The following is a 57,671-nucleotide window of genomic DNA, read 5'->3' as shown; positions in this document are numbered from 1 at the left end:
ATTAAGCAGTAAAGTACTGATTGTTGAAGATATGCGTGGTGAACGTCTTGAAATTGGTCTAAACCGCGTGCTTGATTTTTGGTATCCCAATAACATGTCTTTTTCTGACAAACTGGCGCACTGGAGCGGGCAAATTTGGAAGTTCCTCTCTGAGGATCCTCGAGAGTCAAACTCTGAGGGCGGTGTGTTCCCGGCCATATTCGGTACGGTGCTATTAGTTATTATTATGTCAATAATGGTAATGCCTCTAGGAGTGCTGGTGGCGGTGTACCTGCATGAGTATGCGGAGAATAATACGCTCACACGAATGATTCGAGTTGGTGTGATTAACCTAGCGGGTGTGCCGTCTATTGTATATGGTGTATTTGGGTTAGGCTTTTTCGTATACACCATTGGTGGTTCTATTGATTCGCTGTTCTACGCAGAGAGGTTACCTGCACCAACGTTTGGTACGCCGGGTTTATTGTGGTCTGCGCTAACATTAGCGATTCTCACCTTGCCGGTGGTGATTGTCGCAACGGAAGAAGGGCTAAATCGAATTCCGGTGTCCGCAAGACATGGTTCCTTAGCCTTAGGCGCTACACAATCTGAAACGCTGTGGCGCATCGTATTGCCTATGGCAAGCCCTGCTATCATTACGGGACTGATCTTGGCGGTAGCGAGAGCTGCGGGGGAGGTAGCGCCTTTAATGTTAGTTGGTGTGGTGAAATTGGCATCAAGCCTGCCCATCGATTCGCAGTTTCCATTTTTGCATCTAGAGCGTAAATTTATGCACCTAGGCTTTCATATCTATGATGTGGGCTTTCAGACCTCGAACATTGAAGCGGCAAGACCTTTAGTCTATGCCACCTCGTTCCTGTTGGTGACGGTTGTTGTTGGGCTAAACTTAACAGCAATCGCCATTCGAAATAACCTGCGCGAAAAATATCGAACATTAGGACAAGATTAATCATGTTTTCTATCAATCAGACTTTGGGTTACCCCACGCCTTTAGATGTAAATAATCTAAGCGATGAACAGACCGCTATTGCGATAGAAAACTTGAATCTGTTTTATCGCGATAAACAAGCACTTTATGACGTATCTATGCGGATTCCCAAAGGGCAGGTGACCGCATTTATCGGGCCATCAGGTTGTGGTAAATCCACACTGCTTCGTTGTATCAACCGAATGAATGATTTGATTGAAGGCTGTACGGTAACAGGGCAAGTGAAATTGCATGGTGGCAATGTTTATCACCCGGATGTGGATGTGGCAACGTTACGAAGACGAGTTGGGATGGTGTTTCAGCGTCCGAATCCATTTCCAAAGTCTATCTACGAGAATGTAGTTTATGGATTGCGACTTCAAGGAATTAAAAACAGCCGAAATCTCGATGATGCAGTAGAGCGAGCGTTACGCTCAGCAGCGCTTTGGGATGAGGTCAAAGATAGATTACACGAGAATGCGTTTGGGCTCTCTGGCGGGCAACAACAACGTTTAGTGATTGCTCGCGCTATTGCTATGGAACCTGAGGTCTTGTTGCTCGATGAGCCGACCTCGGCGTTGGATCCTATCTCAACCTTAACTATTGAAGAGCTCATCAACGATCTGAAAAACAAGTATACCGTAGTCATTGTGACGCATAACATGCAGCAAGCCGCGCGAGTTAGTGATCATACTGCCTTTATTCACTTAGGAAAATTGGTAGAGTATGCGGATACTGATACTATATTTACCTCACCGATTGAAAAACAAACCGAAGACTATATTACAGGTCGTTACGGTTAATTAAGGAAGTTGTTGGACATGCATTTTGGTCGTCATATCTCTGGTCAATTTAATGCCGAATTAGAATCGATACGTACTCACGTTTTAACGATGGGAGGACTGGTCGAGCAGCAGTTATCCTTTGCGATGCAGGCACTACACAAAGACGATATTGAACTAGCAAAAAAAGTGGTTAGGGATGATCACAAAGTCAATGCGATGGAAGTGTCTATAGATGAAGCCTGTACACGCATCATTGCTAAGCGCCAACCAACAGCCAAAGATCTTCGTTTAGTAATGGCGATCATTAAAACGATCACCGATCTTGAACGTATTGGTGATGTGGCAACTCGAATTGCACGTGTTGCCATAGAGCAGCCATCAACCAAGCAGCAAAAATTTCATGTCTCTTTAGAGCCATTATGCCGACAAGCTATCACCATGTTACATCAAGTGCTCGATGCCTTTGCTCGAATGGATGTCGATGCTGTTGCTGAAGTCTATAAATTAGATGATAAGTTGGATGCTGAATATGAGGCGGTGGTGCGTCAGTTAATGACGTATATGATGGAAGACCCGAAGAACATTCCGAACATTCTTCAGGTCATGTGGTCAGCTCGAGCGATTGAACGTGTCGGTGACCGTTGCCAGAATATTTGTGAATACATTATTTACTTCGTAAAGGGCAAGGATATCCGCCACCTAGATGAACAAGCTATTAATGATATTCTCTGACTATCAGGCTTAGAAACGGCCAATGATACCGAAGTTTAACGTCACATTCGAACCTATAGGAATATAGGTATCTTGAGAGTTAAACACGTCATAATCGAAGCCACTTTTTAGTCCGAAACTAGAGTTGAGCATATATACGTAGCTAGCGCCAATGCTTAAACCTATGGCATTGCGGCTATTAATTTCATTGTTTCGACTCTGCTCCCCACGATAGTCTGCAATACCAAACTCGGCTTGCAGACCATGATCTTGACGATGACCAAACATATGTTGCAAGCCGAGACGATAAGAGTCGATACGTTCATCGTACCTGTCCGTTTGGTAGGTTTTGCGAGCAAAATTGAAATAAACAGCATCCATGCCAATAGTGTCAGTGATACCTAACTGAATCCCAGCACCGTTATACAGTCCGATTTTTACGTCAGGTGAAACGTGAAATGTTGCAGCGGAAAGATTAAATGACAGGATAGAAGCCAGTGGTAATAAGAGCCTTTTCATCAATGCACCTTTTTGGGGATCGAACAGTAAAAGAGCGTTAATGTTAGCCGTGACCTAGATTCACGGCTAAAAAGTGTTACTTATAGCTGAGATTAGTTCTGATTATTGATGTGCTGTAAAAGCTTGTTTCGTAAAATCCCTTCCAACCATTTTGCTTTTGGAGAGTGGCGATTCTTGTTATGAATATAAGCAAAAAGGCCTTTCGTATAGATTTGCCCATTGAGTTCTACTTTTAATGAGCGGAGTTGCTGACTGTGGTGGCGCGGTAACAGGTTTGAGTGGGGCAGAAGCATATCTGTTGCGGCGACGACATCAATGATAGCCAGCACGACTTCAGAGCGAAAGCCGACTTTTGCTTCGTAGCCGTGTTGCTCTAGGATTTGTGCCGCAAAACTAAAATGGTCATTCCACCCGGGCGAAATCAGAGAAGCGATTTCATATTGGGCAGCATCGTGAGGGGTAATAATTTGGTTCTTTAGCGGATGACCTTGACGTACGTAAACACGAGCCTCCATATCGGCCAGCTTATCTCTGGCAATTTCCTTAGAGATGCTATCTAAATCATAATGTATCCCTATAAAGACATCACCACTTCGAAGTTGCTCTGGAGTTTGTTGAGTCCAACTGGTCAGTTCTAAGTTAAGGCTAGGTGCTTGCTTGCGAAGTTCTGAGAACAGCGAGCCAGCTAAGCAGGAGAGTACAATCGGAGCCAAGGCGATTTTGATGGTGCCTTCTAGCTCACTCGGGGTGAAGTCAGAAAGCTGTTCTAGTGAGGTCTCAAGTCCATCAAAATACGACCCAATCTTCTCCTCAATCTGGAGAGCAAATGGCGTGGGTTCTAACCCTCCTTGCACTTTGACAAAAAGCTCGTCTTCAAAATGAAAACGCAGCTTTTGCAGAGCTTGGCTAATCGCTGGCTGCGTGACAAACAAGCGTTCTGCCGTCTTACGGGCATTACGCTCTTGCAGCAGAACTCGGAAGGTTCTGAGTAAATTCAGATCAAGCTTCTGAAAAAGAGTAGCTGACGTTTTCATACATCCCTAAAACAAAATAGTAATGAGTGGTAAGTCGTTCAGTATACAAGGCTAGCCACTTACAGCGTGACTCATCGAGGTTACAGTGAGTTTAGTACCTTAGCGACCGCTCGAATTTTGTCACTACTTGTCACCGGAATGGCAAAATCATCAACGTCATTACTCCCCATTTTGGCGGTATCAGCAACAAAATGCATTTTGCTTTTTCTTGTCGACTTACCAGACAAGTGAACTTCTTTTATATGACTATGGGAAACAATCGCAGCGACATTCTCTGCATTTACACCGGCACCAGCCATAAGCTCTATTCGTCCATTTGCGAGAGTATAAAGCTTAGCAAGCATCGCTTTGCCATCTAATGCAGTGGCGCAAAGACCTGATGTTAGTATGCGCTCACACCCTAGTGCAATCACATCCTCTAAGGCCTGTTCAGGATGTCTACATTGGTCAAATGCTCGGTGAAAGGTCACGCCAAGTTTTAGCTCGTGGGCGAGTTTTGACAAGCGAATAGAGCGAGGCATATCCACATTACCATCTTTATCAAGTAGTCCTAAAACCACACCTTGAGCACCATATTTAGCTGCCGTACGTATGTCTTCAGCCATGATTTCGACATCATCACAATCATAGAGAAAGTCACCTTGTCTTGGGCGAATCATGACATAAACAGGAACGGACGCTGATTGAACCGCCTGCTTGATTAAGCCTGCATTAGGAGTCAGTCCTCCCAATGCTAGAGAGGAACATAATTCAATCCGGGTAGCGCCACCTGCAATGGCGAGTGAGAGGGACTCGATGTTGTCGATACAGACTTCAAGTTGGTAATTCATATTGCTTCTCAGTAACTATACTGGTTATCAATATATCTTTGCTTACGACATCTGAAAATAGAAAAAGCCCGAGTCGTGACTCGGGCTTTAATTTTTTGGCTAACTCGTTTCTTCTTCAATGATTGGCTGCGTTTTTCGCTTTATATTTATCCAACCATCAACCCTGATTGAGCGCAGGGTGAAGGCATCGAATTATTTAGACAGGTCGTCTGCGTGCTCAGATAGGAACGCTGCAACACCTTTTGGAGATGCGTCCATACCTGCTTTACCTTCTTCCCATTGCGCAGGACATACTTCGCCGTGCTTCTGGTGGAAGTTTAGAGCGTCAACCATACGTAGCATCTCGTCGATGTTACGGCCTAGAGGTAGGTCGTTAACTACTTGGTGACGTACAAGACCGTCTTCGTCGATTAGGAAAGAACCACGGAAAGCAACGCCTGCTTCTGGGTGCTCTACATCATACGCTTGGCAGATTTCGTGTTTAACGTCTGCAACTAGAGGGTACTTAACTTGACCAATACCGCCATCTTCGATAGCAGTGTTGCGCCATGCGTTGTGAGAGAACTGAGAATCGATAGAAACACCGATAACTTCACAACCTTTAGCTTGGAAATCAGCAAGACGGTTGTCGAATGCGATCAGTTCAGATGGGCAAACGAAAGTGAAGTCTAGTGGGTAGAAGAATACAACTGCTTTTTTACCTTTAGTGAACTCAGCAAAGTTAAAGTTCTCAACGATATCACCGTTACCTAGAACAGCTGCTGCAGTAAAGTCTGGGGCTTGACGACCAACTAGTACCATTTTTTTGCTCCTAAATAGAGTTTAATTCAAACCATTTTTGGTTTGGTCCGTATTTGTGCGAGACAAACTATAGTACACATTGTAGTATTGAAAAAAGCGAAATTAATAGATTAATTCCATCGAAAAAAGCGATGAAGCAGTTATGTCGATTCCTTTTTTTATATTGGTCCAAAAACAGGCAGTTATCATGAATAAATGGCCCAGTTTAAAGCAGCTTCATTACTTGGTTACTCTGCACGAAACACGACATTTTAGTGAAGCGGCAGAGCGTTGTTTCGTCAGTCAGTCTACGTTAAGCAAAGGAATTCAAAATCTAGAAGAGCTGATAGGCTGTCCTTTGTATGAGAAGAAGGACAAGAAGAGTCCGCTGGTGTTTACTCAAGCAGGCGAAATGGTGGTTTCACAAGGACGAGAGCTTTTAGCTAAGGGGCAAGATCTCATCGAGCTGGGTAATTTGTGTCAAGGCGACGCCATGCAGGGACAATTAAAGCTCGGCTGTATTCCTACTATAGCGCCGTTTCTACTGTGTGACTTAGTACAAGAAGTGAATGCTCGTTACCCACAGTTAAATCTATTGCTTAGGGAAGACACGACGGCAAACCTACTGGCGGCATTGAGACACGGTGAACTGGATGTGCTTATTCTGGCGCTGCCAATGGACATTGGTAATATGGACAGCTGCATTGTCGGTCATGACCCGTTTAAAATGGTGATCAGTCGTAATCAAGCTGACCGAATTCGAGTTCCGATTAAGTACGATGATCTTCCGGATGAGTCCGTTTTTCTGTTAGAAAATGAACACTGTTTAACAGAACATGCTGTGTCCGCCTGCAAACTCACCGAAAAAGAGAAAATCAACCCTTTCAGTGCCACGAGTTTGCATACGTTGGTACAAATGGTCGCTAATGGTTTAGGCACGACCTTTATCCCACAGATGGCCATTGAACATGGTTTATTAGAGAACCAAAATCTTATTGTGGTCGAACCGCCGGGACAGCAAGCCCATCGTGATATTGGTTTAGTCTGGCGACCAAGTTCCTCGCGGCGCGATTCATTTTTGCAACTGGCGGATGTGGTCTCTGAACTACTTTAGTTTGTGTTCTGTTCTAGTAAAAAACCGTTTTATAGAGAAAGGCACCGTTATGGGTGTCTTTTTTAATGAATTAATCTAAAAACCTAAATACGTAAACCAATGCCGCTGATGTGTGATTATTGAAAAATATTTCAATCAAACTTTGCTATTCACACTGTCAATTTTACATTGTCACATTTTAATCTTCACTAGATTGATGGTCTAAACAAGGCCGTTTAAATATGTTGCCTCCAGTATTTGATGATTTCATTATTAACTGATTGATTCATTTGTTATTTAAGTTGTGTAATTTAATTACGTAATTGGCGACATTTTTCTTATTCTTCTCTGATTTTTTGTCGAAGAATAAAGTATCGAATTGTCCATTTTTTGCTTTGTAGAGTTGATACTCTAACTGGGGTTGGGTATCGTAACCATAAGGCTTGCTAATTAATTTAATCTTAATGAATAATTAATAGGTTTGAATAGGGGACGCTCGAGTCAGTAAATGAGTGAGTAACGTGTTCTGTAATTGGTTTCGTTCTAAATTTACACGGTCGATTGAACGTGTTGAAGTGATGTCGCACGATTCCACGCCAATGTTAATTTGCACATCAAAGTGTCCCTAGCGCGACTGAAAAGATGGTCACTTGGCAAGAGATCGTAAAAATTAAAACGCAAAGAGAATGCGAGAGTTGTTTTTGAGCACTGCCTCAGTAGGTCTGTAATGTCTACTGAATGTCGGTAAGTTTGAGCGGCGTCAGCCGCTCTTTTTTTTAATTACGCGTTCAGTAACTCTGAGTCACTCTCCGTTTCTATTTCATCAGGCTCGACTTCTTCTTGAAGCTCTAGCAAATTAATGGCGATTGCGACGAAATCACTGTCAGTAATAATGCCGACTAATCGCTTGTTTTTTACCACGGGCAAGCATCCGACCTTATGCTTTTGCATATAGATTGCACTTTCTTTCAATCCAGCTCTTGGCTCAACGGTCATAATATTGCAATGCATGAGTTCACTGAGTGGAGTCGATAATGTGTAAGATTGGTCACTTGGGATCTTTTGTAGGATGGATTCTTGAGCCGCTAAAACATCGCGTTGAGAGACAATGCCAAGCAAATGACGCTCTGCATCGACAATAGGTATATGCCTGATATCGAGCGCTTCCATAGTATGTTTAGCATCGGCTAATGAGTGAGACCGCAATAGGGTGTGAGGGTTGCGAGTCATCATATCTTCGACCTTAATCATAGGGCCTCCAACTCGTTCTGATTGTGTACTTTAACTATAGAATTTTTCACTGATTAAGTCTGAGACAATCGTCGTTTTTTGTCGCTCCAGTCACAAAATAAGCTTACTAATATTAAGGTCAAAAATGGCACATAAAAAACACCGAATAACGATGGGGAGGTGACGGTTCAGCTTGCTATTCCAACGGGTCACTTTATACTATGCGGCTGCGAATTTTTTCGCCGTTTTTGTCGCTTAATATAGAAGATTGGTGTTATGCAAGTTTCAGATTTTCATTTTGATTTACCAGATGAGCTTATCGCGCGCTACCCTAAAGCCGAACGAAGCTCAAGCCGACTGCTTCAGCTAACCGGGAATACTGGTGAAGTCGTGGATGGAAACTTCACTGATATCGTTAATCAAGTCCAGCCGGGCGATTTGCTCGTGTTCAATAATACTCGCGTGATTCCAGCACGAATGTTTGGACGTAAAGCATCTGGCGGTAAAATTGAAGTACTTGTTGAACGTATGCTTGATGATAAGCGTGTGTTAGCACATGTCCGCTCTTCTAAGGCACCGAAACCAGGCACAGAGTTGTTCCTTGGTGAAAATGATGAGTTCCAAGCATTGATGGTCGCTCGCCACGATGCTCTTTTTGAGATTGAAATGCAGTCTGATAAGACGGTTCTTGATATTCTTAACGATATTGGTCACATGCCACTTCCTCCTTACATTGACCGTCCAGATGAGGATGCCGATAAAGAGCGTTACCAAACCGTTTATAACGAGAAGCCAGGCGCGGTTGCCGCTCCTACTGCTGGTCTGCACTTTGATGCTGCTGTGCTTGAGAAAATCAAAGCCAAGGGCGTGAATTTTGCCTACGTAACTTTGCATGTTGGTGCGGGTACTTTCCAACCTGTGCGAGTAGAAAATATCAACGATCATCATATGCATGCGGAATACGTTGAAGTACCGCAAGATGTGGTAGACGCGATCAATGAAACCAAGGCTAACGGTGGTCGAATTATTGCGGTTGGCACCACATCTGTACGTTCTTTGGAAAGTGCGGCGCAAGATGCTCTGAAAAATGGGACAGAGTTAGTTCCGTTTTTTGGTGACACGGAAATCTTTATCTTCCCGGGATACGAGTATCAGCTAGTAGATTGCTTAGTGACCAACTTCCATCTGCCTGAATCGACACTCATCATGCTCGTTAGCGCGTTTGCAGGCTACGACAATGTAATGAGTGCATACCAACATGCTGTAGAGCAGAAATATCGTTTCTTTAGCTATGGTGATGCGATGTTCATCACTAAAAAGACCGCTTAAGCTTTTTATTTCACTCAAGGAGCCAGTGAAATACGGTAAGGATTACCAACCTCACTAGCTAGATGGCTAGTGCATTCAAGTGCGACAAGCTACGCTTGTTAGTGCGTTTTAAGATTGAGTCAGATTGTGTCTCTGGCAATGTGGAGGCTTCGTGAAATTACAATACGAACTAAAAAAGAAAAATGGTCACGCTCGTCGTGGTCAATTGACGTTTGAACGTGGAACGGTACAAACACCTGCGTTTATGCCTGTTGGTACATACGGTACTGTGAAAGGTATGACACCAGAAGAAGTTAAAGGCACTGGCGCTGAAATTCTTCTAGGTAACACGTTCCACCTATGGTTGCGCCCAGGCCAAGAAGTCATGAAGATGCACGGCGATTTGCATGACTTCATGAACTGGCAAGGTCCAATTCTTACCGATTCAGGCGGCTTTCAAGTATTCAGTCTTGGGGACATTCGCAAAATCACTGAAGAGGGTGTGCATTTCCGTAACCCAGTAAACGGTGACAAGATTTTCATGGATGCTGAAAAATCGATGGAAATTCAGAAAGATCTTGGCTCTGATATCGTGATGATTTTTGACGAATGTACGCCATACCCAGCAACACATGCGGAAGCGAAAAAGTCGATGGAAATGTCATTGCGTTGGGCACAGCGTTCACGCGACCATTTCGACCAGCTAGAGAACCCTAACTCGCTGTTTGGTATCGTTCAAGGTAGCGTGTACGAAGATCTGCGTGATGTGTCAGTGGAAGGTCTAACGAACATTGGCTTCGACGGTTATGCGGTTGGTGGTCTTGCTGTTGGTGAGCCAAAAGAAGACATGCACCGAGTACTAGAGCATACAACACCTAAACTTCCTGAAGATAAGCCTCGTTACTTAATGGGTGTGGGTAAGCCTGAAGACTTAGTTGAAGGTGTTCGTCGTGGTATCGATATGTTTGACTGCGTAATGCCGACACGAAACGCACGTAATGGACACCTATTTGTGACCGGTGGCATTGTTAAGATCCGTAATGCAACGAACAAAACAGATACAGGTCCATTGGATGAACATTGTGATTGTTACACCTGTAAGAATTACTCTAAAGCGTATTTGCACCACTTAGATCGCTGTAATGAAATCTTGGGTGCCCGCTTAAACACGATTCACAACTTACGCTACTACCAACGTCTAATGGAAAGCATCCGCACAGCAATTGATGAAGACCGTTTTGATGCGTTTGTAGAAGAGTTTTACGCACGACGCAATCGCGAAGTGCCGCCGCTAGATATGAAATAGTTGGCTAAATAAACGGCTATCCCTGCAATTGGTAACAAATCCTAGCTATCGGTCACATTTTTTGTGTGTTTAAGTCGCTAAGAAACATTGAGTTACCTTTTGCTTCTTGAAAAGATAGGGGGATAGCCCAATTTTGGATATGTATTTACATTAAAGAGGATGTTTTCCGATGAGTTTGATTTCTGCAGCTCACGCAGCTGAAGCGGCACCACAAGGTGGCGGTTTTGAAATGCTAATTATGCTTGGCATGTTTGCGGTAATTTTCTACTTCATGATTTACCGCCCACAAGCGAAGCGTGCTAAAGAGCATAAAAACCTAATGGCTTCTATGGGTAAGGGTGATGAAGTCCTAACTAATGGCGGTTTGATTGGTAAGATCACTAAAATCGCTGAAGACAACGACTACATTGCAATCGCACTAAACGACAACAATGAAGTAGTTATCAAGAAAGACTTCGTTACTGCAGTGCTACCAAAAGGTACGCTGAAGTCTCTATAAAAACAGCTAAAGGATCCTCGCTGTGCTAAACCGTTATCCTTTGTGGAAGTATCTTATGGTGTTGTTTGCCATTGGCATTGCAGCTTTGTATGCACTTCCCAATCTATACGGTGAAGATCCGGCTATTCAAATTACAGGGGCGCGTGGCGCCTCTGTTGATATGTCGACGCTGGATACTGTCACCAAAGCTCTTGATAAAGAGCAACTTTCTCTTAAGTCCATTGCTTTAGAAAATGGCTCCATTCTTGTTCGTTTTAATGATACTGACACTCAAATCAGTGCGCGCGATGTTATCAGTCAAGCTCTAGGCGAAAATTCTATTGTTGCGTTGAACCTCGCACCAGCGACACCAAACTGGTTAGAGTCTATTGGTGCAAACCCAATGAAACTGGGCTTAGATCTGCGTGGCGGTGTTCACTTCTTAATGGAAGTGGATATGGACGCTGCAATGGAAAAGCTGGTGGGTCAACAAGAAGAAGCGTTCCGCAGTGAACTTCGTGAAGATCGTATTCGTTACCGCTCTATTCGCCCATCGGGCAAAGATGGCGTAGAAGTATTGCTACGTGATGCTGAACAGCTTGCCGAAGCGAAAGCAGTACTGACAACGAAACACCCAGACATGGATTTCTTTGATTCTGACTCTAATGGTCGATTTGCACTTGTGGCTCGTTTTAAAGAAACTCGTCTGCAAGAGATTCGTAATTACGCTGTTGAGCAGAATATCACCATTTTACGTAACCGTGTAAATGAACTGGGTGTTGCTGAACCTTTGGTTCAACGTCAGGGCGCTAGCCGTATCGTTGTAGAACTTCCTGGTGTACAAGACACCGCTCGAGCAAAAGAGATTCTTGGTGCAACTGCGACGCTAGAGTTCCGTGAAGTTGACAGCTCTGCTGATCTGGCTGCTGCTGCAAATGGCCGCGCACCAGCGGGCAGTGAAATCAAGGAAGACCGAGATGGTCGCCCTGTTGTGCTTAAGAAACGCGTTATTTTAGGTGGTGCGAGCATTACCGATGCAAGCTCAAGTGCCGATGAGTACGGTCGTCCACAGGTTAACATCTCGCTAGACAGCGAAGGTGGTAACAAAATGGCAGCGTTCTCTCGTCAAAACATTGGTAAGCTGATGGCGACGGTTTTCGCTGAGTATAAAGACAGTGGTAAACGTACTCCAGAAGGCAAAATCATCCTTGATAAATATGAAGAAGTTATTAACCAAGCCACTATTCAATCGGCGCTTGGTCGCAACTTCCGAATTACAGGTATCGACTCTGCTGCTGAAGCACACAACTTAGCACTGTTACTGCGTGCTGGTGCACTGATCGCTCCAATCTCTATTGTTGAAGAGCGAACGATCGGTCCATCAATGGGTCAGCAAAATATCGACATGGGTATCAAGGCATGTATCACTGGTATGATCGCCGTTATGATCTTTACACTGGTTTACTATCGCCGATTTGGTCTGTTCGCCAATATGGCATTGATGGCTAACATTGTGCTGATTGTCGGTATTATGTCTATGATTCCAGGTGCCACGATGACCCTACCGGGCATTGCTGGTATTGTATTGACAGTCGGTATGGCAGTTGATGCTAACGTACTGATATTCGAGCGTATACGTGAAGAGCTTCAAGAGGGGCGCAACCCTCAACAAGCGATTCACCAAGGGTATGCGAACGCATTTAGTACCATCGCTGATGCAAACATTACGACGTTAATTACCGCTATCATTCTATTCGCAGTAGGTACAGGGGCTATCAAAGGCTTCGCAGTTACACTGTCGATAGGCATTATCACTTCTATGTTTACCGCCATCATTGGTACACGATGCCTCGTGAACCTAGTTTACGGTGGTAAGCGTATCAACAAGTTGTCGATCTAAGGGTTAGTTATGTTTCAAATATTGAAAGCAGACAAAACGATCGACTTTATGCGTTGGTCTAAAGCGGCATTTGCCTTGTCGCTCGTTATGATAGGTGCTGCCATTTTTACTCTATCAACCAAATGGTTGAACTGGGGCTTAGACTTTACTGGCGGTACGTTGATTGAAGTTGGCTTCGAGCAGCCAGCCAACCTTGAACAAGTTCGTTCAGCTTTAGATGCGAAAGGCTTTGGTGATGCGACAGTACAGAATTTCGGTTCCTCTCGTGATGTTATGGTACGTCTTCGTCCTCGTGATGATGTACAAGCAGAAGCATTGGGTAACCAAATTTTGGAGGCGATTAAGCAAGGTACTGGTGAAAGCGTTGAAATGCGCCGAATCGAGTTTGTGGGCCCCAATGTTGGCGATGAACTAACCGAGGCGGGCGGCCTAGCTATTCTTGTTTCGTTGATCTGTATCCTGATCTACGTATCGGTGCGGTTTGAATGGCGTCTTGCTGCTGGTGCGGTATTGGCGTTGGCACATGATATCATCATCACCCTTGGTATTTTCTCTTTGATGCAAATTGAAGTGGACTTGACCATTGTAGCTGCATTACTTACTGTTGTTGGTTATTCACTCAATGATACCATTGTAGTATTTGACCGAATTCGAGAGAACTTCCGGAAGATGCGGAATGTCGATGCTGCTGACGTTATGAATAGCTCTATTACACAAACATTAAGTCGTACATTGATTACTTCTGGCACGACATTGTTTGTAGTTATTGCGCTGTTCACCCAAGGTGGTGCGATGATTCACGGATTTGCCACTGCTTTGCTGTTAGGTATTACGGTTGGTACGTATTCATCAATCTATGTTGCGTCAGCCCTTGCCCTGAAACTGGGTATCAAGAAAGAGCACTTAATGCCCCCAGAGGTTGAGAAAGAGGGTGCTGAGTTTGATGAAATGCCTTAAGTTATTTGATTAGGATTTTATATCTTCATCCCTGCCTATACCAAGCAATAAAAGCTACTCCAAGGAGTAGCTTTTATTTTGCTGGCAATCCAACGATTTGCTGGTCAAATAGCCTTAGTTCCAAATAAAAAAATCCCGACCAATGGTCGAGATTTAAAATTCAGCTGTGACGGACTGCGATGATTAGGCTAATTATTTGAGGATTGCTTCGTTACCATTCTCACGAATGATCTTAAGCATGTTTTTAGCGCCGCGTGCACTTGCCGCAACCACATTACCAGACTTCATATACTCAGTACCACCTGCGAAGTCAGTAACGATTGCACCAGCTTCACGAGCGATAAGCTCACCGGCAGCCATGTCCCATGGTTTTAGACCTAACTCGAAGTAACCGTCTAAACGGCCAGCCGCTACGTAGCAAAGATCAAGAGCAGCAGAGCCTGCACGACGGAAGTCTGCACAATCGACGAACAAAGCAGACATTATCTTTAAGTAGCTTTCAGAGTGTTGTTTTTGTCTCGAAGGGAAACCTGTACCGATAACAGTACCTTTTAGGTCTTTCAGCGCTTTTACACGTATTCGAGCGTTGTTTAGCTGAGCACCTGCACCACGTTGAGCGGTGAATAGCTCGTTGAGCATTGGATCGTATACACACGCAACTTCAGTTTTGCCTTTAATGCGAACAGCAATAGACACTGAGAAATGTGGAATACCTTTTACGAAGTTTTGAGTGCCATCCAGTGGGTCGATGATCCATTGTACGTCGCTATCTTTACCTTCAATCAAGCCACCTTCTTCAGCGATAATGCTGTGGTCAGGGTACGATGTTTGAATAGTATGGATAATGAGTGCTTCAGCTTCTTTGTCTACGTTAGTAACAAAGTCATTAGTGCCTTTCTGTACTGACTCGATCTTGTCAGTGTTTTCTAGTGATTTAGCAATATGGTTGCCCGCTTTACGCGCAGCGCGTATAGCGATATTTAGCATTGGATGCATACGAATTTTCCCAACGGATGTTAAAGAACAAAAAGCGGCGGCGAGTATACCAAAGTTTTGGCAAAAGGGAAGTGGTTATTTTTTGCGCTGTCATTGGCGAGAGTAAAAAGACCCTGACTATTTTAGTCGGGTTTATGTTATTATTCGTCGGTTTTGTAATCTCGGTGCTATTTGACCATGCTAGACAACGTTAAAATCGTCCTCGTCGGAACTTCTCATTCAGGCAATATTGGCTCAGCCGCAAGAGCGATGAAAGTAATGGGATTGAGTCAAATGGTACTCGTTGATCCGCAATGTGAAGTCGATGCTCAAGCCATTGCACTCGCCGCAGGTGCAAGTGACATAGCGCTTGGCGCTACCATTGTTGGTACGCTGCAAGAAGCGATTGAGGATTGTGGATTAGTCGTGGGCTCGAGCGCACGTTCGCGTACGCTAGATTGGCCGATGATCGAACCGAGAGAATGCGGGGAAAAGTTTGCTATCGAAGGTGAACAACATCCTGTTGCTTTGGTATTCGGGCGTGAGCGCACTGGTTTAACCAACGAAGAGTTGCAGCTTTGTCACTTCCATACTTGCATTCCAGCAAATCCGGAATACAGTTCTCTTAACTTAGCGATGGCGGTTCAAACCTTAAGTTATGAAGTTCGTGTTGCATACTTAGAGCGTGTGGTTAACCAGTTTCCTGAACAAGAGGAAGCCGACTATCCACGTCACAAAGAGCTAGAATTATTCTACCAACACCTTGAAAAAGTGATCATCGATACCCAGTTTATTTCTAAAGATAAGCCGGGTTTGGTCATGAACAAATTACGCAGAATGTTCAGCAGAGCTCGCCCTGAGTCACAGGAAATCAACACGTTGCGTGGTATTTTAACCTCAATAGAGAAAGGGCTAGGGGTGAAAAAATAACCGCTTTTTCTGTTGGGTTAAATACCTGACTATTTTAGTCAAATAAATACTTGATTAAAATAGTCAGGTATGGAAAAATCCTAACCACATAATCAATGTGGAAACGTGTGATATGAGACTAACATCAAAAGGAAGATATGCAGTAACAGCGATGCTAGATGTCGCACTGCACTCACAGCAAAGCCCAGTACCCCTAGCAGATATTTCTGAACGTCAAGGGATTTCACTGTCTTATTTAGAGCAACTGTTCTCTAAATTGCGCAAAGCTGGTTTAGTTGCCAGTGTTCGCGGGCCAGGTGGTGGTTATCGATTAGGTTCAGAAGCATCTGATATTGCTATTGGTACAGTTATCGCTGCTGTTGATGAGTCTGTTGATGCAACCAAATGTGCTGGTAAAGGCGATTGCCAGGGTGGTACACGTTGTCTCACTCATACGCTTTGGAGAGATTTAAGCTCTCGGATTAGTGACTTCTTAAATAACATCACTCTTGGTGAGTTGATGGTAGATAACGAAGTATTAGAAATTTCAGACCGACAAGACGTAGATCTTGCGGTAAATCATGGGTTCTCAAGAAAAAGTACAAGCACCGCACCCATCGGAATCAATGTTCGCTCGTAAGTAGTGTTGCTTATACATTGGAGTAAAGAATGAAACTGCCTATATATCTAGACTACTCTGCCACATGTCCTGTAGACCCTAGGGTTGCAGAAAAGATGGTTCAATTTATGACAATGGACGGTACCTTCGGTAACCCAGCGTCACGATCGCATCGTTTTGGTTGGCAAGCAGAAGAAGCAGTAGACAACGCGCGTGAGCAAATTGCCGATCTGTTGAATGCGGATCCTCGCGAAATTATTTTCACTTCGGGCGCGACTGAATCTGACAACCTTGCGATTAAAGGTGCTGCTCACTTTTACGCGAAGAAAGGTAAGCATATCATTACCTGTAAGACAGAGCACAAAGCGGTCTTAGACCCATGCCGTCAGCTAGAGCGTGAAGGTTTCGAAGTTACTTATCTTGAGCCAGAAGCTAATGGCTTGATCGACTTAGCTAAGTTGGAAGCCGCTATGCGCGATGACACTGTGCTTGTCTCTATCATGCACGTGAATAACGAAATTGGTGTCGTTCAAGATATTACGGCTATCGGTGAATTATGCCGTAGCAAAAAAATTGTTTTCCACGTTGATGCTGCGCAATCGGCAGGCAAATTGCCTATTGATGTTCAAGAAATGAAAGTTGACTTGATCTCTATGTCAGCGCACAAAGCCTACGGTCCTAAAGGGATTGGAGCGCTTTACGTACGTCGTAAACCACGTATTCGTCTAGAAGCGCAAATGCACGGTGGTGGTCATGAGCGTGGTTTCCGTTCTGGTACGCTGCCAACACACCAAATTGTTGGTATGGGTGAAGCATTTGCTATCGCTAAGCAAGATATGCAGAAAGATTATGACCATGCGAAAGCGCTTCGTGATCGCCTACTCAATGGTGTGAAAGATCTTGAAGCGGTAACGGTTAACGGTGATCTAGAGCAACGAGTGCCACACAACTTGAATGTGAGTTTTGCATTTGTTGAAGGCGAGTCATTATTGATGTCTCTTAAAGATCTTGCTGTTTCATCGGGTTCGGCTTGTACATCTGCGAGCTTAGAGCCGTCTTATGTACTTCGTGCATTAGGACTGAACGATGAATTAGCTCATAGTTCTGTACGTTTTTCATTTGGTCGCTTTACGACTGAAGAAGACATTGATTACGCAATTGAGCAAATCACCACGGCAGTAAACAAATTACGTGACATGTCTCCTCTATGGGATATGTATAAAGAAGGGATTGACCTAGATACGGTTGAGTGGGCTCACCACTAATCTCACGGTAGTAGAGGATTCGAGGAATTTATTATGGCATATAGTGAAAAGGTTATTGACCACTATGAAAACCCACGTAATGTAGGGTCGTTCGACAAAAATGATCCAGCTGTGGGAAGTGGTATGGTAGGCGCACCAGCGTGCGGCGACGTTATGAAACTTCAAATCAAGGTAACGCCAGAAGGTATTATCGAAGATGCGAAATTTAAAACTTATGGTTGCGGCTCTGCTATCGCTTCAAGTTCGCTGGTTACCGAATGGGTAAAAGGTAAATCAATTGAAGAAGCAGCAGCGATTAAAAATGCTGAAATTGCTGAAGAACTTGAGTTGCCACCAGTGAAAGTTCACTGTTCAATTCTTGCAGAAGACGCGATCAAAGCAGCCGTAGCAGATTATAAGAAAAAGCACGACTAAATCGCTTGGATAACCAAGCCTTAATATATCATCAAGAGAAGCAAACAAAGGTTGTAGTATGGCCATCTCAATGACAGAAGCAGCAGCAAGCCGAGTAAGAGCGTTTTTAGAAAACCGCGGTAAAGGTATAGGGTTACGCTTAGGTGTAAAGACTACCGGTTGTTCTGGTATGGCCTATGTTCTTGAGTTTGTTGACGAACTTGATGATGGTGATGAAGTGTTTGAACACTCTGGTGTAAAAGTCATTATCGATGCAAAAAGCTTGGTTTATCTTGATGGAACAGAGCTTGACTACGTAAAAGAAGGCTTGAACGAAGGGTTCGAATTCAACAACCCAAACGCGAAAGGCGAATGCGGTTGTGGCGAAAGCTTTAATGTCTAACCTTTAATCATCGTGGTGCAATTGGCTTAACCAGTTGCTCCACGATTCTTGTTTGTGAGTCAATGTTATGAACCATTTCGAATTATTTGGGCTACCTATTCAGTTTGAACTGGACGGTAGCCTTCTTTCTTCTCAATTCAGAGAATTACAGCGACGCTTTCACCCTGATAATTTCGCCACTGCTTCTGAACGTGACCGTATGCTTGCGGTGCAGAAGGCGGCGCAAATTAATGACGCATACCAAGTCCTTCGTAAACCTATTTCTAGAGCGGAATATCTGTTAGCTGAAAACGGTGTAGACATTCGAGCAGAACAGCAAACTCTGCAAGATCCCATGTTCTTAATGGAACAAATGGAGCTGCGCGAAACTCTAGAAGAAATCGAATCCTCAGAGGACGTTGAATCAGAACTTTTTGACTTTGAAGCCAAGGTCAGCAAAATGTTTAAATCTCAACTTCTAGAGCTACAACAGCGACTCGAACAGCAACAGTGGCTTGAAGCCGCTGATAGCGTCAGAAAACTAAAATTTATCGCCAAGCTACAAAGTGAAATAGAACAGCTAGAAGATAAGCTGCTTGGCTAATGGAAGCTTCCAAGGATATTGAATGGCATTACTTCAAATCGCAGAACCCGGTCAAAGCTCAGCGCCCCATGAACATAAGTTGGCGGCGGGGATTGATTTAGGGACAACAAACTCTTTAGTTGCAACGGTAAGAAGTGGAGAAGCAGCAACGCTGCCAGATTCTGAAGGTAGAAAGATCCTACCATCAGTCGTGCACTATACAGAAGAGACGACCACTGTTGGCATCGATGCGCGTGATAACGCAGCCGCTGATCCGGTCAACACGATTATCTCAGTGAAACGACTGCTAGGTCGTTCACTCGCAGATGTTCAAAGCCGTTATCCATCCATGCTTTATTCATTGACCGAAAGTGACAATGGTCTACCGGTATTACAAACTCGCGGTGGGGCGAAGAATCCTATTCAAGTGTCTTCCGATATTTTAAAAGCGCTGGCTCAACGTGCAGAAGAATCATTAGGTGGTGAGCTAGCGGGTGTTGTTATTACCGTACCAGCGTATTTTGATGATGCTCAGCGCCAAGGCACAAAAGATGCGGCGAGCTTAGCAGGCTTGCACGTTTTACGTCTCCTCAACGAGCCTACCGCCGCTGCGATTGCTTATGGTTTGGATAGCGGTCAAGAAGGCGTGATTGCGGTTTATGACCTTGGTGGCGGCACCTTTGATATTTCCATTCTTCGATTATCTCGCGGTGTGTTTGAAGTGCTGGCGACAGGTGGTGATTCAGCACTAGGTGGCGATGATTTTGACCATTTGGTTGCTGAGCATTTGCAACAGCAAATTGGTAAATCTGAATTGACGTTGCAAGAGCAACGTCAATTACTAGATGCAGCAACACAAGCTAAGATTGATTTGAGTTCTTCTGATGTCGCAGATGTCGATGTGTTAGGCTGGCAAGGGACGCTGTCGAAAGCTCAATTTGAAGATCTCATTCGTGCCCTAGTCAAGAAAACACTCCTTTCCTGTCGTCGTGCCCTAAAGGATGCTGAAGTCGAGACTGAAGATGTCCTTGAGGTCGTGATGGTGGGTGGCTCTACTCGCACCCCGCTAGTTCGCGATATGGTTGGAGAGTTCTTTGGAAAAACACCACTGACTAGTATTAATCCTGATGAAGTTGTGGCCATTGGTGCGGCGATTCAAGCCGACATTCTCGCTGGCAACAAACCTGATTCAGAAATGTTGCTACTCGATGTGCTGCCTTTATCGCTTGGTATCGAAACCATGGGAGGGCTTGTTGAGAAAATCGTCCCACGAAATACCACGATTCCTGTTGCCCGTGCTCAAGAGTTTACTACTTTTAAAGACGGTCAAACGGCGATGTCGGTTCATATCGTTCAAGGTGAACGAGAAATGGTGGAAGACTGCCGCTCTCTAGCTCGATTTTCACTAAAGGGCATCCCACCAATGGCAGCGGGTGCTGCGCATATCCGTGTCACTTATCAAGTTGATGCAGATGGTTTATTGTCGGTTACTGCGATGGAGAAGAGCACTGGGATTCAATCGGATATCCAAGTAAAACCTTCTTATGGCCTAAGCGATGATGAAGTGACTAATATGCTCAAGGATTCGATGACTTACGCTAAAGATGACATGTTAGCTCGTGCATTAGCCGAACAACGTGTCGAAGCGGATCGAGTAATAGAAGGCCTAATCGCTGCGATGCAAGCAGATGGCGACGCTTTACTTAATGAGCAAGAGAAACAGGTTTTAGTTGAGGCGATTGAAGCACTGATTAAATTGCGCAATGGTGACGATGCCGATGCCATTGAACAAGGTATAAAAGATACTGACAAAGCGAGCCAGGAGTTCGCTTCTCGTCGAATGGATAAGTCCATTCGTGAGGCTCTTGCTGGTCAATCAGTAGATAACATTTAAATTCGAGGACTAAGTAGTCATGCCAAAAATAGTTGTTCTGCCCCATGAAGATCTGTGCCCAGAAGGCGCAGTGTTAGAGGCTAACGAAGGCGAAACCGTATTAGATGTGGCACTAAAGAACGGTATTGGGATTGAACATGCATGTGAAAAGTCGTGCGCTTGCACCACATGTCACGTGATTATTCGTGAAGGCTTTGATTCACTAGAAGAGAGTGAAGAGCTTGAAGACGACATGCTTGATAAAGCATGGGGTTTGGAGCCAGAATCACGTTTGGGATGCCAAGCGGTTGTTGCTGACGAAGACTTAGTAATAGAAATTCCAAAGTATACTTTAAACCACGCATCTGAAGATCACTAAAAAGTGGAGGATACATGAGCTTAACATGGACTGATTCTCGTGATATCGCTATAGAACTGTGCGATCAATTCCCAGACACGGATCCTAAAACGGTTCGTTTTACTGACTTGCATAAATGGATAACGGAACTGGAAGATTTTGATGACGATCCAAATCGTTCCAATGAGAAAATTCTCGAAGCAGTCATCTTGTGCTGGATGGACGAGTACGATTGATCAATCTCTCTAACTTTAATTCTAAAAACGGACCTTTGGTCCGTTTTTTTGTCGCTGCATGTTACATTGTTATTAATTCCTCTGGGCGGGTCATTGGTATTGTCTCTACATAGTGATAACATCATTTGAATCATAAGAGGCGACAACACAAACAGAATTAAGACAAGGAGAGACCATGTCTAACACAATGTCGGTATTTCTTAGCCAAGAAGCGGCTGCTCCTCAATGGGGCGAAAAAGCGATTATCTCTTTCACTGATACTGGCGCGACCGTACATTTAGGCGAAGGCCACGATTTAGGTGCTATTCAGCGCGCGGCTCGTAAACTAGATGCACAAGGTATTAGTCATGCAACGTTAGCTGGTGAAGGTTGGGATTTAGAGTCCACTTGGGCGTTTTATCAAGGTTATCGCAACTCAAGAAAAACGACACAAGTGACGCTCCCATCTCTTAGCGAGCAAGATGACCAAGAGTTGAACGCTCGTATCAAAGCGTCTGATTGGACCCGTGACATCATCAATAAAAGTGCAGAAGAAGTCGCCCCTCGTCAACTGGCGACAGTGGCGGCAGAATTCATAAAATCGACGGCACCTGAGCACGTTACCTACCGTATCGTAAAAGATAAAGACTTACTGACAGAGGGGTGGGAAGGCATTTTCGCCGTCGGTCGTGGCTCTGACCGTACGTCAGCAATGCTGCAACTCGATTACAACCCAACTGGTGATGAAAATGCTCCGGTATTTGCATGCCTTGTTGGGAAGGGGATTACCTTTGATTCAGGTGGCTATAGCTTGAAGCCTTCTAACTTCATGTCGGCCATGAAAGCGGACATGGGCGGTGCTGGAACCATCACTGGCGGCCTAGGTTTGGCGATCATGCGTGGTTTGAATAAGCGTGTGAAACTGATTCTTTGTTGTGCCGAAAATATGGTCTCTGGTCGTGCGTTGAAGCTTGGTGATGTGATCACCTATAAAAATGGCAAAACCGTTGAGATCATGAATACGGATGCGGAAGGACGTTTGGTCCTCGCCGATGGTCTGATTTACGCGAGTGAACAAAATCCAGAGCTAATCATAGATTGTGCCACGCTCACAGGTGCAGCTAAAAACGCTCTAGGCAATGATTATCATGCGATCATGTCTTTTGATGATGAACTTGCGCATCAAGCGTTAACCAACGCAAATCAAGAGAAAGAAGGTCTTTGGCCGCTACCTCTAGCCGATTTCCACCGTGGCATGTTGCCGTCAAATTTCGCTGACCTTTCTAATATCAGTAGTGGTGATTATTCACCAGGAGCAAGTACCGCAGCGGCATTCTTGTCTTACTTTGTTACTGATTACAAAAAAGGTTGGCTGCACTTTGATTGTGCTGGCACTTATCGTAAAGCTGCGACGGATAAGTGGTCTGCGGGTGCAACTGGCATGGGGGTTCGCACTCTCGCTCGATTGCTTACCGAGCAAGCTCAAACCAAATAACAACTATAGAAACAGAAAGATAAGGAACAATAATGGCCCTAGAAAGAACATTTTCAATCGTTAAACCAGATGCAGTAGAACGTAATCTTATTGGTGAAATCTATCATCGTATTGAGAAAGCCGGTCTAAAAATTATTGCGGCTAAGATGGTTCATCTTACCGACGAGCAAGCGAAAGGTTTCTATGCAGAGCATGAGGGTAAGCCATTTTTTGAGGCGCTACGTGAGTTTATGACCTCTGGTCCTATTATGGTTCAAGTGCTCGAGGGTGAAGATGCGATTGCTCGTTATCGTGAACTTATGGGTAAAACTAATCCAGAAGAAGCCGCTTGTGGAACCATTCGTGCAGACTATGCATTAAGCATGCGTCACAACTCGGTTCATGGTTCAGACAGCCCTGAATCAGCGGCTCGAGAAATTGAGTTCTTCTTTCCGACATCGGAAATCTGCCCGCGTTGATGATTGATTGTGCTCAACACAAGGAGGCTTTCGCCTCCTTTTTTACATTGGGCTTTTGAGCTGTACAAAAAATGTTCACTTATAAATGAATACCTTATTATTTTAAGGTTTTGTAGCGCTTGTTGTAGTCGCCTAAAGGCTGTACAATTCGCGCCCTTAACTAGAATCACCGTCATCGAAGAGGCAACATGACCGCACAAAAAGTCAATCTACTCGATTTTGATCGCAAAGGTATGCGTAAATTCTTCCAAGAGGAACTTGGCGAAAAAGCCTTCCGTGCTGATCAGGTCATGAAGTGGATCTATCACTTCGGCTGTGATGACTTTGAGAAGATGACCAACATCAACAAGAAGCTTCGTGAAAAGTTGATTCGCTTAGCTGAAATCAAAGCACCGACAGTCTCTGAAGCGCAGCATTCATCAGATGGCACCATCAAGTGGGCGATGCGTGTGGGCGATCAAGATGTTGAAACGGTATATATTCCGGATGATGACCGTGCGACACTTTGTGTTTCATCACAAGTAGGTTGTGCATTAGAGTGCAAATTCTGCTCAACGGCACAGCAAGGTTTTAACCGTAACCTTAAAGTCTCTGAAATCATTGGTCAGGTATGGCGCGCTGCTCGTGAAGTAGGTCTTGAAAAAGAGACGGGTCGTCGTCCTATTACCAACGTCGTGATGATGGGTATGGGTGAGCCGTTACTGAATATGAAAAACTTGATGCCTGCACTAGAGATTATGCTAGACGATCTTGGTTTTGGATTGTCTAAGCGCCGTGTGACGGTTTCGACGTCTGGTGTGGTTTCTGGCCTTGATCAAATGACCGGTGAAATTGATGTTGCGTTGGCGATTTCTCTTCACGCGCCAAATGACAAGCTGCGCAGTGAAATTATGCCGATTAACGATCGTTGGGATATTCAAGACTTCTTAGCATCTGTACGTCGTTATATTGCATCATCGAACGCTAACCGCGGTAAAGTTACCGTTGAATATGTGCTTTTAGACCATGTTAACGATGATATGGATCACGCTCGTGAACTGGCCGAATTATTGAAAGATACACCTGCGAAAATCAACTTGATTCCATTTAACCCTTATCCAGGTTCACCTTACAAGAAGCCAAGTAATTCGCGTATAGACCGTTTTATGAAAACGCTTATGCAATATGATTATACAGTGACGGTTCGTAAGACTCGTGGTGATGATATTGATGCAGCATGTGGTCAGTTGGTCGGTGATGTTATCGACCGAACCAAGCGTACCAAGCTATTGGCCGAGCAAAAGGGCGAAGCTATTCCTGTGAAAGCAATTCCTGTGAAAGCGCTTTAAATCGAGAACAAATAAATAAAAACCAAGTATTTGCTTGGTTTTTTTGTATCTGAAAGCGTGGCAGCGAGAAACTCTGATCTTTGCCACAATTTATTGATAAAAAATGCAGTATTAATGGAACAAATATCGTTTTTGTTAATCAAATATTTCAAAACGTCGTCTGAACCTAATAGATAGTGTCAATTTTTGAACAAAAAGGGTTCTATTTACGTCGTTTTACGTTTGCCGATTTTAACTCATGGCTAGAATCGACTATGATGGTCACATCCTGCCGCTGTCTTGTTCCATAACGGGGCGATATTGCGCGAAAATTATAATGAAATTGAGTACTTTGCACTATAGAGACGTGCAGAAGTCAGTAATTTGGTACTATGCTGTAATAACAGTTAGGACGTACGATTTACCACACTATTGACGATACAACACCAAAAAATAAAACGAATTAAGCGTGTCGCGTCATAGTCACAACCAAAAGAAGTACATAATCAATGAGTGCTGAAAAAAATACCGTAGTAGATCAAGTAGAACAACACGAGCCATCCCTTGCTGGAACGATTCTTAAAGAGAAGCGAGAAGCATTAGGGCTCACTCAAAAGCAGATTGCAGATAGATTGCGATTACGCGTTGCCATTATTCAGAAAATTGAAGCCAATGCTTTTGATGGCGAGCAAGTTGCCACATTTACTCGAGGGTATCTACGCTCATACGCTAAAGCGGTGGGTATCGATGAGAAAGAGATCTTGGGTGCTATCGAGCATCATATTGAAGCTCAACATTCTGAACAGCCAATGCAAAGTTTTTCTCAAAAAACCAATAAAGAAAAGCACGATAGCCGTATCATGAAACTCACGTGGGGCATCTTCGTCGTTATTATTGGTATCTCATCGGTATGGTGGCTGCAAAGTCAGCAAAAGGACACCTTATCTGAAATTGCTGATAATACTGATCCAGCATTTCAGGTTGAAGAGCCAACTTCTCCAAAAGTTGTGGCTCAATCAGAGTTAGCTCCCGCGGAAGATGACGTCAAAACGATTGATGTTTCTGCTATTATCGAAGCGCCAGAACAAACAGAAGCGACGACAACAGAGCCAGTGTCGGAGCCAGTTACCAATAAAGATACGTCGGCGCAGCAAGCCGTGGTGACAGAAGCGACGACGACAGAGCCGGTGTCGGAGCCAGTTACCAATAAAGACACGTCGGCGCAGCAAGACGTTGTGACAGATGAAAAGCCGGAATCTGACAAAGAACAATCTAAACCGACAGACGGATTGACAAACCTGACGATGACGTTTACTGGAGACTGCTGGATCCAGTTGAAAGACGCAGATGGCAAAACCATCACGACAGGCATTAAAAAGCAAGGTGACAGTGTTAATGTTAATGGAAAAGCGCCGTTTAAAGTGATTTTGGGCGCACCTGAGAAGGTTTCAATGACATTAGCAAGTGAACCTGTCGACCTTTCTGGGTATACTTCAGGCAAAGTAGCTCGATTCACCTTACCTTAGATAATCAATATGCATCACGAATCACCAATTAAACGTCGCCCATCTACGCGTATTTATGTGGGCGATGTACCTATCGGCGATGGCGCGCCCATTGCAGTACAGTCAATGACAAATACTCGTACGACAGATGTCGCCGCGACCGTCACTCAAATTAAAGCGCTGGAAAATGTCGGTGCAGACATTGTTCGTGTATCTGTGCCTACCATGGATGCGGCGGAAGCGTTTCGCGAGATAAAACAACAAATCTCGATTCCACTCGTTGCGGATATTCATTTCGACTATCGAATTGCACTTAAAGTGGCAGAATACGGCGTTGATTGTTTGCGTATCAACCCGGGTAACATCGGCAACGAAGCTCGTATTCGCTCTGTCGTCGATTGTGCTCGCGATAACAACATTCCTATTCGTATTGGTGTCAACGGCGGTTCGCTCGAGAAAGATATTCAAATGAAGTACGGCGAACCGACGCCTGCGGCACTGGTTGAATCAGCGATGCGCCATGTTGATATTCTCGATCGACTTAACTTTGATCAGTTTAAAGTCAGTGTTAAAGCATCGGATGTCTTCCTTGCCGTTGACTCTTACCGATTACTGGCGCAAAAGATCGACCAACCACTACACTTAGGGATTACCGAAGCTGGTGGAGCGCGTGCGGGCGCAGTCAAATCTTCCGTTGGACTGGGTATGTTATTAGCGGAAGGTATTGGTGATACATTACGTATTTCTTTGGCGGCTGATCCTGTTGAAGAGATTAAAGTAGGCTTTGATATCCTCAAATCATTACGTATTCGCTCTCGCGGTATCAACTTCATTGCTTGTCCAAGTTGCTCACGTCAAGAATTCGATGTGATCGGTACAGTAAATGCGTTAGAGCAGCGTCTAGAAGACGTGATTACACCGATGGATGTATCGATTATCGGCTGTGTGGTGAATGGGCCGGGTGAGGCAGAAGTGTCACATTTAGGCTTGGCAGGCAGCAATAAGAAAAGTGCTTTTTACGAAGACGGTAAACGTCAGAAAGAGCGCTTTGATAATGATGACCTAGTGAATCAGCTCGAAGCAAAAATTCGCGCGAAAGCGTCGATGTTAGATGAGTCAAATCGCATCGAAGTGAATCAAGTAGAAGATAAATAATTTCAACGATATAACGGTATTAAACTGTGGCAAAAACTATTCAAGCAATCCGAGGCATGAACGACTGCCTCCCAACACAATCTCCTCTTTGGCAAAAAGTTGAGAATACAGTGAAGCATGTTGTTAGCGCATATGGCTACAACGAAGTACGTATGCCTATCGTTGAAATGACACATTTGTTCAGCCGTGCTATTGGTGAAGTAACAGATGTGGTCGAAAAGGAAATGTACACATTTGAAGATCGCAATGGAGACAGCCTAACTTTGCGTCCTGAAGGGACTGCGGGCTGTGTTCGTTCAGGGATCGAAAATGGTTTGCTGTACAACCAAGAGCAACGTCTATGGTATATGGGCCCAATGTTCCGTCATGAACGCCCACAAAAAGGCCGCTACCGTCAATTCCACCAATGTGGTGTCGAAGTATTTGGGTTAGACGGCCCTGATGTTGATGCTGAACTTATCATGATGACGGCACGTCTATGGCGTGAACTAGGCATCGCTGAGCATGTACGTTTAGAGTTGAACTCTATCGGTTCTCTAGACGCTCGTGCTGACTATCGCTCTGCGCTGATTGCGCACTTAGAACAGCATATTGAGGTTCTCGACGAAGACAGCAAACGTCGTATGTACACTAATCCATTGCGTGTTCTAGATAGTAAAAATCCAGATGTACAAGCCATCTTAGTGGATGCGCCTGAACTCGCTGATTATCTTGATCAAGACTCCAAGCAACATTTTGCAGGCCTTTGTGAACTTCTGGATGCTGCAGGAATCGAATATACGGTAAACCAGCGCCTGGTTCGTGGTCTGGACTATTACAACCGTACTGTATTCGAATGGATCACCGAAAGCTTAGGCGCACAAGGGACAGTCTGTGGCGGTGGACGCTATGACGGCCTTGTTGAACAACTAGGCGGCAAAGCAACACCAGCGGTAGGCTTTGCTATGGGATTAGAGCGTTTGGTTCTGATGATGGAAACGCTGGAACTAACCGATGTTCGTCGCAGTGTTGATGCCTACGTCGTGACTGCTGGTGAAGGGACCATGATGGCCGGAATGAAGTTAGCGGAATCTCTACGTGAGGCGCTACCGGGGATTCGTGTCATGAACCACTTTGGCGGTGGTAACTTCAAGAAACAATTTAAGCGTGCTGATAAAGTTGGTGCAGTCTACGCTTTGGTTCTTGGTGAGAATGAGGTTGCTGAGAATACGGTCGTGGTCAAAGATTTGCAGGGCGGTGAGCAAGAAACTATTGCTCAAACTGAGTTAGCCGCTAAATTAGCTGATATTATTTAGTTTTAACACTGATGTTGATTGAATATTGAGGCAATGGATCGATCAACATCCGTGATGATTTCTATTAAGAGGACAGGAAGTGGAACTCTACGATTCTGAAGAGCAACAAGTAGAAGCGATCAAAGATTGGTGGAAAGAAAACGGTAAAGCCGTTGTTCTTGGTGTTGTTGTTGGTTTAGGTGGTTTATTTGGTTGGCGTTATTATCAAGATTCGGTAACGTCTACGCAAGAAGCCGCATCTGAGCAGTACACGAAAGTGATTGAAACTATCACGACAAATGGCGCAGATGCCAGTGGTGATGTGCAAGCGTTTATCGATGGTAGCAAAGATACAGAATACAACGTGCTAGCGTCACTGCAATTGGCGAAAGTACAGGTAGAAGCGGGTGAGCTTGAAAAAGCGCTTGAGCAGCTTCAATGGGCTCAGAGTAACACCAAAGATGCGGCAATTGCTCCGCTTGTGACCTATCGTATTGCTCGTCTTATGACTGCAATGGGTAATAACGACGGTGCTGTTGCAGAGCTAGCAACAATCACAAACGAAGCATGGGCTGGTCGTGTTGCTGAGTTACGCGGTGATATTGCTATTCGTGAAGGCGACCGCGATGCGGCGTATACAGCCTACACTGAAGCGCAGCAAGCACAAGATGCTAGCCAAGGGCTACAAATCAAACTGGATGATCTTGCCAAGTAAGGGCCATAACCGATGAATAGAGTTGTCAAGAAAGTACTCCTTTCTATCTCGGTACTGGGAATCCTAGCAGGATGTTCTAGTGAAGAAGATACGGTCATTATGGCGCCATTGCCAAAGGTCCAAAGTGAATTCACACCTCAATCGGTTTGGTCTGCTAGCATTGGTGATGGTGTTGGCCAGTTCTTTTCAAAGCTGTCGCCGATTTATGCTTACGATACCTTGTTTGTAGCAAGTCGTGACGGTGTGGTTAAAGCGATTGATCCAGAAAATGGTAAAGCCCTTTGGGAAGTCGATGTTGCTGGGGATACCTCGGCAAGATTGTCTGGTGGTATTGCAGCTGCTTACCAAAAACTGTACATCGGTAGCGAAAACGGTGAAGTCATCGCATTAGATGTCAAAACCGGTGAAGAGGTTTGGCGTGCAAAAGTTGATGGCGAGGTGCTAGCAAATCCCGTTGCAGATGCCAGCCTTATAATGGTTCATACCAGTCAAGGTTTGTTGGTGGCTCTAGAGCAAACATCAGGTGAAGAGCGATGGGCAATCAGCACTGATGTTCCTAACTTGACTCTGCGTGGTGACAGTGCTCCTGCGACGGTTTCTGGCGGTGTATTCTGGGGTACGGCAAATGGACGTTTGGCTGCGGCCATCGTTGATCGTGGTCAGCTCATTTGGCAACAACCAGTAGGAACGCCAAAAGGGGCAACTGAAATTGATCGTCTTGTTGATGTAGATTCTTCGCCGATCATTTTAGGTGGTACCCTATTTACGGTTGGTTTTAATGGACAACTTATTTCCATTGACCTGCGTTCAGGTAACCCAATTTGGAAGCGTAATTATTCTTCAGCAACTGATATGGCTACGGATAATCGTAGCTTGTTCTTGGTGACCGATAATGATCACGTCGTGGCGGTTGATGCTCGTAGTGGCACAGAACTATGGGAAAATAACCAGCTAGAAAACCGACTACTCACAGCACCAGTGATTATTGATGGATATGTGGTCGTTGGCGATAGTCTGGGCTATTTGCACTGGCTTGACAGAGAGTCTGGTGAGTTTGTCGCTCAGCAACTAGTCAATGATAGTGGCCTTTCTGTTGGACCTACTGAGGTACCAGAGGGCTATGTGCTTGTGACTCGTGATGGTGAAATAAAGAAACTCACCATCAACTAGAAAGCGTGATATAATTCACAAACGGCTCCTGGCTGATCTCAGTTAGGAGCCGTTTTATTGCTGCGAAGCAAAAGGATCTTTTCGAGCTCGGATAGATGGATTAATTTGTGGTTATAGGAAAGCGTGAAAATTTTACCTATAACTACAATTAGAAGATAAGTGTAGAGGTTTATATGGTACCTGTTGTTGCCCTAGTTGGCCGCCCAAATGTGGGTAAGTCAACCCTGTTCAATCGATTAACGCGTACGCGTGATGCTCTTGTTGCGGATTTCCCGGGGTTAACACGTGACCGTAAATATGGTCAGGCAAAACTGGGTGAGCATGAATTCATTGTGATCGATACCGGTGGTATTGATGGCACTGAAGAAGGTGTGGAAACAAAAATGGCGGAACAATCGCTCGCGGCGATTGATGAAGCGGATGTTGTCCTTTTCCTAGTAGATGGTCGTGCAGGTTTAACATCAGCCGATGAAGCGATTGCTCAACACCTACGCAAGATTGAGAAGCCATCTTTCTTAGTGATTAACAAAGTTGACGGTATCGATGCTGACGCAGCCAGTGCTGAATTCTGGCAGTTAGGTGTCGAAGATATGTACCATATTGCAGCTGCGCATGGTCGTGGTGTGACTGCTCTTATTGAGCGCGCACTTAACCCGTTTGCAGAAAGCTTTGTTGAAAAAGGTGAAATTGAAGATCTGACTGAGTTTGAAGACGAAGAAGAAAAACTCGATTACACTGAAGAAGAAGCTGAAGAAGAGTTTAAGCGTCTACAAGATCAACCAATTAAGCTAGCTATTATTGGTCGCCCTAATGTAGGTAAATCAACGCTGACTAACCGCATTCTAGGTGAAGAGCGTGTGGTGGTTTATGACATGCCAGGTACGACTCGCGATTCTATCTATATCCCAATGCAGCGTGATGAACGTGAATATGTTCTGATTGATACGGCGGGTGTACGTCGTCGTCGTAGTATTAATGAAACGGTAGAAAAATTCTCGGTAGTAAAGACGCTAAAGGCTGTGGAAGATGCAAACGTCGTATTACTCGTTATCGATGCGCGTGAAAACATCTCTGACCAAGATTTAAGTTTACTTGGTTTCGCACTAAATTCGGGTCGTTCTATCGTGATCGCAGTGAATAAGTGGGATGGGTTAGACAACGATGTGAAAGAGCACGTCAAGAAAGAGCTAGATCGTCGTCTGGGCTTTGTCGACTTTGCGCGAATCCACTTTATTTCTGCATTACACGGTACTGGAGTAGGCCACTTATTTGAATCTGTACAAGAGGCATACAAATCAGCGACGACTCGTGTCGGTACGTCGGTACTTACACGTATCATGAAAATGGCGACGGAAGATCACCAACCGCCAATGGTTCGTGGACGCCGTGTTAAACTGAAATATGCGCATGCTGGTGGCTACAACCCACCGATCGTTGTAGTACATGGTAACCTAGTTAATGAGTTACCTGATTCATATAAACGTTATTTGATGAACTACTACCGTCGTTCATTGGAAATTATGGGTACACCTATTCGGATTAACTTCCAAAGTAGTGACAACCCATTTGAAGGCAAGTCGAACAAGATGACGCTTTCTCAAGAGCGTAAACGTAAACGCTTAATGACGATGATGAAAGGTCGTCCAAAAAAATAAAGTAAACTATATTGCGCCCGCTGGATACAGTGGGCGTTTTTTATTGCAAAGGAATAACCATATCGTGTTCACCGCAACTAAAGTTCATTTCTGTCATCAAACGTGGCAATTGGATAGTTCGATTCAATTAGTCGACCAACATACTGATTACATGGATATTGTCGTAGAAAATACGCCATTTCATCCAGTGAGCCATATATGGCCAGATCATCCGGCTGATAGAGGCTACTTGATAGCAGCAGACAAGAGAATCGAAGTGATGGATTGCCTTGTTGGTGCGATTGAGCTTGAGACACAAACTCTATACGTTGGCAGTGCTATTCCCGTAAAGCGAGATAGTGATGGTTGGGTGTTCGTTGTTGTCCATCGAGTAACGAAAAACGCCGAGCTTTTTGTCGGTCAAACAATTTCTTTAGAAGTGGATAAAGCCTACCAAGAGAGTTTGAGTAGAGGTCATAGCGCGGGACACATTGCATCTTTGGCGTTAAACAAAGTGTTGGCGGCCTCTTACTGGAGAAAAGAAGCCGATCGCAAAGATGGTTTGGGTCACTATGATTTTAATAGCTATGCTCAGGAACAGAGCTTAATATCGCCAAATAACTGCTTTGACCGATATCGTTTAGGAAAAACATTGAAGAAGCGGGGGTTGAACACCACAGAAGTGGTCAGTGACCTACAACGAATTGAAGAGCTGACCAATCAGCAACTCTTAGACTGGCTCCAGTCGCCTTCTGAAGTTGATATGCAACTAGAAGGTCCGTACTTGACGAGCTCTAGGTACTGGCACTGTACTTTGGATGGTGTTGATGTTGTTATGCCTTGTGGAGGCACGCACGTAAATCATATGAATGAGTTTTCCGAACTCAAAATCGAGTTAAAAGCGATAGATTCGTCTTATATCGAAATGCATACCCGTGTAAGTCTCTAATTCAGCAAATGATCGTTTTTTATTATTCTGATTCGGTGGTTTTTTGAGCTGTTTTTTGGTGTTATGTGCTGATTTAAATCCAAATGCAGAATATGTAACTTATGCTTTCGGTATGTGGTTATATAAATGTTCTTTTTAGAGCAGATCGCTGATCAGGTTAGATTAAGGGGAAGATCTGGGAAGGATCTATCACGAAGCATCATAGTTATTCGCACTATTGAAAATACGACTAAATATTAAACTGGTCAATAGATCATCTATCCGTACGTTGTGTTATTATACATCAAACACGCATACTCAATAATAATGACAATGCTGCGGACTTATGACGAAAGATTTGCTGATAGATGCCCATAAGGGCATGAATTTACTCTTGAAAGAGCTTGCTCTAGGGTTACCCAAAAACCAGCTAGAGAAGCGAATAATCAAGTTAACCGAGCGCCTTTTTAAGGATAAAAGGGCCTCTATACTGACGTTAAATCAAGACACACATCGATTGTACAGTACCTCTGCTCCAAATTTACCTGACTTTTATAATGAGGCTATTGACGGGATCGAGATAGGAGAAGGTGTAGGATCATGTGGAGCCGCTGCGTATCTTAAATGCACATTCATTGTGCAGGACGTTACGGAACATGCAAATTGGCAGCCTTTTGCTGACCTAGCAAAACGTGCCGAAATCGGAGCATGCTGGTCGGTGCCTGTCATTTCTACTCAGGAGCATGTACTGGGTACATTTGCACTTTATAGCGCCATGCCCTCAGAGCCTCATGCCATTGAACTCGAAATTCTAGAATCTATCGCTGCTGTCTATTCTGTTGCTTTAGAAAAGTACGCACTAGAAGATAAGCTTAACTATCAAGCCAAGTTTGATTCACTAACTCATTGCTTAAATCGCAGGGCTCTATTAGAGAGAGTCGAACAAAGCCATTGCTTTCAAGGTCACTTTCTTGGGTGCTTTTTTATTGATATCGATAAGTTCAAGCAAGTAAACGATATCTATGGACATCAATTTGGTGACCAAGTATTGGTTGCCGTGGCTCAGAAATTACAGTTATTACTCCCGGTTCAAGCACTATTAGGCCGATACGGTGGCGATGAGTTTCTCGCTTTTAGCTGCTTTCCAAGCCAGGAAGACGCTAGATCATTCTACGAGACACTACAATCAGAGCTAAATACGCCGGTCACTTTAGAGGACACCAATATTGGTGTGAGTGTTGGCTTTGCGACTAAGGAATGCTGTTCTGATATCACCATAGATCAATTGATTCGCTCTGCAGATAACGAGATGTATAAAGTCAAACGCAAAGCTAAACTGGAGAGTTTATTCTTATCTCGCTGTTAACGGTTTCTATCATTGTTGTTGAGCAACGGATGTCTAGAATCCGCAAAAGGTTCGGGATAGAATGCCAACATTAACATCTACTAATGTTTGGGTGAGATATGAATTTTGCAGATAATGAGTGTCCAGATTGCAACACGGCCTTGAATTGGGATGGGCAGTACTTTTGTAAACAGTGTACAAAGCACTTTAGTAAAGTAGGCTATTGTCCAGACTGTCAAAATGAAATGGAAAAGCTTCAGGCATGTGGGGCCGCGAATTACTTCTGTAACTCATGCAATGAGCTGAAATCCAAATCACGCGCTCGGTTTGAATTTAAACCCACTAGCGCTTAGTTAGTTTTGATCTCAGTGACAGTAGAATGAATCTTGCCGTGTTCAACCTGAGTCGTTATTGTCGTGCCCAGTTGAATCGAATCCGCTTGAGTAATGACATTACCACTTTCATCTTGAGTAATGGAGTAACCGCGTTTTAGCGTAGCGAGAGGGCTGACGGTATCTAGCTTTCCTACACTCAAAGCAAACTTGTGTTTGGTGGTTGCTAGCTGCCGTTGCATGGCCTGCTCCAATCGGTTTTCCAACTGGTTAAGACGATGTGATTGCTGTGCAAGGCGAGTAACCGGAGACTGCAAAGTTAACCTGTGAAGCTTGTTAGTTAATCTAAGCGTCTCTTGAGATAGGCGTTGCTTTATCGCCGAATTGAGCCGATATTCAAATTCGTCCAATCGCTGACTTTGACGTTGTAGATGATGTTTCGGATGTTTATGGCTTAGATCTTGCATCAAGGCTGATAAACGCTGTTTCTGTTCCGATAGATAAATTCGAATCACGTTCCGTAAGCGCTGTTCTCTGGTGACCAAAGATTCATGCTTATGAGATGTATCGTTACTGATTAACTCTGCGGCCGCACTTGGTGTAGGCGCACGCATATCCGCTACATAGTCTGCGATGGTGACATCTATCTCATGACCCACGGCGCTAATAATGGGTATTTGGCTTGCGGCGATGGTTCTTGCAACAATTTCATGATTAAAACACCATAAATCTTCGAGAGAGCCACCACCACGTCCGACGATTAACACATCACATTCGTTACGGCTATTTGCTCGGCCGATGGCTTGAGCAATGTCAATAGCAGCATTATCACCTTGAACTGTCGTTGGATAAATCACAACGGGCAGAGAAGGATCCCGTCTTTTCAACACATCCAAAATGTCAAACAACGCGGCTCCTGTTTTGGATGTAATGATACCAACGCGTTTAGGGTGACTAGGAAGAGGCTTCTTCAAAGATTGGGCAAACAGACCCTCAGCAGCAAGTGACATTTTCAAGTGTTCAAACTCTTGCTGAAGTCGACCATCCCCCTCAGGTTGCATCGATTCGATGATAAGTTGATAGTCGCCTCTAGGCTCATAAAGAGAGAGTCTTGCTTTCACTAAGATTTGATTGCCATTGGCTGGTTTGAATGTGACGCGACGATTGTTACCACGAAACATAGCGCATTTAACTTGAGCGCGAGCGTCTTTAAGAGTGAGGTACCAGTGGCCAGAGACAGGAGCAGAAAAGTTAGAAATTTCACCTACTAACCACACAATCCCCATTTCGTTTTCTAATAATAAACGAACTTCAGAGTTCAGGCGTGACACCGTGTAAATGTTTTGATTATTAGAGCTAGAACTAGAGCTTGATCGCGAGGATAGGGGCACAGCTAATCCCAAAGACGTGAGTATGGAAATTAGCGGCAATATAATACATATCAAGGGGGTAAATGCAAATAAAAAATATAAAAATGTGTAGCCAAGCGATTTCGTCGGGCGTATAATCCCACCGCAATATCTAATCCAAATGACCTTATTATGCGAAACGATAAGGGCGGATTATTCTTTAAACTCCTCTATTGTGAGATATTGCAAATGCTAAGAATTGCCAAAGAAGCGCTGACGTTCGATGATGTACTACTCGTTCCAGCTCACTCCACCGTTCTCCCAAACACAGCCGATCTTCGCACTCGGTTGACGAAGAATATCACTCTGAATATTCCAATGATCTCTGCGTCTATGGACACAGTGACGGAAGCGCGTCTTGCGATCGCGCTAGCCCAAGAAGGTGGCATTGGCTTTATCCACAAGAACATGTCTATTGAGCAGCAAGCTGAACAAGTTCGTTTAGTTAAAATCTTTGAAGCCGGCGTGGTGACTAACCCAGTGACTGTAAGTCCTGAGGCCACTATCGCAGATGTGGTTGCATTGACTGACAAACACGGCTTTGCAGGCTTCCCTGTTGTTGCTGAAAACAACGAGCTTGTTGGGATCATCACTGGTCGTGATGTTCGCTTTGTTACTGACTTATCTAAGAAAGTAGAAGCAGTAATGACGCCAAAAGAGCGTCTAGCGTCAGTGAAAGAAGGGGCTTCTCGCGAAGAAGTTCAAGAAGAAATGCACCGTGCGCGTGTTGAAAAAGTACTGGTCGTAAACGACGAGTTCCAATTGACCGGTATGATCACTGCAAAAGATTTCCACAAAGCAGAGCGTAAGCCTAATGCATGTAAAGATGCACAAGGTCGTCTGCGTGTAGGTGCGGCTGTGGGTGCTGGCGCTGGTAACGAAGAGCGTGTTAAAGCGTTGGTTGAAGCGGGTGTTGACGTTTTGCTTATCGACTCTTCACACGGCCACTCAGAAGGTGTTTTATCCCGTATCCGTGAAACACGCGAAGTATACCCAGATTTAGATATTATCGGTGGTAACGTCGCAACTGCAGCAGGTGCTAAAGCTCTTATTGAAGCTGGCGTGAGCGCTGTAAAAGTAGGTATTGGTCCGGGTTCTATCTGTACTACTCGTATCGTAACGGGTGTGGGTGTCCCTCAAGTGACAGCTATCGCAGACGCGACATCGGTTGCGAATGAATACGATATTCCAGTGATTGCCGATGGTGGTATCCGCTTCTCTGGTGATATCTGCAAAGCAATCGTTGCGGGTGCATCATGTGTCATGGTTGGCTCTATGTTTGCTGGTACTGAAGAAGCACCGGGTGAAGTGATTCTTTATCAAGGCCGTTCTTATAAAGCTTACCGTGGAATGGGCTCTCTAGGCGCAATGTCTCAAGGTTCATCGGACCGTTACTTCCAGTCTGATAATGCGGCGGACAAGCTTGTTCCAGAAGGCATCGAAGGTCGTATTGCGTACAAAGGTCGCCTTAAAGAAATCGTTCACCAGCAAATGGGCGGTCTTCGTTCAAGTATGGGTCTAACAGGCTCTGCGACTATCGAAGATATGCGTACTAAAGCAGAGTTCGTTCGTATCTCTGGTGCTGGTCTAAACGAATCACACGTACACGACGTTCAAATCACTAAGGAAGCACCAAACTACCGTCTAGGTTAATTACCCATAGACGAGAGTGATAACGTTGAGAGTCATAATTGGCTCCGGTAAGAATAAATCTTACGTAAACGTTTGCTTTTTTCCTTGATGCATAGGTGTGAGGCGGGTAAACTCGCCTCCGTTCTCAATACTTAGCTTATAAGATTGCCCAAAATGACGAAAAATATTCATGACCAACGAATTCTGATTTTAGACTTCGGCTCGCAGTACACACAATTAGTAGCACGTCGCGTACGTGAGATCGGCGTATACTGTGAACTATGGAGCTGGGATGTAGAAGAAGCGGATATTCGTGAATTCAATCCAGATGGCATTATTCTATCTGGTGGCCCTGAGAGTGTTACGGAAGCTAACTCTCCTCGCGCTCCTCAATATGTATTCGATTCAGGCGTGCCTGTTCTTGGCGTTTGTTATGGCATGCAGACAATGGCTGAGCAACTAGGCGGCCGTGTAGCAGGTTCAAACGAACGTGAATTTGGCTACGCACAAGTGAAAGTATCTGGTGACTCAGCTATCTTCAAAGATCTTGAATTAACTCAAGACGTATGGATGAGCCACGGTGATAAAGTTGTCGAAATTCCAGCCGATTTCGTAAAAGTTGGCGAAACGGACACTTGCCCGTACGCAGCAATGGCGAATGAAGAGAAGAAATACTACGGCGTTCAGTTCCACCCAGAAGTCACCCACACTAAACAAGGCCTTCAAATGCTAGAGAACTTTGTTCTTGGTGCATGTGGTTGTGAGCGTTTATGGACATCAGAATCTATTATCGAAGATGCTGTGGCTCGTATTAAGGAGCAGGTCGGTGATGATGAAGTTATTCTAGGTCTTTCTGGTGGTGTTGATTCATCTGTAGTCGCAATGCTTGTTCACCGTGCTATCGGTGACAAACTGACTTGTGTATTCGTTGATAACGGTCTACTTCGTCTTAACGAAGGTCAGCAAGTAATGGACATGTTTGGCGATAAGTTCGGTCTAAACATCATCAAAGTTGACGCAGAAGAACGTTTCTTAGCGGCTCTTGAAGGTAAGTCAGACCCAGAAGAGAAGCGCAAAACAATCGGTCATGTATTTGTTGACGTGTTCGATGAAGAATCTAAGAAGCTGAAAAACGCGAAATGGCTAGCACAGGGTACAATTTACCCAGACGTCATTGAGTCAGCGGCGTCTAAAACGGGTAAAGCGCACGTTATTAAATCACACCACAATGTGGGTGGTCTTCCTGATGACATGGAAATGGGACTGGTTGAGCCGCTACGTGAACTGTTTAAAGATGAAGTACGCAAGATTGGTCTAGAACTTGGCCTACCATACAACATGCTTTATCGTCACCCATTCCCAGGACCTGGTCTAGGTGTTCGTGTTCTTGGCGAAATCAAGAAAGAGTACTGTGATTTATTGCGCCGTGCTGATGCAATCTTTATTGAAGAACTGCACGCTGCCGATCTTTATAATAAGGTTTCTCAAGCCTTTACCGTGTTCCTACCAGTTCGTTCTGTAGGTGTAATGGGCGATGGCCGTAAGTACGATTGGGTTGTTTCATTGCGTGCTGTTGAAACTATCGACTTTATGACGGCGCATTGGGCTCACTTACCATATGACTTCCTAGGTAAGGTTTCTAACCGTATTATCAACGAAGTTGACGGTATTTCGCGTGTGGTTTACGACATTTCTGGTAAGCCACCTGCAACAATTGAATGGGAATAATCCACGATTATTATCCAGAATCATCAAAACCGGCGTAAGCCGGTTTTTTTATGCAAGCTAATTGATGCATTGAATTTATCAATCTTAGATTGCAAATAACGGATCTGCTCAGTATTGATAATTTCGATTAAAATTTTTCTATAACTTTTACCACTAATTTTTAATCGAAGGCTCTTTTACATGTCGAACAAACTCGCGAACCCAGCGCCACTTGGCCTAATGGGTTTTGGTATGACTACCATTCTGCTTAACATCCACAATGCAGGTTTCTTTCCAATTGATTCAATGATTCTTGCTATGGGTATTTTTTATGGCGGTCTGAGCCAAGTGTTTGTTGGCATGATGTGCTTTAAACGTGGTGACACATTTGGTACGACGGCATTCACGTCGTACGGCTTATTCTGGCTAACACTAGTTGGAATTATCGTTATGCCTTATATGGGTCTTCCTGCAAGCCCAGCTAAGTTTATGGGTTGGTATCTGCTTCTATGGGGCGTGTTCACTGGCTTTATGTTCATCGGTTCACTTTGCTACCCTGTTGCTAAGCAAGTGGTGTTCGGCTCACTGACAATCTTGTTCTTCTTGTTGGCGGCTCGTGATTTCTTCGGTAGTGAATTGATCGGTACTATTGCTGGCTTTGAAGGTATTTTCTGTGGAGCGAGCGCGATTTACTTTGCTATGGCACAAGTACTCAATAACGAGTACGGCCGTACGATTCTGCCAATCGGTGAAAAGAAAGCACCAGAAGCGGCAGCTCAGGAAATTCCTGCATAATTCGAATTCATTCATTCGGGAACAATGAATGGTCAAAAGGGTAGCGAACGCTACCCTTTTTTTGTTTGCCTCGCTTATTGCGAGGTTTGGGCTTCTCCTGAAATTGAACTCACTTGTTCTGGCTCAGGTTTCTCTCCAGTGATGCGTTCGTAGCGTCCTTCCCAATAGTCAGCTCCTTTGATACCGAGCGCTATAGGGTTGAAGGTATACTCTTCGACACCTTGCTCTTGTTGCCTTTCGTAATCTTTCAGTGCAATTACAGCAGGCTTGGCGATGAAGAAGATAATTAGAATACCGACGATATTTAACCATGCCATCAGGCCAACACCTACATCACCCATCGCCCACGCTAAGTTTGCAGCCTTGACTGTTCCATAGAACACAGAGGTAATTAACACTAGCTTCAGAATAAACATCAGGCCAGGAACTTTGAAGGTACGGCGAATATAAGCAATGTTCGTTTCGGCAATGTAGTAGTAGGCCAGTATGGTCGTAAAGGCGAAGAAGAATAGCGCAAAAGCGATAAACAGCTTACCAAAGCCGGGCATTGTGCTTTCAATCGCGAGTTGAGTAAACGCCGGGCCGTTAGCTGCGACGGTTTCAGCAAGGTTTTGAACCAAGAAGGTACTTTCTGGACCATTTACATTGTATGCACCTGTAATAAGAATCATAAATGCAGTCGCAGAACAAACAAGTAGCGTATCGATATAAATTGAGAATGACTGTACCAAACCTTGCTGTGCTGGATGCTCAACGTTTGCCGCTGCCGCTGCATGAGGGCCTGTACCTTGACCTGCTTCATTCGAATAAACACCACGTTTTACACCCCAGCCAATCGCGGCACCGAAGCCAGCCATTGGTGTGAATGCATCGCCGATGATCATGCTCACAATGCGAGGTAATTCACCAATGTTAAGAAGAATAATGACAAACGCGATGACGATGTACGCCAGCGCCATAAATGGAACCACAACTTGCGTGAAGTTGGCGATTCGTTTTACGCCACCAAAAATAATGAATGCTAGAATCACAGAAATAACGGCACCGGTGAAAATTTTAGCAAAACTGAAGGTGCCGATTGCGGTCTCAATCATTGCGCCTGTGCCGAAGGCAGTCTCTACCGCATTACCAATACTGTTTGATTGAACGCCAGGTAGCAGTACCCCACATGCAAAAATAGTGGCGATCGCGAAGACCCATGCATACCATTTTTGCCCCATTGCTTTTTCTATGTAATAAGCAGGGCCGCCACGAAACTCACCTTTATCTTCTTCTTTATAAATCTGAGCAAGGGTCGATTCAATATAAGCGGTGGCTGCGCCGAAAAATGCGACCACCCACATCCAAAACACCGCGCCAGGACCACCAAAACCAATAGCAGCAGCAACACCGGCAATGTTACCAGTACCAACGCGACCAGAGAGTGAAACGGCTAAAGCTTGGAATGAGGAAATCCCTTTTTCAGAGCTTTTGCCAGAAAGTAATAAGCGCCACATTTCAAAGAAGTGTCGCACTTGCACGAAGCGAGTCAGTACTGAATAAAATAGGCCAGCACCAAGACATAAATAAATTAGAGCGGGACTCCAGATTATCCCGTTTAAAAAATCAACCAAAGACTGCATAGTTCTTCCCTGTAAAGCTGGGGTAGCCTTCGAAACTCAGCGACTGATGGTCTGATTGTTCAAAAGCTATTGTTGATACCCATCGTTTCTCAATCGTCCTTGCTTGCACGAAAAGCATGAGAAAGCTGAGCGCGAAGTGTTTAAATTTATTAAAAACACTGTGCGCATCCTACCTAAGGTTGTTGCGAATGTTAAGTTTAGATGTAAATATTGTGTTAACGCGTGATGTTGGGCGCAAAATTTAAAATTCGGTTTGTTTGAGTGATATTTGTTTGTTATTTGAGCTAATAGCAGAGATAAAAAAGCCGACCTGATTGGTCGGCTTTCGATTAGGCGGCGTCCAGCCCTTGCTGCCAAAAGGCTATTTCCATACGAGTTGCTGTTTTAAACACATGTACGAGTTCTTTAGCTCTCTGACTTTGCGGGTCAATGTCTTTGAGCAGTGCGTCTAATCGTTTAATACTGGTTTGTACCCCAGATTGAAATTCTTCACTGCCATATAATTCGATCCAGCTGCGATATGGATTACCTTCAAGCATGGTGTCGGCGCTTTTTAGTAAGTTATCACCGATGACCGCATAGCCTATTGCACAAGGCGCGAGTGCAGCATAAAGGTCAACCAATTCCCCAGTCATTCCCGCATCAAGAACATATCGGGTGTACGCCACAGTGCCAAAATCTTCGATCTCCGCCTCCATATCCGCTTCTGTGATTCCCCACTGATGGCAATAAGTGACATGGTGGCTAATTTCAGAGTTCAATAGCGCTTCCACACTGGGTACTGCTTCACGCATTTGAGTGAGCGTTTTGGCTTTGTAGATCGCGAGAGCATAAGCACGAGCGTATTGTTTTAAGAACAAAAAGTCTTGTTTCAAATAGTGTAAATAAGCTTGCTGGTCGAGAGTACCTGCGGCTAGCTGCTTGACGAAGTCATGCTCGGTATAAGCTAACCACTCTTGTTGGCAAGCGCTAATTAAGTCTTGATGGTTCATTTTGGCTCCTAAAGTACAGGTACAATGGTCTCTGCTTTTGGCTTAGCACTGATAATGTTGTGCTGATACATAAATTCGGTAAACGCGTCATATTTGCTGGCATCAACTGCTGACGGGCGAAGCGCAAATCGTGTCAATGTGTCACGCCATGCTCTTTTATTGAGTTCGTTGTTTAACGTGTCTGGTGCGTAGGCTACAAATTCATTCCAAGACGCCGTTGGATGGTTCACGATGTAAGTCGTCGCTTTTTCAATCGCACGGTTAAACTTTACGATGGCGTCTTTGTCGTAGCTGTTGGCATTGGCAACAAACACGAGCTCTTCATAAGTCGGAACACCGTGTTCTTCTGGGAAAAAGGCCTTTGGTTTATAGCCTTCAAGTTCAAGCTGGTTGGTTTCAAAGTTTCTTAACCCACCCCAAATCGCGTCGACTTTTCCTGAAGCAAGGGAAGAAGAGAGAGCCCAGCCCACATTGATGATCTGTACGTCGTCAAATTTTACCCCCTCAGTATTAAGCATGGTGCCTATCGTCGCCTCTTCGTTACCGGCGATAGCAATGCCTATTTTTTTACCTTTAAGGTCTGCGAGTGTATTAATCTTGCCATTGTCCAATACCATCATGGTATTAAGCGGTGTCGCGATCAGAGTTGCGCTGCGGATCAGTGGCAGTCCGGCAGCAACATCAATGGTAAGGCTTGTTTGATACGAAACGGCGAGGTCGACTTTACCTGCTGCAACCAGCTTAGCTGGTGTGCTTGGGTCGGCAGGCTCTTGAATATCCACATTCAGTCCCTGTTGTTTAAAGTAGCCTTTTTCTTGAGCAATCACGATTGGGCCGTGGTTTGGGTTAACAAACCAATCGAGCATAAGCGTGAGTTTTTTTTCTGCTGCATGAGCTGGCACGGTACTGGCCAAGCTTAGTAGTAAAGTTGCAGAGAGTTTGAGCATGGATTTCATGGTCTTTCCTTTTGATTGTTATTTATTTTCCCAAGGGATTAGGCGCTTAAGCCCCCAATCGGTAAAGAAGTAAAGCGCGACGGAGACGCTGGCTAATATAAACAGTGCCGCAAACATTTCATCGATCAGCATGCGCGCATTGGCTTGTAACATGAGATACCCTAAGCCCTCACTCGAGCCGACCCACTCTCCGGCGACAGCACCGATGGGGGCGACCACAACGGCAACGCGTATACCTGATGCGAGGACAGGCAGTGAAGCGGGCAAACGTATGTGCCAAAGCTGGCGGAATCGGCTAGCCCCCATGGTCTGAGATAAATCCAAATAACCCAGAGGCGTATTACGCAGTCCGTCGTAACAGCAAGTGGTGACTGGGAAGAAGATAATCAGTGCAGCCATGACCACTTTGGAAGCAATCCCGTAACCTAGCCACAGCATCAAAATAGGCGCAAGCGCGAACACAGGGATTGCCTGACTGGTTATTAAAATCGGCAGTAGCCAGCGTTTAACAGGCTGGAACAACAGCATTTGCAGGGCAAAAAATAGCCCCATGGATAAACCAAGGAGCAGTCCGAGTAGGATCTCCTGCGTTGTAACCCAAGTATGTTTGAGCAACACATCCTGACGTTCGACAAGCTTAAGGAGCACGTCTTCAGGTGCTGGCAAGATAAAACTAGGTAGCTCAAACAGCACCACGATAGCTTTCCAAAGCCCTAAGATAATCAGAAAGCTAATCAGCACTCGAAATAGCGCACTTAGCCCTTGTTTTTTCTGCTCAGCTGTTTGTCGGCGGCTATGCTCTGCGACTTGTGTTAAGACGGTCACGAGTGTCCCCCTAAATGCTCTAGGATGGATTGTTGAATGGTTGCAAACTCGCTATCAATATCGCGAGGAATCGCCGATTTGGGAGGCGTAATTTTATTAAGTTGAGCGGGTTTACCGTTCATGACTAAAATCTGCTCACCCAGTCTTAGTGCTTCTTGCGGATCGTGAGTGATCAATAACACGGTTTTATCACGCAATAGCGCAGCGGCAAGGTTTTGCAATTTATGTCGCGTAACGGCATCAAGCGCAGAAAATGGCTCGTCCATTAACACAATAGGTTTGTCTTGCATTAAAGTTCGAGCTAGCGCGACGCGCTGCTTCTGTCCTCCAGAGAGTTCGTTGGGAGGCACATTGGCTTTACTATCAAGCCCAACTTGCTCCAATAACGCCATGGCTCTAGTTTTTGTTGCAGCATCGACAGGCAACCCATTGAGTCGTGTGGCTAAACACACGTTATCGATCACAGTTAACCAAGGCATAAGTAAGTCTTGCTGTGCCATATAGGCCACATTGTCCGCGAGTTCGTTAATAGGCGGAGCCTGCTTGCTGGCGGTAAAGTTGACTTTTTCTGAAAGTAGCCCTGCGAGATAGCGTAATAGTGTTGATTTTCCACACCCACTAGGGCCTAACAATGCGGTCCAATTGCCTGCGGTAAACTGCACGCTCAAATTGGTGAAAATCGGCTGAGAGTCACCTAAGTAGGTCAGCGTGGCGTTTTCCAGACGAATATCGATCATCGGTTTAACGCATAGAAGTGGTGAACGGGACCATGTCCCTTGCCAACATCGAGCTCATCAGCGTGAGCAATGGCTTGTGTAATATAGTTTTTACCGTTAGATACCGCCTGGTGCAGGTCATGGCCTTGTGCCAGATAAGAGGCAATAGCGGAGCTTAATGTACAACCTGTCCCATGAGTATTCTTGGTATTGATACGCGTTGTTTCAAAGACAGAAACATCGTCTTGGGTAATTAGGAGGTCGTTACTGCTGGAGTCTGATTCAAGATGACCACCTTTCAATAAAATGGCCGATGTATTAAGCGCGCGCAGCTTGTCAATCAACGCTTCCATGTCTTTTTGAGATTGTGGGACTTGTGTGCTCAGTAAGGCTGCACCTTCTGGCAAATTCGGGGTGATAACTGTCGCCAAAGGTAGTAATTCCGCTTTTAATGCATCAATAGCGGACGTTTCTAGCAAGAGGTCACCACTGGTAGCGACCATTACTGGGTCGAGAACCACATGCTTTGGTTGATATTGACGAATCTTCTCAGCCACAGCGCGAATAATATTGGCGTCAGCCAGCATACCAATCTTGACCGCGACCACATCTAAGTCGCTAAATACAGAGTCTAATTGTGCCTTAACAAACTCAGGATCGATGCCGAGAATACCGGATACGCCTTGCGTGTTTTGCGCGGTCAAAGCAGTAATAACTGAGCATGCGTAAGAACCTGTTGCTGAAATAGCTTTAATGTCCGCTTGAATGCCAGCACCACCGCCAGAGTCAGAGCCAGCGATCGTTAATACAATAGGGGTTTTAGAGACGGATGATGTCATATCATGTTCCTTTTCTGGCAAGGAACACGACATAGGCAGACAAAGATAGACTGCGGACGCAGGATCTTAGTGCGGTGTCTATCAGTTCCCTACGCCAGTGCTAACTGAATCAGGTTCAACGGGTCTCACCACTTTGGTGATCTCAGCGAAAACGCTCCCCGACTAATGAGAAAGGATATTGTTATACAAGCGCTGGTTTTTTTCCAGAATTAAAACGTGAGCTCATCGACTGAAATGATAAATATTCCCAATGATATTGATTTGCTGTGGTGATGGGTTTGGTGCTTTTTAAAGAAAGAAGAACCATCACAAGAATAAAATTCTGGGCACAACCTAAAAACACCAATGAAAATTCTTGTTACATATGGCGTATTTTTGAGTGGTGACTCGAAATGAGTTTATTTTTTGAGCACAAAATAACCCCCAAGTTCTATTAATTGTTCTCGATGTTTACATTTTTATAACCGATGTAAGCAGCGTCATTAAGACCTTTCAGGGAAAGAGAACAAAGAATGAAGAATCTATTATTAGCGGTATCAGCAGTTGCTTTGGCAGTAAGCCAGAGTGTCAATGCTGCACCAGCAAAACCCTCAATTGACGTCTGGGGTTCGAATAATCTGCAGTTTTCGAAAATCCAGTTGGCTATGGAAACCACTTCTGGTTATGACCAGATGGTTCAATATCATGATCTAGCAGAGATCAAAATCACCTTTAATCAGTGGAGTGGTACCACCGGAGATACGTACAACATCTATTTTGATGGCAATAAGGTGGCAACAGGGCCAATAACAGGCAGCCAGACAACTGCAACGTTTGGCTATGGTCAGGGTGGCTTGTATCAGATGCAAGTTGAAGCGTGTGATACAACAGGGTGCAGTAAAAGCTCACCAATGGAGCTGGTGGTTGCGGATACTGATGGTTCTCATCTTGCACCCTTGGCGATGAATATTGATCCAAATAACAAGACTTACCACACCGATCCGAATACGGTTGTTGGTACTTACTTTGTTGAGTGGGGAATCTATGGACGTGACTACACGGTCGATAACATTCCGGCAGACAACTTAACGCATATTCTTTACGGTTTTATCCCGATTTGTGGTCCTAATGAATCGGTTAAGTCTGTGGGCGGTAATAGTTTTAATGCGTTGCAAACCGCTTGTAAGGGTATGCAAGATTTTGAAGTCGTTATCCACGATCCATGGGCGGCGTACCAGAAAGGGTTCACACAAGCAGGCCATGATTACAACACGCCAATAAAAGGCAATTACGCTATGTTAATGGCACTAAAACAGCGTAATCCCGATCTTAAAATTCTTCCTTCTATCGGCGGCTGGACCCTTTCAGATGCCTTTTACAGCTTTACCGACAAGGCCAATCGAGACGTATTCGTCGCGTCTGTGAAACGTTTCCTAAAAACTTGGAAGTTCTATGATGGTGTAGATATTGATTGGGAATATCCCGGTGGTGATGGTGCCGCACCTGACTTAGGTGACCCTGTCAAAGATGGTCCAGCTTACATCAACTTGATGAGCGAGCTGCGAGCTATGCTGGATGAGCTTGAAGCGGAAACAGGGAGAAACTACGAGCTAACTTCTGCGATTGGCGTCGGTCATGACAAGATTGAAGACGTAGATTATGCCAAAGCTATTCCATACATGGATTATATCTTCGCGATGACGTATGACTTCTATGGTGGTTGGAACAACGTTCCCGGACACCAAGCAGCATTGTACTGTGGCAACTTTATGCGTCCTGGGCAATGTGATGGAACGGGTGTCGATGCCGAAGGGGTTTCTTATAAAGGGCCAGCTTATACGGCGGATAATGGTATTCAATTGTTGTTGGCTCAAGGTGTGCCTGCGAGCAAGTTGGTATTGGGCGCAGCTATGTATGGGCGAGGTTGGACTGGAGTAACACCAGATACCTTGAGCGACCCCTCGGATCCGATGACTGGTGTTGCGACGGGCAAACTGACCGGATCCACAGCTCAAGGTGTATGGGAAGATGGTGTCATTGATTACAAAGGTATAAAAACCTATATGCTGGGCGAGGGCAATACGGGCGTCAACGGGTTTGAATATGGTTATGATGCGATGGCGGAAGCGGCTTATGTCTGGAATCAAACCACAGGCGAGTTGATTACTTTCGATGATGAGCGTTCAGTGAAGGCAAAAGGCGCTTATGCACAAAGTCTTGGGCTTGCAGGTCTATTTTCATGGGAAATAGACGCTGACAATGGTGATATCCTCAATGCAATGCATGAAGGGTTAGCAGGCGGAACACCAAGTAATCGAGCGCCTGTCGCCAGTGCTGGTGCGAACCAATCTGTGCAAGGCCCAGCAACAGTAACTCTAGATGCTAGCGCGTCACGCGATAGTGATGGCTCTATCGTAAGCTATCGTTGGATGCAAACGGCTGGTGGTACAGTGACTCTTGTTGGCGCCGACACAGTTCAGGCGAGTTTTGATGTTCAAGAGGTCACCGTAGAAAAGAGCTATCAGTTTACGGTGACAGTCACGGACAATGAGGGAGCGACAGCCACAGATGTAGTTACCGTGACCGTTAACCCAACAGTGACTACTCCGGATAATACTGCGCCTAATGCGGTCATTACGGGTCCGACGGTTGCGAGCGTTAATCAAGCTGTAGTGCTGGATGCTAGCGAATCCACTGACGCAGAAAACGATACGTTGAGTTTCAGTTGGCAAACACCAAATGGTTTAGACGTATCAGTGTTAGGCAGCTCCTTGAGTTTTTCTGCGCCTAGTGTTCCTACCGACACCAGTTACACATTTACTGTGACGGTTAGTGACGGCTCACTAAGTACCAGTCAGACTCATACTGTTACAGTGAGTGCAGATGGACCTGTTATTGGTGTTTGTGAAGATAACTGGGATGCGGCAGCCATCTACACTGGCGGTGATCAAGTGATTTATCAAGGTCAGAACTACAAAGCCAAATGGTGGACACAAGGTGAAGATCCTACCCAATCAGGCGAGTGGGGCGTATGGGAAAATACCGGTGCATGCCAGTAAAGTCGATTAGCGCCAATTTAGCACAATGTTAGAACCAACATCGCCACCTAATATGAGGTGGCGATGTTCATTGGATCAAGAGTTATGCTGACTGCTCTGCCGTTGCTAGGCGATATTGAACCATGTCTTCGATTGTCAGGACTGGCATGTTGTGAAGCTTACCAAATGCGACGATTTCTGGTGCTTTTGCCATTGTTCCATCAGGGTTAGTGACTTCACATAGAGCTCCAAATGGCGATAGGCCTGCCATTTGCATCAGGTCAATGGTGCCTTCGGTATGACCACGACGAGTCAATACCCCGCCTTGTTTAGCTCGCAGTGGGAAAACATGTCCCGGTCGAGCTAGATCTTCAGGACGGGCACCAGGTTGGCATGCGGTTTTGATGGTTGTGACGCGATCCGCCGCTGAGACGCCAGTCGTCACTCCCACTTTGGCTTCGATAGAGACGGTAAATGCTGTTTGATTTGCACTGTTGTTGTTCTCAACCATCGGTGGTAAATCGAGCTGTTTGGCTTGCTCGTCAGTAATACACAGGCAAACAATACCGCTGCACTCACGAATCATTAGTGCCATTTGTTGATTGGTTAGGTGGTCAACGGAATAGATGATATCGCCTTCGTTTTCACGATCTTCGTCGTCGAGTAGTAACACACCGCGACCTTCGCGAAGGGCTTGTAGTGCGATTTCAACGCGCTCTAGTGGATTGCCGAATTCAGATAGCAATGAAGTTTGGTTCTGATTCATGGTAATACTCCTATTTAAAATACCAGAATCAGGGCATAGGTATGGGGATCTTGCATGAAAAGTAAAAGCAGATCCAAAAGATAGACGAACAACACGCGCCTTGCCGCATAGCAAGAAAGTATCATTCTATATTTACAACATGCCTAATGATACCCACAGTCAATGACAGTGAGTGCTCGCTACAGCGCCTGTAAATATCATTATCCTCTCCCATCCGGACTGTAACCGTCGGCCCTGGATTTTCACCAGATCTGCTGACCTCAACTCAATAAAGTTAAGCGCTCGCGGGCTTATCAAAAACTGATTTACCGCCGGTGGGGAATTTCGCCCCGCCCTGAGAATAAAAGTTAATGTCTTAACGACAGCTAAATGGTAGCGATTTTTTATCAGCTTGAAAAGTGCCTGAGCTCGCAATACTGACACTGACCCACTCAGAATCTGAATCTAAAAATTGTCAAGAGACTCTCTAACAGTAAAAAGATAAAGGAGATGGGAGAGTAAATCTGAAAATACTTAATTGCTACCGTGGTTTATCTCACAAAGTTCATTTTATTATGAGCTTTAACACATAATATTGACTCTAAATTGAACCATTTGTTCTACAATAAACTTTTCTGGTCTCTAAATAGCTACTTTAGTCACTCTATTCAATGGACGAGTGTGATAAACATGCAGCCTTGCCAAAATTAGGCGGCAGTTAGGTGTGCCCGATCTACAAAGAGAACAAAATGGAATTAACGCTAGAAACAGAACGACTTACTTTACGTGATTTTCAACTGGGTGATATCGAGGCATGGCTCACCATAACGTCTCACCCAAAATATCAAACCTTCTATCCCAAAGAAGAGTGCTCTCCCGAGTTCAATGCGCATTTGCTTGAGATGTTTGTCGAACAATCAGAACAACGTCCACGCACTAAGTTTCAACTTGTGATTGAAGGAAAAGAGAGTCATCAGGTAATCGGTACGGTCGCTTTTCGTTTAGAGGCAGACAATCAAGCTTCTATAGGGTTTGGTCTCGCTGTCGATAGGCAAGGGCGAGGGATTGCTGTTGAAGCTATGACTGCGCTAATTGAGTTTGGTATCGCTCAATTTGCACCATCGGTGATATTTGCTGAAACCAAAGCCGGAAACAAAGCGGCAATTGCAGTTTGCCGACGCCTAGGGCTTAAACAGTTGGAAGACCGCCCTACGCCCTATGACACCGATCTATTGCGTTTAGAGTTAAAGGTTACTGCTGTTTAGGGGCATGTCGCTTTCTCCTCAGAAGCGCAACAATGAGAGCGACAAACAACACAGCAGAAATCGACCAAACCACAGTTTTATGGTGGTGATAAAACTGTTGGAATAGCTGCAAATGATCAAAAGCAAAGTGAGTGAGTACGCCAAAGACTGCAACCCAAATCGTAGTAGCGAGAGTATTCCCCAACAAAAATTGATGGCGTGGCATTTTTGCTACGCCACACGCTAGTGGCATAAACTGCTTCATGCCCTCGACAAAACGGCTGATGACTAAACATGTAGGACCATAGTGTTTTACCATCGACTGGAGCTTTTGCATTTTAGGCCCGGAAATGTACCCTTTTTTATTGAGCCATTCCTCGAAGTAGTAACCAATTAAATAACCGCATGTATTACCAAAAAAACAGCTTAGCCAAGATAGAGTAAGCACCAGAGTCAGATTCATAAATTCTGGTGAGGACAAAAGAGACGCAGCAATCAATAACGATTGTCCAGGCATTGGGATACCTATACCTTCTAAGAAGATACTGACTACGAGGGCGAGATATCCGTACTGTTCCAGTAACGGTTTCATTGCTAATAATAGGTCGTTAATATGCTGCAAGTACTTAGTCCAAAGTAAAAACAAAGAGTAGATTAATTGAAATTTGCCAACTGGGCACTACCTTGTAACATCTCTAGGGCACAGAGACCAGAAATGAAACGTTCCAAGTGTTTATGTAATGCTGGTGTGTTTACTGGTTTAGTCAGCAGTATGCTTTGGCTCGAAAAAGTGCTGGCACTGCTATCTTAGCGTCATGCTCGCTCACATTTAATGAGTAAAGCACGGACGTTTGCAAGTGTTTATTCGTTCACAGAAACGTTGAATATATTCCATTTCATCTTGTTAGCGACATGTTTTATCATTAACTGGCCTCGTACACTGTTTCCTGCTTTATCTAGAGGTGGAGAGAAAGCAGCTAAAGCCCCCACATTAGGGATGACTGAAACAAGCCCCCCTCCTACGCCACTTTTACTCGGCAAGCCTACGTCAAACGCCCAATCACCGCTGCGTTCATACAGTCCCTCTGTCGTCATTTCTGCGAGTAATGGCGGTACCAACGACGCCTTTATCACCATCTGGGATGTCACTGGGTTGACGCCAGCGTTTGCTAAACATGCTCCTACGGTGGCTAAATCGACACAATTAAATAGCGTTGAACATTGCCTTGTATAAACATCGCATGCCTCTAAAGGGTCGGAATAGATACAATTTGATGATGCAAGCAGAAGAGCGATCGCTTTGTTATGCGTATTGGTGTTTTGTTCGGATTTATTCACCTGAGAGGAGAGTTTGATTTTCCTACCAGCTAATGCTGATTGCATTTCTAATATTTTACTCCACCGATTTTCAGCGTCTGTTGCTTTCACCATACTTACCGTAGTTATGGCTCCCGCATTGACTAATGGACTAAGAGGCTTTCCGTTGTGAAGTTCTAAAGCAACAATGGAATTAAACGGTAAACCTGTCGCGTCAGCGCCAATTTTCTCATGCACTGCTTTAGCACCGTGTTGATTTAGCGCTAATGCTAATGTCATCACTTTAGAGATCGACTCTATTGCAAACTCATAATCCGTATTACCAACGGAGTAAATTTCACCTGACACCGAGACAAAGCAGAGCCCGACTAACTCCGCTGGAACCTTTGCCAAAAACGGGATGTACGAGGCGTTTTCGCCATCATTAACGTCTTTATACAAACTATGAGCTTCCACTAGAGCTTTAGATATTTTATCAGTCATGTTCTATACCAAACCTCTAGTCTTGCTTCACGTTGAGCGTGTGAACGTGAGCGTCAGAATGGTTTACGACGCCAGGGTGTGTGTTCTCTAGCTCCCATGTAAATGGTGCGAAATCATTGATTTGAGGATCCTTCCAATGAGGTTTTCGAGCACGAAAAATGGCGAAAGGAATCGCGACAAAGATAGCGGCAAGTATGATTAGAATTGATACGAAGATAGTCGGACTACCTACCGCTACTTGCTCAGGCGGGATGAAAGAGAAAACGAAAGCAGTTAAAGATCCAATAAAACCAAGCCCTCCGATGATCCACATACCAATGTTACCACCGGGAATTTTGTAACTTCGAGGGCGATTTGGTTGGCTATAGCGGAGATAAATGGCGGCAGAAAACATCAAAAGATACATGATGAGATATAAGATAACAGTCAATTGACTCAGAATTTGATAAGCAGCTTGCACGGATGGTAGCACTACGAATGTAACGGAAAGGAAGGTAACAATCACTGCTTGCGCAATCATGATATTGGTGGCCATGCCCTTGTCGTTGGTGTGTTGCCAAAAACGGGGTAGGTATCCGCCTTTTGCAACGACTAAAAGTGCAGAGGAAGGGCCTGCTACCCAGCTCACCACCCCTGCGAGTACACCAAATGCTAAACAAATTGCAATAAGAGGTGATGCCCAGCCGATCCCGGCCCAAGTAAACATTTGTTTGTACGCGACTAGTAACCCTTGAGTCAGACTGATGTCTTTTTGTGGTACGATAAAAGCGATAGCGAGGGTACCCAACACAAAAATGGCGACGGTACCGAAAGAGGAGATCCCTATGGCAATAGGATAGTTTCGTCCAGGATTGTTGACCTCTTTGACGTGAATAGCGTTCATTTCCATTCCAGCATAAAACAAAAAGATACTTGCAGCCAAAACTACATTATTGAAGTTCGAAAAATCAGGAACGAGCTCACTCCAACCAAGTTCAATTTGTGGTGTATTTCCCATAGTTAGGTAAGAGAACCCTAATATTATGAGGATAATACCCGGGACGATGGTACCTACCAAGCCTCCCCACTTTGCAACCTTTGCAAATGCTTCAGTTCCTTTAAGACCCACAAATGTTGCAAACCAGTAGATGGCGAGCACGATAGCGAGCACAAAAAACTTGTTTTCGGATAGTGATTGATCCCAAGTTTGATCAGGCCCTATGTAGGCGAGGGATACCGCACCAAAGGTAAGAACTGTCGGAAACCATACCGTCACTTCTATCCAGAGTAGAAAAACAGCTAGGAACGCCAATTTTGCGCCAAAGGCTTCTCCAACCCAACGAAATACGCCGCCTTTTTCCGACCAGCCTGTCGCGAGTTCAGCGGCTACGAGTGACACGGGCACGAGGAAAACGATAGCTGCGAAAATGTAGTAAAAAATTGAACTGAGTCCGTATTCAGCTTCCGCTGGTAACCCTCTAAGGCTGACTACTGCGACGATATTAAGCATTGCTAAAGCAAAAATACTGATACCTTTATTGCTTGAACTAGTAACTGTTGCCATTTCTGCACCTTGGTTGTTTATGTTTCAACTAGATCAGTTTAGGCAAAGAGTTGAAATGTTGAGAAATATGTTTAGTGATTTTTTAAGTTACTTATTGAGTTGCACTCAGGTATCTGAGAGGGGAAATGGTAATAAGATATTGTTTGTAATTGAGTTTTTAAAGGTTTTAAATGGTAAATTTCCTTTGTTTAATTTAGACATTACGTTGGTGGTTTATCAAGGTTGCACTTTCTGAGATATTTTATATTTATCGAAAGTTGAGACTGGTTCGTCGTCACTGTTTCATCAAGTTGGTGTTGGACACTCTAGGGAGAAGAAGGGCACTGTAAACACTTTGAAAACAGTCTAATATACCTTGTTAGTTATCTTAAAATAACTGAATGGTAATAAAGTTAAAATTAGTATGTTGTACCTTGTTAAAGTTCACTATACTTCTTAGCGAGATTTGGTTTAAATTGGAGTATCATAATGAAAACTTCCAGTGCTGTTATTTTTACGGTTGTCCTAACCCCCTTCTGGCAGGATTGTTGTCACTGTTAAAATTTAACCAGTTTGGGTGGTAATGAGTGAGTTTTGAATCGCATCCCAACAGAAAGAAAAGAAGCCATATTGAAGAAGCTACTACCTCCTTATTCAATGTCTGTAAGCCAAGTTGCAAAAGAGGAAGGCATTAGCAGTGCAACCTTGTATCATTGGCGGCAGCAACTTAGACGTTCAGGAGCCGCTGTGCCAAATAGTAATACTTCATCAGAGCAGTGGTCTGCTCAAACTAAACTCGCCATTGTCGCTGAAACTTACTCGATGACAGAGAATGAACTCAGTCAGTATTGTCGCGAGAAAGGCTTGTTTCCTGAACAAGTGCAAGGTTGGCGAAGTGAGTGTATGCAAGGGTTTATGTCTGCTAAAGAGCGTGAGGCTGAAGCCAAGAAACAAGCTAAAGCTGACAAACTTGAAATTAAAGAGCTGAAAAAAGAGTTACGCTTTAAAGAAAAAGCTTTAGCGGAAACGGCGGCGTTGTTGGTGCTTCGAAAAAAGCTGAGAGCCTTTTACGGGGAAGAGCCAGAGGAAGATTAACCTCAACCGATGAAAGGCAATACTTGGTCACTCTTATCCACGACGCTAAGCAAAGTGGCTGCCGTCTAGAGTACGCTTGTCATGAAGTTCAAATCGACTTGAGGACGTATCGCCGCTGGTATCAGCAAGGTGAAATACAGGCTGACAAAAGACCAACATGCGCCAGGCCTGTGCCTGCAAACAAACTCTCACAGCAAGAGCGGCAGGCGATTATTGAGGTGTGCAACCGCTCTGAATATGCGAGTTTACCGCCGACTCAAATTGTTCTAACGCTGCTTGATAAGGGTGAGTATATCGCTTAGGAGTCTAGCTACTATCGGGTTTTGAAAGCGGAAGGTCAGCTTCATACCCGAGGTCGTCAGCGAAGTCGACAGAGGCAAGCTAAGCCAACAAGTTATACGGCAACAGGTCCCAATCAAGTCTATACGTGGGACATTACTTACTTGCCATCTAGGGTTCGAGGTCAGCACTATTATCTCTACGTGATTGAAGATATCTATAGCCGAAAAATCGTTGGTTACGATGTTTATGAATGTGAATGCGGTGAGTTAGCATCACAGCTATTACAGCGGACGCTGATGCGTGAGCAATGCTTTAATCGGCCACTTGTCCTTCACTCGGACAATGGCGCACCAATGAAGTCACTGACGTTCAGAGCGAAAATGGATGAGCTTGGTATTACTTCATCATACAGTCGCCCGAGAGTCAGTGATGATAACCCGTATGTTGAGTCGCTATTCCGTACCGTGAAATACATGCCTAGTTGGCCAACAAAAGGCTTTGAGCATCTAGAAGCTAGTCGTTGCTGGGTTGAGGCGTTCGTACATTGGTACAACACCGAGCACAAGCACAGTAAGTTAAATTACGTCACGCCATCAGAGCGCCACAGTGGTAAAGATTGCGAGATTTTAAGACGTCCTTCTGATGTGTTATCAATAGCAAGAGAGCGACACCCAGAGCGTTGGTCAGGCAAGATTAGGAACTGTGAACCCGTTGGTGATGTTCATCTAAATCCAGAAAGAGAAGCTGCTTAATAACTAAGCGAATGATGACAACAACCTTGAAAAACGCCGGTAATGGTTAAGTCGCTGAATCGGCGTAGGTTAGCTCGTTTGCCTTATTTGCTTCAACTCGGCTATCGTTTCTCATCAATCGAAAAGGTCAGAGAGTCTCGGTTGATTGGGGCTATGTTGGACTGTTTCCAGTCAGTTGTTTTGTAACGATGTTTCGGCATAGAGTTACGACAATTAACTGATGTAGACCCCGTTCAGATTATAGCTTCTTGAAATGGTACCGTCGATTTGAACAACAAAGCCCATTCTTGTTGACCAGAACACACATCGAACTACGCAACATGTTCGATACGTGTCTCGAATGACGGTGAAATCATTAATTTTATCAACACATTTTATTGCGTTGTGACACGAAAATAAATTCTACTAAGGGTGTGATTATTCTATTTCTGATTTTTAATGGATGAAGTAATAATAACACTGCCCCTGTAGGTTGCAATGAGCAAAAATTCTGTTTCTTTAGTCAATAGTAAAATTTCCGGGCTGTCTTATGGGCCTTTGTCAAAGGCGGAAGTAACCCATGAACTAGGGCAATTTTTAGAGGTAATGGCCAAATGTGCCAAACGTAGGGAACTTAATCTTGCTTCGTTCCTCCATTGGATAAAACCAGCAGTAATTCACAGGCAATACAAGTTCTTAAAGCTATCAAGTGACATTGGATTTACTGGATACGTTATATGGGCTTCAGGGCGAGATCTCACATAGTTTGTAGGGTTTAATTGATTAAATGCCAAACAACACGGTCAATTTGCGTTCACCTGCATCAAGGAATTAAATGTTCTTTATTTTCGATTGAACTAATCCTGATTTTGTTGATCAGATCATTATCTATGTACTACTCAACCTACAAAATGACACTTTTTGAACGCCTTAATCGCATACCCGATCCACGTA

Annotated in this window: 52 protein-coding genes, 2 pseudogenes and 2 riboswitches (1 of these 56 running past the window's edge); of the genes and pseudogenes, 36 read left to right on the top strand and 18 right to left on the bottom strand. The window is 44.6% G+C overall.

The window, feature by feature from the left end:
- The 3 genes in view from pstA to phoU are tightly spaced (at most 18 nt apart) and all read left to right on the top strand, a layout consistent with a single transcriptional unit that may run on beyond the window.
- Positions 1 to 949, top strand: partial view of a phosphate ABC transporter permease PstA gene (gene pstA, locus VTH8203_RS08595; protein ID WP_096993299.1) — the 3' portion only. It extends 698 nt beyond the left edge of the window; 949 of the gene's 1,647 nt are visible here — the last part of the coding sequence; the start codon falls outside the window, past its left edge; its stop codon occupies positions 947 to 949.
- Between the two features lie 2 nt (positions 950 to 951).
- The gene (gene pstB / locus VTH8203_RS08590; RefSeq protein ID WP_096993298.1) at positions 952 to 1,770 is read left to right on the top strand and encodes a phosphate ABC transporter ATP-binding protein PstB; all 819 of its coding nucleotides are present in this window, start codon (positions 952 to 954) and stop codon (positions 1,768 to 1,770) included.
- Between the two features lie 18 nt (positions 1,771 to 1,788).
- On the top strand, positions 1,789 to 2,484 hold the full coding sequence (gene phoU / locus VTH8203_RS08585) for a phosphate signaling complex protein PhoU (RefSeq protein WP_096993297.1): 696 nt from the start codon (positions 1,789 to 1,791) through the stop codon (positions 2,482 to 2,484).
- A 9-nt stretch (positions 2,485 to 2,493) separates the two neighbouring features.
- Here phoU and VTH8203_RS08580 read toward each other — a convergent pair whose 3' ends face one another.
- The 4 genes from VTH8203_RS08580 to VTH8203_RS08565 form a co-directional block, all read right to left on the bottom strand.
- Positions 2,494 to 2,982, bottom strand: coding sequence for a hypothetical protein (locus VTH8203_RS08580; protein WP_096993296.1), 489 nt, complete (start codon positions 2,980 to 2,982; stop codon positions 2,494 to 2,496).
- 92 nt (positions 2,983 to 3,074) lie between these two features.
- Positions 3,075 to 4,016: a LysR family transcriptional regulator gene (locus VTH8203_RS08575; protein WP_096993295.1), complete on the bottom strand. Its 942-nt coding sequence runs from the start codon at positions 4,014 to 4,016 to the stop codon at positions 3,075 to 3,077.
- An 80-nt stretch (positions 4,017 to 4,096) separates the two neighbouring features.
- On the bottom strand, positions 4,097 to 4,846 hold the full coding sequence (locus VTH8203_RS08570; RefSeq protein ID WP_096993294.1) for a copper homeostasis protein CutC: 750 nt from the start codon (positions 4,844 to 4,846) through the stop codon (positions 4,097 to 4,099).
- Positions 4,847 to 5,038: 192 nt separating this feature from the next.
- Positions 5,039 to 5,647 carry a peroxiredoxin gene (locus tag VTH8203_RS08565; protein ID WP_006074794.1) on the bottom strand — a complete coding sequence of 203 codons (609 nt, stop codon included), beginning with the start codon at positions 5,645 to 5,647 and terminating at the stop codon, positions 5,039 to 5,041.
- A 187-nt stretch (positions 5,648 to 5,834) separates the two neighbouring features.
- Between VTH8203_RS08565 and VTH8203_RS08560 the strand changes: the two genes are divergently transcribed.
- Complete coding sequence (locus VTH8203_RS08560; protein WP_096993311.1) at positions 5,835 to 6,740, top strand: hydrogen peroxide-inducible genes activator; 906 nt, start codon at positions 5,835 to 5,837, stop codon at positions 6,738 to 6,740.
- A 759-nt stretch (positions 6,741 to 7,499) separates the two neighbouring features.
- Here VTH8203_RS08560 and VTH8203_RS08555 read toward each other — a convergent pair.
- Positions 7,500 to 7,970: a CBS domain-containing protein gene (locus VTH8203_RS08555; protein WP_096993293.1), complete on the bottom strand. Its 471-nt coding sequence runs from the start codon at positions 7,968 to 7,970 to the stop codon at positions 7,500 to 7,502.
- 255 nt (positions 7,971 to 8,225) lie between these two features.
- Between VTH8203_RS08555 and queA the strand changes: the two genes are divergently transcribed.
- From queA to secF, 5 genes are all read left to right on the top strand, one after another.
- Positions 8,226 to 9,278 carry a tRNA preQ1(34) S-adenosylmethionine ribosyltransferase-isomerase QueA gene (gene queA, locus VTH8203_RS08550; RefSeq protein WP_096993292.1) on the top strand — a complete coding sequence of 351 codons (1,053 nt, stop codon included), beginning with the start codon at positions 8,226 to 8,228 and terminating at the stop codon, positions 9,276 to 9,278.
- 151 nt (positions 9,279 to 9,429) lie between these two features.
- Positions 9,430 to 10,563, top strand: coding sequence for a tRNA guanosine(34) transglycosylase Tgt (gene tgt / locus VTH8203_RS08545; RefSeq protein ID WP_096993291.1), 1,134 nt, complete (start codon positions 9,430 to 9,432; stop codon positions 10,561 to 10,563).
- A 169-nt stretch (positions 10,564 to 10,732) separates the two neighbouring features.
- Positions 10,733 to 11,062 (top strand): preprotein translocase subunit YajC, encoded by a 330-nt coding sequence (yajC, locus tag VTH8203_RS08540; protein WP_006074799.1) that lies wholly within the window; start codon positions 10,733 to 10,735, stop codon positions 11,060 to 11,062.
- A gap of 22 nt (positions 11,063 to 11,084) precedes the next feature.
- Complete coding sequence (gene secD, locus VTH8203_RS08535; RefSeq protein ID WP_096993290.1) at positions 11,085 to 12,941, top strand: protein translocase subunit SecD; 1,857 nt, start codon at positions 11,085 to 11,087, stop codon at positions 12,939 to 12,941.
- 9 nt (positions 12,942 to 12,950) lie between these two features.
- A complete protein-coding gene (gene secF, locus VTH8203_RS08530; protein WP_096993289.1) occupies positions 12,951 to 13,898 on the top strand; it encodes a protein translocase subunit SecF in 948 nt (315 codons plus the stop codon).
- A 192-nt stretch (positions 13,899 to 14,090) separates the two neighbouring features.
- Here the strand turns inward: secF and suhB are convergent, their stop codons facing one another.
- Entirely contained in the window at positions 14,091 to 14,894 is an 804-nt protein-coding gene (gene suhB / locus VTH8203_RS08525; RefSeq protein WP_096993288.1) for an inositol-1-monophosphatase, read from the bottom strand.
- A 177-nt stretch (positions 14,895 to 15,071) separates the two neighbouring features.
- On the opposite strand from suhB, the gene trmJ reads away from it, so the two are divergent.
- The 21 genes from trmJ (at position 15,072) to VTH8203_RS08420 (ending at position 34,809) form a co-directional block, all read left to right on the top strand.
- Positions 15,072 to 15,803: a tRNA (cytosine(32)/uridine(32)-2'-O)-methyltransferase TrmJ gene (gene trmJ / locus VTH8203_RS08520; protein WP_096993287.1), complete on the top strand. Its 732-nt coding sequence runs from the start codon at positions 15,072 to 15,074 to the stop codon at positions 15,801 to 15,803.
- A gap of 112 nt (positions 15,804 to 15,915) precedes the next feature.
- Entirely contained in the window at positions 15,916 to 16,422 is a 507-nt protein-coding gene (gene iscR, locus VTH8203_RS08515) for a Fe-S cluster assembly transcriptional regulator IscR (RefSeq protein ID WP_096993286.1), read from the top strand.
- 29 nt (positions 16,423 to 16,451) lie between these two features.
- Positions 16,452 to 17,666 (top strand): IscS subfamily cysteine desulfurase, encoded by a 1,215-nt coding sequence (locus tag VTH8203_RS08510; protein ID WP_096993285.1) that lies wholly within the window; start codon positions 16,452 to 16,454, stop codon positions 17,664 to 17,666.
- Between the two features lie 33 nt (positions 17,667 to 17,699).
- A complete protein-coding gene (gene iscU / locus VTH8203_RS08505) occupies positions 17,700 to 18,080 on the top strand; it encodes a Fe-S cluster assembly scaffold IscU (protein ID WP_006072582.1) in 381 nt (126 codons plus the stop codon).
- A 58-nt stretch (positions 18,081 to 18,138) separates the two neighbouring features.
- A complete protein-coding gene (gene iscA / locus VTH8203_RS08500; RefSeq protein ID WP_096993284.1) occupies positions 18,139 to 18,462 on the top strand; it encodes an iron-sulfur cluster assembly protein IscA in 324 nt (107 codons plus the stop codon).
- Positions 18,463 to 18,529: 67 nt separating this feature from the next.
- A complete protein-coding gene (gene hscB / locus VTH8203_RS08495) occupies positions 18,530 to 19,045 on the top strand; it encodes a co-chaperone HscB (RefSeq protein ID WP_096993283.1) in 516 nt (171 codons plus the stop codon).
- 22 nt (positions 19,046 to 19,067) lie between these two features.
- The gene (gene hscA / locus VTH8203_RS08490; RefSeq protein ID WP_096993282.1) at positions 19,068 to 20,918 is read left to right on the top strand and encodes a Fe-S protein assembly chaperone HscA; all 1,851 of its coding nucleotides are present in this window, start codon (positions 19,068 to 19,070) and stop codon (positions 20,916 to 20,918) included.
- A gap of 19 nt (positions 20,919 to 20,937) precedes the next feature.
- Positions 20,938 to 21,276 carry an ISC system 2Fe-2S type ferredoxin gene (gene fdx, locus VTH8203_RS08485; protein ID WP_096993281.1) on the top strand — a complete coding sequence of 113 codons (339 nt, stop codon included), beginning with the start codon at positions 20,938 to 20,940 and terminating at the stop codon, positions 21,274 to 21,276.
- Positions 21,277 to 21,290: 14 nt separating this feature from the next.
- Positions 21,291 to 21,491: a Fe-S cluster assembly protein IscX gene (gene iscX, locus VTH8203_RS08480; protein WP_096993280.1), complete on the top strand. Its 201-nt coding sequence runs from the start codon at positions 21,291 to 21,293 to the stop codon at positions 21,489 to 21,491.
- A gap of 175 nt (positions 21,492 to 21,666) precedes the next feature.
- Positions 21,667 to 22,965 carry an aminopeptidase PepB gene (gene pepB, locus VTH8203_RS08475; protein WP_096993279.1) on the top strand — a complete coding sequence of 433 codons (1,299 nt, stop codon included), beginning with the start codon at positions 21,667 to 21,669 and terminating at the stop codon, positions 22,963 to 22,965.
- Positions 22,966 to 22,997: 32 nt separating this feature from the next.
- Positions 22,998 to 23,423 carry a nucleoside-diphosphate kinase gene (gene ndk, locus VTH8203_RS08470; RefSeq protein WP_088876170.1) on the top strand — a complete coding sequence of 142 codons (426 nt, stop codon included), beginning with the start codon at positions 22,998 to 23,000 and terminating at the stop codon, positions 23,421 to 23,423.
- 188 nt (positions 23,424 to 23,611) lie between these two features.
- A complete protein-coding gene (rlmN, locus tag VTH8203_RS08465) occupies positions 23,612 to 24,751 on the top strand; it encodes a dual-specificity RNA methyltransferase RlmN (protein ID WP_096993278.1) in 1,140 nt (379 codons plus the stop codon).
- Between the two features lie 488 nt (positions 24,752 to 25,239).
- The gene (gene rodZ, locus VTH8203_RS08460; protein WP_096993277.1) at positions 25,240 to 26,256 is read left to right on the top strand and encodes a cytoskeleton protein RodZ; all 1,017 of its coding nucleotides are present in this window, start codon (positions 25,240 to 25,242) and stop codon (positions 26,254 to 26,256) included.
- 9 nt (positions 26,257 to 26,265) lie between these two features.
- Positions 26,266 to 27,390, top strand: coding sequence for a flavodoxin-dependent (E)-4-hydroxy-3-methylbut-2-enyl-diphosphate synthase (ispG, locus tag VTH8203_RS08455; protein WP_096993276.1), 1,125 nt, complete (start codon positions 26,266 to 26,268; stop codon positions 27,388 to 27,390).
- A 26-nt stretch (positions 27,391 to 27,416) separates the two neighbouring features.
- Positions 27,417 to 28,685 carry a histidine--tRNA ligase gene (gene hisS / locus VTH8203_RS08450; RefSeq protein WP_096993275.1) on the top strand — a complete coding sequence of 423 codons (1,269 nt, stop codon included), beginning with the start codon at positions 27,417 to 27,419 and terminating at the stop codon, positions 28,683 to 28,685.
- Between the two features lie 79 nt (positions 28,686 to 28,764).
- Positions 28,765 to 29,379 (top strand): YfgM family protein, encoded by a 615-nt coding sequence (locus VTH8203_RS08445; protein ID WP_096993274.1) that lies wholly within the window; start codon positions 28,765 to 28,767, stop codon positions 29,377 to 29,379.
- A gap of 12 nt (positions 29,380 to 29,391) precedes the next feature.
- Entirely contained in the window at positions 29,392 to 30,549 is a 1,158-nt protein-coding gene (bamB, locus tag VTH8203_RS08440) for an outer membrane protein assembly factor BamB (protein ID WP_096993273.1), read from the top strand.
- Positions 30,550 to 30,722: 173 nt separating this feature from the next.
- Positions 30,723 to 32,204 (top strand): ribosome biogenesis GTPase Der, encoded by a 1,482-nt coding sequence (gene der, locus VTH8203_RS08435; protein ID WP_096993272.1) that lies wholly within the window; start codon positions 30,723 to 30,725, stop codon positions 32,202 to 32,204.
- Between the two features lie 61 nt (positions 32,205 to 32,265).
- Positions 32,266 to 33,132 carry an alanine--tRNA ligase gene (locus VTH8203_RS08430; protein ID WP_167385804.1) on the top strand — a complete coding sequence of 289 codons (867 nt, stop codon included), beginning with the start codon at positions 32,266 to 32,268 and terminating at the stop codon, positions 33,130 to 33,132.
- Positions 33,133 to 33,457: 325 nt separating this feature from the next.
- On the top strand, positions 33,458 to 34,477 hold the full coding sequence (locus VTH8203_RS08425) for a sensor domain-containing diguanylate cyclase (protein WP_096993270.1): 1,020 nt from the start codon (positions 33,458 to 33,460) through the stop codon (positions 34,475 to 34,477).
- Positions 34,478 to 34,575: 98 nt separating this feature from the next.
- Positions 34,576 to 34,809 carry a zinc ribbon domain-containing protein gene (locus VTH8203_RS08420; protein WP_096993269.1) on the top strand — a complete coding sequence of 78 codons (234 nt, stop codon included), beginning with the start codon at positions 34,576 to 34,578 and terminating at the stop codon, positions 34,807 to 34,809.
- Here VTH8203_RS08420 and xseA read toward each other — a convergent pair.
- The gene (xseA, locus tag VTH8203_RS08415; protein WP_096993268.1) at positions 34,806 to 36,179 is read right to left on the bottom strand and encodes an exodeoxyribonuclease VII large subunit; all 1,374 of its coding nucleotides are present in this window, start codon (positions 36,177 to 36,179) and stop codon (positions 34,806 to 34,808) included. The two genes, VTH8203_RS08420 and xseA, sit on opposite strands and share 4 nt — an antisense overlap.
- A gap of 207 nt (positions 36,180 to 36,386) precedes the next feature.
- Here xseA and guaB point away from each other — a divergent pair, with 207 nt between their 5' ends.
- The 3 genes from guaB to VTH8203_RS08400 all read left to right on the top strand — a co-directional run bounded on the left by guaB (position 36,387) and on the right by VTH8203_RS08400 (position 40,331).
- Positions 36,387 to 37,850: an IMP dehydrogenase gene (gene guaB / locus VTH8203_RS08410; RefSeq protein ID WP_096993310.1), complete on the top strand. Its 1,464-nt coding sequence runs from the start codon at positions 36,387 to 36,389 to the stop codon at positions 37,848 to 37,850.
- A gap of 153 nt (positions 37,851 to 38,003) precedes the next feature.
- Entirely contained in the window at positions 38,004 to 39,557 is a 1,554-nt protein-coding gene (gene guaA / locus VTH8203_RS08405; RefSeq protein WP_096993267.1) for a glutamine-hydrolyzing GMP synthase, read from the top strand.
- A gap of 180 nt (positions 39,558 to 39,737) precedes the next feature.
- Complete coding sequence (locus VTH8203_RS08400) at positions 39,738 to 40,331, top strand: acetate uptake transporter (RefSeq protein WP_096993266.1); 594 nt, start codon at positions 39,738 to 39,740, stop codon at positions 40,329 to 40,331.
- Between the two features lie 74 nt (positions 40,332 to 40,405).
- Here VTH8203_RS08400 and VTH8203_RS08395 read toward each other — a convergent pair whose 3' ends face one another.
- The 6 genes from VTH8203_RS08395 to thiD form a co-directional block, all read right to left on the bottom strand.
- Positions 40,406 to 41,953 (bottom strand): alanine/glycine:cation symporter family protein, encoded by a 1,548-nt coding sequence (locus VTH8203_RS08395; protein ID WP_096993265.1) that lies wholly within the window; start codon positions 41,951 to 41,953, stop codon positions 40,406 to 40,408.
- 329 nt (positions 41,954 to 42,282) lie between these two features.
- Positions 42,283 to 42,945 carry a thiaminase II gene (tenA, locus tag VTH8203_RS08390; protein ID WP_096993264.1) on the bottom strand — a complete coding sequence of 221 codons (663 nt, stop codon included), beginning with the start codon at positions 42,943 to 42,945 and terminating at the stop codon, positions 42,283 to 42,285.
- Between the two features lie 8 nt (positions 42,946 to 42,953).
- Positions 42,954 to 43,901 carry an ABC transporter substrate-binding protein gene (locus tag VTH8203_RS08385; protein WP_096993263.1) on the bottom strand — a complete coding sequence of 316 codons (948 nt, stop codon included), beginning with the start codon at positions 43,899 to 43,901 and terminating at the stop codon, positions 42,954 to 42,956.
- Positions 43,902 to 43,919: 18 nt separating this feature from the next.
- Entirely contained in the window at positions 43,920 to 44,726 is an 807-nt protein-coding gene (locus VTH8203_RS08380; protein ID WP_096993262.1) for an ABC transporter permease, read from the bottom strand.
- Positions 44,723 to 45,463 carry an ABC transporter ATP-binding protein gene (locus VTH8203_RS08375; protein ID WP_096993261.1) on the bottom strand — a complete coding sequence of 247 codons (741 nt, stop codon included), beginning with the start codon at positions 45,461 to 45,463 and terminating at the stop codon, positions 44,723 to 44,725. Before VTH8203_RS08375 ends, VTH8203_RS08380 begins: the two co-directional genes overlap by 4 nt.
- Complete coding sequence (gene thiD / locus VTH8203_RS08370; protein ID WP_096993260.1) at positions 45,460 to 46,281, bottom strand: bifunctional hydroxymethylpyrimidine kinase/phosphomethylpyrimidine kinase; 822 nt, start codon at positions 46,279 to 46,281, stop codon at positions 45,460 to 45,462. Before thiD ends, VTH8203_RS08375 begins: the two co-directional genes overlap by 4 nt.
- Before the next feature lie 69 nt (positions 46,282 to 46,350).
- A riboswitch (TPP riboswitch) is annotated at positions 46,351 to 46,452 on the bottom strand.
- Positions 46,453 to 46,793: 341 nt separating this feature from the next.
- Between thiD and VTH8203_RS08365 the strand changes: the two genes are divergently transcribed.
- Entirely contained in the window at positions 46,794 to 49,319 is a 2,526-nt protein-coding gene (locus tag VTH8203_RS08365) for a glycosyl hydrolase family 18 protein (RefSeq protein ID WP_096993259.1), read from the top strand.
- A gap of 82 nt (positions 49,320 to 49,401) precedes the next feature.
- On the opposite strand, the gene ribB is transcribed toward VTH8203_RS08365, so the two are convergent.
- Complete coding sequence (gene ribB / locus VTH8203_RS08360) at positions 49,402 to 50,064, bottom strand: 3,4-dihydroxy-2-butanone-4-phosphate synthase (protein ID WP_096993258.1); 663 nt, start codon at positions 50,062 to 50,064, stop codon at positions 49,402 to 49,404.
- Positions 50,065 to 50,262: 198 nt separating this feature from the next.
- Positions 50,263 to 50,410: riboswitch (FMN riboswitch) on the bottom strand.
- A 382-nt stretch (positions 50,411 to 50,792) separates the two neighbouring features.
- Between ribB and VTH8203_RS08355 the strand changes: the two genes are divergently transcribed.
- The gene (locus tag VTH8203_RS08355; protein WP_096993257.1) at positions 50,793 to 51,308 is read left to right on the top strand and encodes a GNAT family N-acetyltransferase; all 516 of its coding nucleotides are present in this window, start codon (positions 50,793 to 50,795) and stop codon (positions 51,306 to 51,308) included.
- On the opposite strand, the gene VTH8203_RS08350 is transcribed toward VTH8203_RS08355, so the two are convergent.
- The 3 genes from VTH8203_RS08350 to gadC all read right to left on the bottom strand — a co-directional run bounded on the left by VTH8203_RS08350 (position 51,295) and on the right by gadC (position 54,630).
- Positions 51,295 to 51,909, bottom strand: a complete 615-nt coding sequence (locus tag VTH8203_RS08350; protein WP_096993256.1) for a DedA family protein — start codon at positions 51,907 to 51,909, stop codon at positions 51,295 to 51,297. The two genes, VTH8203_RS08355 and VTH8203_RS08350, sit on opposite strands and share 14 nt — an antisense overlap.
- Before the next feature lie 239 nt (positions 51,910 to 52,148).
- A complete protein-coding gene (gene glsA / locus VTH8203_RS08345; RefSeq protein WP_096993255.1) occupies positions 52,149 to 53,087 on the bottom strand; it encodes a glutaminase A in 939 nt (312 codons plus the stop codon).
- A gap of 16 nt (positions 53,088 to 53,103) precedes the next feature.
- Entirely contained in the window at positions 53,104 to 54,630 is a 1,527-nt protein-coding gene (gene gadC / locus VTH8203_RS08340; protein WP_096993254.1) for a glutamine/gamma-aminobutyrate antiporter GadC, read from the bottom strand.
- A gap of 573 nt (positions 54,631 to 55,203) precedes the next feature.
- Between gadC and VTH8203_RS08330 the strand changes: the two are divergent.
- A pseudogene (locus VTH8203_RS08330) lies at positions 55,204 to 56,738 on the top strand (IS3 family transposase).
- Between the two features lie 107 nt (positions 56,739 to 56,845).
- Here VTH8203_RS08330 and VTH8203_RS24980 read toward each other — a convergent pair.
- Positions 56,846 to 56,938 (bottom strand): annotated as a pseudogene (locus VTH8203_RS24980) (IS5/IS1182 family transposase); the annotation flags it as partial.
- Positions 56,939 to 57,671: the final 733 nt, after the last annotated feature.

The organism is Vibrio thalassae, assembly GCF_900089835.1.
In the GTDB taxonomy this organism is placed as follows: Bacteria; Pseudomonadota; Gammaproteobacteria; order Enterobacterales; family Vibrionaceae; genus Vibrio; species Vibrio thalassae.
This window is presented reverse-complemented; position numbering and strand designations above follow the sequence as displayed.

What these genes read in the sequence shown, in the direction of transcription:
- pstB (WP_096993298.1), top strand. Translation starts at nt 952, where the DNA reads ATGTTTTCTATCAATCAGACTTTGGGTTACCCCACGCCTTTAGATGTA.
- phoU (WP_096993297.1), top strand. Translation starts at nt 1,789, where the DNA reads ATGCATTTTGGTCGTCATATCTCTGGTCAATTTAATGCCGAATTAGAA.
- VTH8203_RS08580 (WP_096993296.1), bottom strand. Translation starts at nt 2,982, where the DNA reads ATGAAAAGGCTCTTATTACCACTGGCTTCTATCCTGTCATTTAATCTT.
- VTH8203_RS08575 (WP_096993295.1), bottom strand. Translation starts at nt 4,016, where the DNA reads ATGAAAACGTCAGCTACTCTTTTTCAGAAGCTTGATCTGAATTTACTC.
- VTH8203_RS08570 (WP_096993294.1), bottom strand. Translation starts at nt 4,846, where the DNA reads ATGAATTACCAACTTGAAGTCTGTATCGACAACATCGAGTCCCTCTCA.
- VTH8203_RS08565 (WP_006074794.1), bottom strand. Translation starts at nt 5,647, where the DNA reads ATGGTACTAGTTGGTCGTCAAGCCCCAGACTTTACTGCAGCAGCTGTT.
- VTH8203_RS08560 (WP_096993311.1), top strand. Translation starts at nt 5,835, where the DNA reads ATGAATAAATGGCCCAGTTTAAAGCAGCTTCATTACTTGGTTACTCTG.
- VTH8203_RS08555 (WP_096993293.1), bottom strand. Translation starts at nt 7,970, where the DNA reads ATGATTAAGGTCGAAGATATGATGACTCGCAACCCTCACACCCTATTG.
- queA (WP_096993292.1), top strand. Translation starts at nt 8,226, where the DNA reads ATGCAAGTTTCAGATTTTCATTTTGATTTACCAGATGAGCTTATCGCG.
- yajC (WP_006074799.1), top strand. Translation starts at nt 10,733, where the DNA reads ATGAGTTTGATTTCTGCAGCTCACGCAGCTGAAGCGGCACCACAAGGT.
- secF (WP_096993289.1), top strand. Translation starts at nt 12,951, where the DNA reads ATGTTTCAAATATTGAAAGCAGACAAAACGATCGACTTTATGCGTTGG.
- suhB (WP_096993288.1), bottom strand. Translation starts at nt 14,894, where the DNA reads ATGCATCCAATGCTAAATATCGCTATACGCGCTGCGCGTAAAGCGGGC.
- trmJ (WP_096993287.1), top strand. Translation starts at nt 15,072, where the DNA reads ATGCTAGACAACGTTAAAATCGTCCTCGTCGGAACTTCTCATTCAGGC.
- iscR (WP_096993286.1), top strand. Translation starts at nt 15,916, where the DNA reads ATGAGACTAACATCAAAAGGAAGATATGCAGTAACAGCGATGCTAGAT.
- VTH8203_RS08510 (WP_096993285.1), top strand. Translation starts at nt 16,452, where the DNA reads ATGAAACTGCCTATATATCTAGACTACTCTGCCACATGTCCTGTAGAC.
- iscU (WP_006072582.1), top strand. Translation starts at nt 17,700, where the DNA reads ATGGCATATAGTGAAAAGGTTATTGACCACTATGAAAACCCACGTAAT.
- iscA (WP_096993284.1), top strand. Translation starts at nt 18,139, where the DNA reads ATGGCCATCTCAATGACAGAAGCAGCAGCAAGCCGAGTAAGAGCGTTT.
- hscB (WP_096993283.1), top strand. Translation starts at nt 18,530, where the DNA reads ATGAACCATTTCGAATTATTTGGGCTACCTATTCAGTTTGAACTGGAC.
- hscA (WP_096993282.1), top strand. Translation starts at nt 19,068, where the DNA reads ATGGCATTACTTCAAATCGCAGAACCCGGTCAAAGCTCAGCGCCCCAT.
- fdx (WP_096993281.1), top strand. Translation starts at nt 20,938, where the DNA reads ATGCCAAAAATAGTTGTTCTGCCCCATGAAGATCTGTGCCCAGAAGGC.
- iscX (WP_096993280.1), top strand. Translation starts at nt 21,291, where the DNA reads ATGAGCTTAACATGGACTGATTCTCGTGATATCGCTATAGAACTGTGC.
- pepB (WP_096993279.1), top strand. Translation starts at nt 21,667, where the DNA reads ATGTCTAACACAATGTCGGTATTTCTTAGCCAAGAAGCGGCTGCTCCT.
- ndk (WP_088876170.1), top strand. Translation starts at nt 22,998, where the DNA reads ATGGCCCTAGAAAGAACATTTTCAATCGTTAAACCAGATGCAGTAGAA.
- rlmN (WP_096993278.1), top strand. Translation starts at nt 23,612, where the DNA reads ATGACCGCACAAAAAGTCAATCTACTCGATTTTGATCGCAAAGGTATG.
- rodZ (WP_096993277.1), top strand. Translation starts at nt 25,240, where the DNA reads ATGAGTGCTGAAAAAAATACCGTAGTAGATCAAGTAGAACAACACGAG.
- ispG (WP_096993276.1), top strand. Translation starts at nt 26,266, where the DNA reads ATGCATCACGAATCACCAATTAAACGTCGCCCATCTACGCGTATTTAT.
- bamB (WP_096993273.1), top strand. Translation starts at nt 29,392, where the DNA reads ATGAATAGAGTTGTCAAGAAAGTACTCCTTTCTATCTCGGTACTGGGA.
- der (WP_096993272.1), top strand. Translation starts at nt 30,723, where the DNA reads ATGGTACCTGTTGTTGCCCTAGTTGGCCGCCCAAATGTGGGTAAGTCA.
- VTH8203_RS08425 (WP_096993270.1), top strand. Translation starts at nt 33,458, where the DNA reads ATGACGAAAGATTTGCTGATAGATGCCCATAAGGGCATGAATTTACTC.
- VTH8203_RS08420 (WP_096993269.1), top strand. Translation starts at nt 34,576, where the DNA reads ATGAATTTTGCAGATAATGAGTGTCCAGATTGCAACACGGCCTTGAAT.
- guaB (WP_096993310.1), top strand. Translation starts at nt 36,387, where the DNA reads ATGCTAAGAATTGCCAAAGAAGCGCTGACGTTCGATGATGTACTACTC.
- guaA (WP_096993267.1), top strand. Translation starts at nt 38,004, where the DNA reads ATGACGAAAAATATTCATGACCAACGAATTCTGATTTTAGACTTCGGC.
- VTH8203_RS08400 (WP_096993266.1), top strand. Translation starts at nt 39,738, where the DNA reads ATGTCGAACAAACTCGCGAACCCAGCGCCACTTGGCCTAATGGGTTTT.
- VTH8203_RS08395 (WP_096993265.1), bottom strand. Translation starts at nt 41,953, where the DNA reads ATGCAGTCTTTGGTTGATTTTTTAAACGGGATAATCTGGAGTCCCGCT.
- tenA (WP_096993264.1), bottom strand. Translation starts at nt 42,945, where the DNA reads ATGAACCATCAAGACTTAATTAGCGCTTGCCAACAAGAGTGGTTAGCT.
- VTH8203_RS08385 (WP_096993263.1), bottom strand. Translation starts at nt 43,901, where the DNA reads ATGAAATCCATGCTCAAACTCTCTGCAACTTTACTACTAAGCTTGGCC.
- VTH8203_RS08375 (WP_096993261.1), bottom strand. Translation starts at nt 45,463, where the DNA reads ATGATCGATATTCGTCTGGAAAACGCCACGCTGACCTACTTAGGTGAC.
- thiD (WP_096993260.1), bottom strand. Translation starts at nt 46,281, where the DNA reads ATGACATCATCCGTCTCTAAAACCCCTATTGTATTAACGATCGCTGGC.
- VTH8203_RS08365 (WP_096993259.1), top strand. Translation starts at nt 46,794, where the DNA reads ATGAAGAATCTATTATTAGCGGTATCAGCAGTTGCTTTGGCAGTAAGC.
- ribB (WP_096993258.1), bottom strand. Translation starts at nt 50,064, where the DNA reads ATGAATCAGAACCAAACTTCATTGCTATCTGAATTCGGCAATCCACTA.
- VTH8203_RS08355 (WP_096993257.1), top strand. Translation starts at nt 50,793, where the DNA reads ATGGAATTAACGCTAGAAACAGAACGACTTACTTTACGTGATTTTCAA.
- glsA (WP_096993255.1), bottom strand. Translation starts at nt 53,087, where the DNA reads ATGACTGATAAAATATCTAAAGCTCTAGTGGAAGCTCATAGTTTGTAT.
- gadC (WP_096993254.1), bottom strand. Translation starts at nt 54,630, where the DNA reads ATGGCAACAGTTACTAGTTCAAGCAATAAAGGTATCAGTATTTTTGCT.